At 52.9% G+C, this 55147-nt stretch carries 62 protein-coding genes, 2 pseudogenes and 2 riboswitches (2 of these 66 only partly in view); of the genes and pseudogenes, 40 read left to right on the top strand and 24 right to left on the bottom strand.

What is annotated here, in order from left to right:
* The 6 genes from hrpB (HX811_RS10205) to hrpB (HX811_RS10230) all read left to right on the top strand — a co-directional run.
* Positions 1-2143 carry the 3' portion of an ATP-dependent helicase HrpB gene (hrpB, locus tag HX811_RS10205; protein ID WP_177045760.1) on the top strand. 332 nt of this gene lie to the left of the window's left edge, so the window shows 2143 of its 2475 coding nt (coding positions 333-2475); its start codon lies beyond the left edge, outside the window; the stop codon is at positions 2141-2143.
* A gap of 88 nt (positions 2144-2231) precedes the next feature.
* A complete protein-coding gene (locus HX811_RS10210; protein WP_177045761.1) occupies positions 2232-3722 on the top strand; it encodes a site-specific integrase in 1491 nt (496 codons plus the stop codon).
* Positions 3712-5601, top strand: coding sequence for a hypothetical protein (locus tag HX811_RS10215; RefSeq protein ID WP_177045764.1), 1890 nt, complete (start codon positions 3712-3714; stop codon positions 5599-5601). Before HX811_RS10210 ends, HX811_RS10215 begins: the two co-directional genes overlap by 11 nt.
* A complete protein-coding gene (locus tag HX811_RS10220) occupies positions 5601-7649 on the top strand; it encodes an integrase (protein WP_177045766.1) in 2049 nt (682 codons plus the stop codon). Before HX811_RS10215 ends, HX811_RS10220 begins: the two co-directional genes overlap by 1 nt.
* Before the next feature lie 3 nt (positions 7650-7652).
* Positions 7653-8081, top strand: coding sequence for a hypothetical protein (locus tag HX811_RS10225; RefSeq protein ID WP_177045768.1), 429 nt, complete (start codon positions 7653-7655; stop codon positions 8079-8081).
* An 85-nt stretch (positions 8082-8166) separates the two neighbouring features.
* The gene (hrpB, locus tag HX811_RS10230) at positions 8167-10689 is read left to right on the top strand and encodes an ATP-dependent helicase HrpB (protein ID WP_177045770.1); all 2523 of its coding nucleotides are present in this window, start codon (positions 8167-8169) and stop codon (positions 10687-10689) included.
* 210 nt (positions 10690-10899) lie between these two features.
* Here the strand turns inward: hrpB (HX811_RS10230) and HX811_RS10235 are convergent, their stop codons facing one another.
* Positions 10900-11589, bottom strand: coding sequence for a helix-turn-helix domain-containing protein (locus tag HX811_RS10235; RefSeq protein ID WP_177045772.1), 690 nt, complete (start codon positions 11587-11589; stop codon positions 10900-10902).
* A gap of 306 nt (positions 11590-11895) precedes the next feature.
* Here HX811_RS10235 and HX811_RS10240 point away from each other — a divergent pair, with 306 nt between their 5' ends.
* Genes HX811_RS10240 through HX811_RS10250 form a run of 3 tightly spaced genes read left to right on the top strand, consistent with a single transcriptional unit; the run spans position 11896 to position 14468 of the window.
* On the top strand, positions 11896-12540 hold the full coding sequence (locus tag HX811_RS10240; protein ID WP_218172276.1) for a hypothetical protein: 645 nt from the start codon (positions 11896-11898) through the stop codon (positions 12538-12540).
* On the top strand, positions 12533-13399 hold the full coding sequence (locus HX811_RS10245) for an ImmA/IrrE family metallo-endopeptidase (protein ID WP_177045775.1): 867 nt from the start codon (positions 12533-12535) through the stop codon (positions 13397-13399). Before HX811_RS10240 ends, HX811_RS10245 begins: the two co-directional genes overlap by 8 nt.
* Positions 13392-14468 (top strand): beta family protein, encoded by a 1077-nt coding sequence (locus tag HX811_RS10250; RefSeq protein ID WP_046482361.1) that lies wholly within the window; start codon positions 13392-13394, stop codon positions 14466-14468. The genes HX811_RS10245 and HX811_RS10250 overlap by 8 nt, the downstream gene beginning before the upstream one ends.
* Here the strand turns inward: HX811_RS10250 and HX811_RS10255 are convergent.
* The gene (locus HX811_RS10255) at positions 14427-15014 is read right to left on the bottom strand and encodes a sce7726 family protein (protein WP_046482359.1); all 588 of its coding nucleotides are present in this window, start codon (positions 15012-15014) and stop codon (positions 14427-14429) included. The two genes, HX811_RS10250 and HX811_RS10255, sit on opposite strands and share 42 nt — an antisense overlap.
* Positions 15015-15219: 205 nt before the next feature.
* Between HX811_RS10255 and HX811_RS10260 the strand changes: the two genes are divergently transcribed.
* On the top strand, positions 15220-15771 hold the full coding sequence (locus tag HX811_RS10260) for a hypothetical protein (protein ID WP_177045776.1): 552 nt from the start codon (positions 15220-15222) through the stop codon (positions 15769-15771).
* A gap of 33 nt (positions 15772-15804) precedes the next feature.
* Here HX811_RS10260 and HX811_RS10265 read toward each other — a convergent pair whose 3' ends face one another.
* The 6 genes from HX811_RS10265 to HX811_RS10290 all read right to left on the bottom strand — a co-directional run bounded on the left by HX811_RS10265 (position 15805) and on the right by HX811_RS10290 (position 20875).
* The gene (locus HX811_RS10265; RefSeq protein ID WP_177045777.1) at positions 15805-17382 is read right to left on the bottom strand and encodes an ATP-dependent endonuclease; all 1578 of its coding nucleotides are present in this window, start codon (positions 17380-17382) and stop codon (positions 15805-15807) included.
* A 215-nt stretch (positions 17383-17597) separates the two neighbouring features.
* Entirely contained in the window at positions 17598-17762 is a 165-nt protein-coding gene (locus HX811_RS10270) for a hypothetical protein (RefSeq protein WP_177045778.1), read from the bottom strand.
* Between the two features lie 352 nt (positions 17763-18114).
* Positions 18115-18789, bottom strand: coding sequence for a YEATS-associated helix-containing protein (locus HX811_RS10275; RefSeq protein ID WP_177045779.1), 675 nt, complete (start codon positions 18787-18789; stop codon positions 18115-18117).
* Between the two features lie 349 nt (positions 18790-19138).
* Entirely contained in the window at positions 19139-19603 is a 465-nt protein-coding gene (locus tag HX811_RS10280) for a hypothetical protein (protein WP_177045780.1), read from the bottom strand.
* 86 nt (positions 19604-19689) lie between these two features.
* Positions 19690-20091, bottom strand: coding sequence for a hypothetical protein (locus tag HX811_RS10285; RefSeq protein ID WP_177045782.1), 402 nt, complete (start codon positions 20089-20091; stop codon positions 19690-19692).
* 229 nt (positions 20092-20320) lie between these two features.
* Positions 20321-20875: a hypothetical protein gene (locus HX811_RS10290; RefSeq protein ID WP_218172283.1), complete on the bottom strand. Its 555-nt coding sequence runs from the start codon at positions 20873-20875 to the stop codon at positions 20321-20323.
* 305 nt (positions 20876-21180) lie between these two features.
* Here HX811_RS10290 and HX811_RS10295 point away from each other — a divergent pair, with 305 nt between their 5' ends.
* The 3 genes and pseudogenes from HX811_RS10295 to HX811_RS31965 all read left to right on the top strand — a co-directional run.
* Positions 21181-21648 (top strand): transcriptional regulator, encoded by a 468-nt coding sequence (locus tag HX811_RS10295; RefSeq protein ID WP_177045783.1) that lies wholly within the window; start codon positions 21181-21183, stop codon positions 21646-21648.
* Positions 21649-21792: 144 nt separating this feature from the next.
* Positions 21793-22383, top strand: coding sequence for a hypothetical protein (locus tag HX811_RS10300; protein WP_256344408.1), 591 nt, complete (start codon positions 21793-21795; stop codon positions 22381-22383).
* A gap of 144 nt (positions 22384-22527) precedes the next feature.
* Positions 22528-23136, top strand: a pseudogene (locus HX811_RS31965) (histidine phosphatase family protein); the annotation flags it as partial.
* 842 nt (positions 23137-23978) lie between these two features.
* On the opposite strand, the gene HX811_RS10310 reads toward HX811_RS31965, so the two are convergent.
* Positions 23979-24227, bottom strand: a complete 249-nt coding sequence (locus HX811_RS10310; RefSeq protein WP_177045784.1) for a CsbD family protein — start codon at positions 24225-24227, stop codon at positions 23979-23981.
* A gap of 187 nt (positions 24228-24414) precedes the next feature.
* On the opposite strand from HX811_RS10310, the gene HX811_RS10315 reads away from it, so the two are divergent.
* Positions 24415-24624 (top strand): hypothetical protein, encoded by a 210-nt coding sequence (locus tag HX811_RS10315; protein ID WP_177045785.1) that lies wholly within the window; start codon positions 24415-24417, stop codon positions 24622-24624.
* A 154-nt stretch (positions 24625-24778) separates the two neighbouring features.
* On the opposite strand, the gene HX811_RS10320 is transcribed toward HX811_RS10315, so the two are convergent.
* Positions 24779-25681, bottom strand: a complete 903-nt coding sequence (locus tag HX811_RS10320) for a LysR substrate-binding domain-containing protein (protein ID WP_177045786.1) — start codon at positions 25679-25681, stop codon at positions 24779-24781.
* 110 nt (positions 25682-25791) lie between these two features.
* Between HX811_RS10320 and HX811_RS10325 the strand changes: the two genes are divergently transcribed.
* The 3 genes from HX811_RS10325 to HX811_RS10335 all read left to right on the top strand — a co-directional run bounded on the left by HX811_RS10325 (position 25792) and on the right by HX811_RS10335 (position 28753).
* Positions 25792-26637 carry a class II aldolase/adducin family protein gene (locus HX811_RS10325; RefSeq protein ID WP_177045787.1) on the top strand — a complete coding sequence of 282 codons (846 nt, stop codon included), beginning with the start codon at positions 25792-25794 and terminating at the stop codon, positions 26635-26637.
* Between the two features lie 113 nt (positions 26638-26750).
* Positions 26751-28067, top strand: coding sequence for an MFS transporter (locus tag HX811_RS10330; RefSeq protein WP_177045788.1), 1317 nt, complete (start codon positions 26751-26753; stop codon positions 28065-28067).
* 104 nt (positions 28068-28171) lie between these two features.
* Complete coding sequence (locus HX811_RS10335) at positions 28172-28753, top strand: NADPH-dependent FMN reductase (RefSeq protein ID WP_177045790.1); 582 nt, start codon at positions 28172-28174, stop codon at positions 28751-28753.
* Between the two features lie 259 nt (positions 28754-29012).
* Here HX811_RS10335 and HX811_RS10340 read toward each other — a convergent pair whose 3' ends face one another.
* The 3 genes from HX811_RS10340 to ilvC all read right to left on the bottom strand — a co-directional run bounded on the left by HX811_RS10340 (position 29013) and on the right by ilvC (position 32764).
* Complete coding sequence (locus tag HX811_RS10340) at positions 29013-29999, bottom strand: PDR/VanB family oxidoreductase (protein WP_177045791.1); 987 nt, start codon at positions 29997-29999, stop codon at positions 29013-29015.
* A gap of 71 nt (positions 30000-30070) precedes the next feature.
* Positions 30071-31615 carry a Rieske 2Fe-2S domain-containing protein gene (locus HX811_RS10345; RefSeq protein ID WP_177045793.1) on the bottom strand — a complete coding sequence of 515 codons (1545 nt, stop codon included), beginning with the start codon at positions 31613-31615 and terminating at the stop codon, positions 30071-30073.
* A 132-nt stretch (positions 31616-31747) separates the two neighbouring features.
* Positions 31748-32764, bottom strand: a complete 1017-nt coding sequence (gene ilvC / locus HX811_RS10350) for a ketol-acid reductoisomerase (protein ID WP_177045795.1) — start codon at positions 32762-32764, stop codon at positions 31748-31750.
* A 123-nt stretch (positions 32765-32887) separates the two neighbouring features.
* On the opposite strand from ilvC, the gene HX811_RS10355 reads away from it, so the two are divergent.
* The 6 genes from HX811_RS10355 (at position 32888) to HX811_RS10380 (ending at position 37454) form a co-directional block, all read left to right on the top strand.
* On the top strand, positions 32888-33607 hold the full coding sequence (locus tag HX811_RS10355) for a GntR family transcriptional regulator (protein WP_218172278.1): 720 nt from the start codon (positions 32888-32890) through the stop codon (positions 33605-33607).
* Between the two features lie 192 nt (positions 33608-33799).
* Complete coding sequence (locus tag HX811_RS10360) at positions 33800-34729, top strand: AEC family transporter (protein WP_177045798.1); 930 nt, start codon at positions 33800-33802, stop codon at positions 34727-34729.
* Positions 34730-34735: 6 nt separating this feature from the next.
* The gene (locus HX811_RS10365) at positions 34736-35008 is read left to right on the top strand and encodes a hypothetical protein (protein ID WP_177045800.1); all 273 of its coding nucleotides are present in this window, start codon (positions 34736-34738) and stop codon (positions 35006-35008) included.
* 241 nt (positions 35009-35249) lie between these two features.
* Positions 35250-35726, top strand: coding sequence for a hypothetical protein (locus HX811_RS10370; RefSeq protein ID WP_177045802.1), 477 nt, complete (start codon positions 35250-35252; stop codon positions 35724-35726).
* 127 nt (positions 35727-35853) lie between these two features.
* Positions 35854-36324: an SH3 domain-containing protein gene (locus tag HX811_RS10375; protein WP_150749982.1), complete on the top strand. Its 471-nt coding sequence runs from the start codon at positions 35854-35856 to the stop codon at positions 36322-36324.
* Between the two features lie 89 nt (positions 36325-36413).
* Positions 36414-37454 carry a DUF4062 domain-containing protein gene (locus tag HX811_RS10380; protein WP_177045804.1) on the top strand — a complete coding sequence of 347 codons (1041 nt, stop codon included), beginning with the start codon at positions 36414-36416 and terminating at the stop codon, positions 37452-37454.
* Between the two features lie 45 nt (positions 37455-37499).
* On the opposite strand, the gene HX811_RS10385 is transcribed toward HX811_RS10380, so the two are convergent.
* Positions 37500-37955: a helix-turn-helix domain-containing protein gene (locus HX811_RS10385; protein ID WP_177045805.1), complete on the bottom strand. Its 456-nt coding sequence runs from the start codon at positions 37953-37955 to the stop codon at positions 37500-37502.
* Between the two features lie 157 nt (positions 37956-38112).
* Between HX811_RS10385 and HX811_RS10390 the strand changes: the two genes are divergently transcribed.
* From HX811_RS10390 to HX811_RS10400, 3 genes are read left to right on the top strand one after another with little or no spacing between them, the layout of a single operon-like run.
* The gene (locus HX811_RS10390; RefSeq protein WP_177045806.1) at positions 38113-38508 is read left to right on the top strand and encodes a hypothetical protein; all 396 of its coding nucleotides are present in this window, start codon (positions 38113-38115) and stop codon (positions 38506-38508) included.
* 40 nt (positions 38509-38548) lie between these two features.
* Positions 38549-39019: a hypothetical protein gene (locus HX811_RS10395; protein ID WP_177045807.1), complete on the top strand. Its 471-nt coding sequence runs from the start codon at positions 38549-38551 to the stop codon at positions 39017-39019.
* A 2-nt stretch (positions 39020-39021) separates the two neighbouring features.
* Positions 39022-39411, top strand: a complete 390-nt coding sequence (locus tag HX811_RS10400; RefSeq protein ID WP_177045808.1) for a hypothetical protein — start codon at positions 39022-39024, stop codon at positions 39409-39411.
* A gap of 83 nt (positions 39412-39494) precedes the next feature.
* Here the strand turns inward: HX811_RS10400 and HX811_RS10405 are convergent, their stop codons facing one another.
* Positions 39495-40256, bottom strand: a complete 762-nt coding sequence (locus tag HX811_RS10405) for a hypothetical protein (protein ID WP_177045809.1) — start codon at positions 40254-40256, stop codon at positions 39495-39497.
* 262 nt (positions 40257-40518) lie between these two features.
* Entirely contained in the window at positions 40519-40959 is a 441-nt protein-coding gene (locus HX811_RS10410) for a 3'-5' exoribonuclease (protein WP_177045810.1), read from the bottom strand.
* Positions 40960-41422: 463 nt separating this feature from the next.
* Here HX811_RS10410 and HX811_RS10415 point away from each other — a divergent pair, with 463 nt between their 5' ends.
* The 12 genes from HX811_RS10415 to HX811_RS10465 all read left to right on the top strand — a co-directional run bounded on the left by HX811_RS10415 (position 41423) and on the right by HX811_RS10465 (position 49241).
* The gene (locus HX811_RS10415) at positions 41423-41758 is read left to right on the top strand and encodes a hypothetical protein (protein ID WP_177045812.1); all 336 of its coding nucleotides are present in this window, start codon (positions 41423-41425) and stop codon (positions 41756-41758) included.
* A 135-nt stretch (positions 41759-41893) separates the two neighbouring features.
* Positions 41894-41955, top strand: a riboswitch (Fluoride riboswitch).
* 135 nt (positions 41956-42090) lie between these two features.
* Positions 42091-42474 carry a fluoride efflux transporter CrcB gene (gene crcB / locus HX811_RS10420; RefSeq protein ID WP_177045814.1) on the top strand — a complete coding sequence of 128 codons (384 nt, stop codon included), beginning with the start codon at positions 42091-42093 and terminating at the stop codon, positions 42472-42474.
* A gap of 10 nt (positions 42475-42484) precedes the next feature.
* Positions 42485-42844, top strand: coding sequence for a DUF190 domain-containing protein (locus tag HX811_RS10425; RefSeq protein WP_177045816.1), 360 nt, complete (start codon positions 42485-42487; stop codon positions 42842-42844).
* A gap of 108 nt (positions 42845-42952) precedes the next feature.
* Positions 42953-43025: riboswitch (Fluoride riboswitch) on the top strand.
* An 81-nt stretch (positions 43026-43106) separates the two neighbouring features.
* A complete protein-coding gene (locus HX811_RS10430; protein ID WP_177045817.1) occupies positions 43107-44453 on the top strand; it encodes a voltage-gated chloride channel family protein in 1347 nt (448 codons plus the stop codon).
* A complete protein-coding gene (locus HX811_RS10435; protein WP_177045818.1) occupies positions 44450-44815 on the top strand; it encodes a hypothetical protein in 366 nt (121 codons plus the stop codon). Before HX811_RS10430 ends, HX811_RS10435 begins: the two co-directional genes overlap by 4 nt.
* A gap of 83 nt (positions 44816-44898) precedes the next feature.
* Entirely contained in the window at positions 44899-45222 is a 324-nt protein-coding gene (locus tag HX811_RS10440; protein ID WP_177045859.1) for a DUF190 domain-containing protein, read from the top strand.
* Positions 45223-45263: 41 nt separating this feature from the next.
* A complete protein-coding gene (locus HX811_RS31975; protein WP_256344409.1) occupies positions 45264-45530 on the top strand; it encodes a hypothetical protein in 267 nt (88 codons plus the stop codon).
* Between the two features lie 104 nt (positions 45531-45634).
* The gene (locus HX811_RS10445; protein WP_177045860.1) at positions 45635-45976 is read left to right on the top strand and encodes a hypothetical protein; all 342 of its coding nucleotides are present in this window, start codon (positions 45635-45637) and stop codon (positions 45974-45976) included.
* Between the two features lie 73 nt (positions 45977-46049).
* A complete protein-coding gene (gene eno, locus HX811_RS10450; RefSeq protein ID WP_177045819.1) occupies positions 46050-47333 on the top strand; it encodes a phosphopyruvate hydratase in 1284 nt (427 codons plus the stop codon).
* Between the two features lie 116 nt (positions 47334-47449).
* Positions 47450-47980, top strand: coding sequence for an inorganic diphosphatase (gene ppa, locus HX811_RS10455; protein WP_177045820.1), 531 nt, complete (start codon positions 47450-47452; stop codon positions 47978-47980).
* A 108-nt stretch (positions 47981-48088) separates the two neighbouring features.
* Positions 48089-48514: an EamA family transporter gene (locus HX811_RS10460; RefSeq protein ID WP_095142851.1), complete on the top strand. Its 426-nt coding sequence runs from the start codon at positions 48089-48091 to the stop codon at positions 48512-48514.
* 175 nt (positions 48515-48689) lie between these two features.
* Positions 48690-49241, top strand: coding sequence for an arsinothricin resistance N-acetyltransferase ArsN1 family B (locus HX811_RS10465; RefSeq protein ID WP_177045821.1), 552 nt, complete (start codon positions 48690-48692; stop codon positions 49239-49241).
* Positions 49242-49267: 26 nt separating this feature from the next.
* On the opposite strand, the gene HX811_RS10470 is transcribed toward HX811_RS10465, so the two are convergent.
* The 8 genes and pseudogenes from HX811_RS10470 to HX811_RS10500 form a co-directional block, all read right to left on the bottom strand.
* Complete coding sequence (locus HX811_RS10470) at positions 49268-49939, bottom strand: FAD-dependent oxidoreductase (RefSeq protein ID WP_371132403.1); 672 nt, start codon at positions 49937-49939, stop codon at positions 49268-49270.
* 20 nt (positions 49940-49959) lie between these two features.
* A pseudogene (locus tag HX811_RS31980) lies at positions 49960-50340 on the bottom strand (FAD-dependent oxidoreductase); the annotation flags it as partial.
* A 29-nt stretch (positions 50341-50369) separates the two neighbouring features.
* Positions 50370-50792, bottom strand: a complete 423-nt coding sequence (arsC, locus tag HX811_RS10475) for an arsenate reductase (glutaredoxin) (RefSeq protein WP_177045823.1) — start codon at positions 50790-50792, stop codon at positions 50370-50372.
* A gap of 20 nt (positions 50793-50812) precedes the next feature.
* Positions 50813-51526: an arsenical resistance protein ArsH gene (gene arsH / locus HX811_RS10480; protein ID WP_177045826.1), complete on the bottom strand. Its 714-nt coding sequence runs from the start codon at positions 51524-51526 to the stop codon at positions 50813-50815.
* A gap of 47 nt (positions 51527-51573) precedes the next feature.
* Positions 51574-52044, bottom strand: coding sequence for an arsenate reductase ArsC (locus HX811_RS10485; RefSeq protein WP_177045828.1), 471 nt, complete (start codon positions 52042-52044; stop codon positions 51574-51576).
* 16 nt (positions 52045-52060) lie between these two features.
* The gene (locus tag HX811_RS10490; RefSeq protein WP_177045831.1) at positions 52061-53344 is read right to left on the bottom strand and encodes an arsenic transporter; all 1284 of its coding nucleotides are present in this window, start codon (positions 53342-53344) and stop codon (positions 52061-52063) included.
* A gap of 24 nt (positions 53345-53368) precedes the next feature.
* Positions 53369-53725: a metalloregulator ArsR/SmtB family transcription factor gene (locus HX811_RS10495; protein WP_032894886.1), complete on the bottom strand. Its 357-nt coding sequence runs from the start codon at positions 53723-53725 to the stop codon at positions 53369-53371.
* Positions 53722-54120 (bottom strand): arsenate reductase ArsC, encoded by a 399-nt coding sequence (locus tag HX811_RS10500; protein WP_177045833.1) that lies wholly within the window; start codon positions 54118-54120, stop codon positions 53722-53724. The genes HX811_RS10495 and HX811_RS10500 overlap by 4 nt, the downstream gene beginning before the upstream one ends.
* Before the next feature lie 141 nt (positions 54121-54261).
* Here HX811_RS10500 and arsN2 point away from each other — a divergent pair, with 141 nt between their 5' ends.
* Entirely contained in the window at positions 54262-54714 is a 453-nt protein-coding gene (gene arsN2 / locus HX811_RS10505; protein ID WP_256344411.1) for an arsenic resistance N-acetyltransferase ArsN2, read from the top strand.
* A gap of 72 nt (positions 54715-54786) precedes the next feature.
* Positions 54787-55147 carry the 5' portion of a hypothetical protein gene (locus HX811_RS10510; protein WP_177045838.1) on the top strand. The gene runs 8 nt beyond the window's last position, so the window shows 361 of its 369 coding nt (coding positions 1-361); the start codon lies at positions 54787-54789; the stop codon falls past the right edge of the window.

A 55147-nucleotide genomic window follows, 5' to 3' on the forward strand; every position in this document is an offset into this window, starting at 1 on the left:
TGACCCGGCACTCGACGGCGTGGGTTTGTTGATCTTCGACGAGTTCCACGAACGCAGCCTGGACGCCGATCTGGCGCTGGCCCTTAGTCTCAATGGTCGAGACCTGTTTCGCGACGAGCAGCCACTGAAGATCCTGCTGATGTCCGCCACCCTGGAAGGCGAGCGCCTGGCCGGGTTGCTGGACGACGCGCCGATCCTGCGCAGCGAAGGGCGCATGTACCCGGTGCAGATGCGCTGGGGCCGGCCATTCCAGCCCGGCGAATTTATCGAGCCACGGTTGGTGCAGACCATCCTTGAAGCCCTGCATGATGAAGCCGGCAGCGTGCTGGTGTTCCTGCCGGGGCAGGCCGAGATTCGTCGGGTTAATCAGCAATTGGCTGACGCGCTGGGCGATAACCCCGAGGTGCTGCTATGCCCGCTGCACGGCGAACTGGACCTGGCCGCCCAGCGCGCCGCCATCGACCCGGCGCCCGCCGGCAAGCGCAAAGTGGTGCTGGCCACCAACATTGCCGAGACCAGCCTGACCATCAACGGCGTGCGCGTGGTGATCGACGCCGGGTTGGCGCGGGTCCCGCGTTTCGACCCGGGCAGCGGCATGACCCGTCTCGACACCCAGCGCATCTCCCGCGCCAGCGCCACCCAGCGTGCCGGCCGGGCAGGGCGACTGGAGCCGGGGGTGTGTTATCGGTTGTGGTCCGAGGACCAGCATGAAGGGCTGGCGGCGTATTCCAGTGCGGAAATTCTCTCGGCGGATCTTTCCGGTTTGGCCCTGCAATTGGGCCGCTGGGGCGTGGCGCCTACTCAGTTGGTATGGCTCGACGTTCCGCCCACCGCGGCTTATGCACAGGCCCAGGATTTGCTCGAGCGCCTCGGAGCGTTGAGCGATACCAAGCTGACCGCCCACGGCCAGACAATGGCCGGGTTGCCGGCGCACCCGCGAATCGCTCATTTGCTGCTGCGTGGTCAGGATCTGGGCCTGGCGAGCATGGCCTGTGACGTGGCGGCACTGTTGGGTGAGCGCGATATCCTGCGTGGTGCCGGTGCGGATTTGCACAGCCGCCTGGCCCTGTTATCCGGTGAAGAAAAGGCCCGTGGCACCCAGGGCGGCGTGCAGCGTGCCCGCCAACTGGCGCGGCAATACCGTGGCTATTTAAGAGGCAAGGCAGAGCAGCCGGTGGCTGATCCCGATCATCCGCGCTGGCTCGGAGCCTTGCTGGCGCTGGCCTACCCGGACCGCGTCGCCCAGCAACGGCGGGCGGGCGGTGCCGAATACCGCCTCGCCAACGGCCGTGCCGCGTTGTTCGCCGAAGCCGACAGCCTGATGAAACAACCCTGGCTGGTGATTGCCGATCTGGGCAGCCGCCAGGGCCAGCGTGAAGAACGGATTTACCTCGCGGCGGATTTTGATCCGGCGCTGTTCGACTCGGTGTTGGCCGAGCAGGTGCGTAATGTCGACCAGCTTGACTGGGATGAGCGCGAAGGCGTGCTGCGGGCCGAACGCCAGCGCAAGGTCGGCGAACTGGTGCTCAGCCGCGAACCGCTGACCGGCCTCGACGAGTCCGCCCGCAGCCAGGCGCTGGTCAACCTGGTGCGGCGCAAAGGCCTGGAATTGCTGCCCTGGACCGCGGAGCTGCGCCAATGGCAGGCGCGGGTGATGCTGCTGCGTGGTCTGGATAGCGGCAAGGCCAGTGAATGGCCGGATGTCAGCGACAGCGCTTTGCTTGCCAGCCTGGAGCACTGGTTGATGCCTTACCTGGGCAAGGTGTCGCGCCTGAGCCATTTTTCCACTCTGGATATCTCCAGCTTCCTGCATAACCTGCTGCCGTGGCCGTTGCCGGCGCGGTTGGACGAGCTGGCGCCGCACCATCTGAAGGTGCCGTCGGGCTCGTCGGTGCGGCTGGACTACAGCGAGCAGCCGCCGATTCTGGCGGTGCGCTTGCAGGAATTGTTCGGGCTGGCGGATACGCCGCGGATCGCCGGCGGGCGGCAGGTGGTCAAGCTGCACCTGTTGTCACCGGCCAGACGGCCCGTGCAGGTGACGCAGGACCTGGCGAACTTCTGGCGCAGTACTTACGCCGAGGTGAAGAAGGATTTGAAGGGGCGGTATCCCAAGCTATCACGCAACGTTCTTGGATTGACATGATCGCGTAACGTTAGAAGATTGACAAATTTATTGACCTTTAATCGCGTAACGTTCAGCATTGACGGATCTGATTGATTGGATGTGTGCTGTGGCTGCCTTCGTAAACCCTGACCATTCAACCCGTATGGTTGTTATCCCCCAAGTAAGTGAGGCGTTCGGAAGCCTTTATTTCGGAATGGAGCCGGACGGATCGACGCCTGTTGAAATTGTTGGCTTGGACGAAGTTATTCCCGGATTCCAAGTGAGGGAGTCTGTTGGAGACGCAATTACGCGAAGCATTTTCAATATGCCGTTCTTGTTTCACAGAAATGGTGAGCCTTGGAAAGAGGCTAATTCGTTTTTGATTAACTTAGTAAGGAATAAGCACGCTCACAATAGGCCAAGTGATGAGGCTAAGCGAAAGGCCAGTAGGCTGTTAGATTACTTGATGTTTACTGAAGAAAATAGCATTAACTGGCTCGACTTCTCTGGTAAAAGGATAACTTTGCGGCCAACCTATCGGTACCACGCTCATCTTAGAAAGATGGAGGGTCGTGGGCCTGCAGTCTGCAATCAATATACCGGGGTAGTGTATCAGTTTTACAAGTTTGTATCGAAGTATTGGCACGCCATTGATATTGATCGTGTAGATACCGTCAAGCAGATCAATATTTTCATTGAGAGTGCTCACGGTTTCACACGACAGCTAACCGTCGAGCAGAGAAGCCAAACACAGCGATACAATAAGAGTAAAATAATTCCGAAGGGATTTGTTGATGACGAAGGAGAATGCCTTCGTCCGTTAACCAATTCTGAGTTGGCAAGCGTAATTGATGCAGTCAATTCAGATGGTTGGAACGCCCAGGAACGGTTGATAGTTTTGTTCGCTCTTATGACCGGCGCACGAAAACAGACTGTTCTGACGCTGAGGGTAAAGCATGTGGAGGCGCTAGTTCAGGGAGAACTTGAACCAGAAGGTACTTACATTCTGAAGGCAGGGCCAGGTACTGGCATTGATACTAAGAACAATAAGCCCCAGACGCTTCACGTGCCCAAGGCGCTCGCAGAGGATTTGCTCACGTTCGTGCGAAGCGCTTATGCAAAAAGTCGGCGTCAACGCTTTCTTCAGGAATATGGAGTTTCGTATTCTGGCTTGTTGACGATACCAGCAGGGGAAGAGTACGTATTCTTGTCGGAGCAAGCTAATTGCTACTACATGGCTGGATCTGATCCAAGGTACGCTTTCGTAAATACTCGCCCCCAAGGTGCTGTTGCAGACACCCTGAAGAAAAAATTAATTCGATCTGTACCTGCAGGTTTTCCTAAGAATTTCACCTTTCATTGGCTTCGAGCGACTTTTGCTTATCAGCTGTATCAGCTGTTAGTTCCAAGTCTAGAAAGCCGCCGCCTGCTCCCCGGTGAAGAGATTTCAATTATTCAAGAGCGACTTCATCATGAGCAGCGAGAAACGACCGAGAACTACCTTAAGCTTTTTAAAATGATCCCTGAAAAGATGAGAGCTCAAGAAGATTACGAAGGCTCACTTTTCAAAATGTCGTCATATCGGGATTTGGTTGTGGTGGAACGTCATGGAAACTAAGCTGATCGTTCGTAATACTTATCCGTCTACCTTATCTTCTATTGCACAGCTAGATAATGTTGCCCATCCTGAGTTTATTACGCTTCAGCTCGACCATAGGCGCTCTCCGCTAGACGTAGGGGTGCTTGCTTACTCTATTCGCGAAAAAGCCAAACAAGGATACGTTGTAGATGTTAATTCAGTGCTGCCTAGACGGCGCAAGGCCCTCATCGCTTTATGGGATTTCTACTTCATACAGGGATCTAGCCATAAGACAATAGAAACAGAGTTTAAGTCGTTAGAATCCGGATTAACCTGGTGCGAGTCAAATGGCATCCCAGATGTACTGTGCAACGCCGAGTCTGCTCGGCGAGGTTATGTTGGGTACTCTAACTATATTTTTGAGGCCATTCTCGGGCCAGATAAAATGTCGCCGAACACAGGTCAGCTCTACCAGCGGGCTCTTAGGCGTGCGATAGAACTACAGTTTCCATTGGAGGCCGAGTACATCCTTACGGCTGTACAATCTGTGGTGCCTAATAAGGACGGGCTGGATCCTCCAGACGAACGGGCTGTCCAGAGGTATGTAGATATTTCTCTCGTTATCGCTTTCACCTTTTCGAGGTTTTTGATCGGGGGGGCGCCATACCCACTGAAGTTTGTTACCAGCGACTACCATACGCATATATTTCCTGGTGTTGGTAAATACATTACTCCGCTAACTGAGGGTAAACATGAGTTTTTGGCCTACGATTACAAAGAAGGTCGAATCAAGAGCATAGAAGAGGTGATTCTGCAACGTCCCGACTGGCGGCTGAGGGATGTGAAGGAAGCTGTTACAAACGCTGTCCGGGCCGTGAGTGAAGCCAATTCCGATGACTATCACCTCTTCAGGATGAGGCTCGCCTCCGTTGCAATGAGGGCGTTTGCATGCCTACTGAATGCGGTAATAGGTGCGAACTCTGGCGAGTTGATACAATTTTTATATGAAGATGCTGCAGAGTTAATCAAGTCGCCATTTAAAAAGGATTTGTCAGCTATTAAGCTCAGGGCTAAGGGATTGGTAGTTAGCTACTCAATCGGGCGTGGCCCTGGCATGGAGATCTTGCGTGAGTATCTGAAATTTCGTGAATGGGTGTTAAATGGTCGTGAATCGGAATACCTCTTTTTTCAAGCAATTGATGTTGATAATGACTCAGATAGTCCCAAGCCACTGGAAAAGGAGTTTTCGACTAAGTTTTATTCTGTTTTGGATGGAGTGTTTCTTCCAAAAGGTTCGGGTAATATACCGCCTAGGTTAATGCGTAAGCATAAGAGTGTGACTCTTCATCATCTGCGCCATTCGCCCCTCCTAGTAAGTGCGGTAATGAACCACACGGAGCGTACAAACCTCGCGTTCTATGCTGGTACTACGCGGTCAACTCAAAAGGAAGAGCTTGGGAATTATTGGGCTGCGATCAGGAAAGCCGCTGAGCGCATTAAGGCGTCGCATAATGTGACTGGCGTGTCTATTGCTGTCGGACACTGTGATTCTCTTGATAATCCGCAAAGCGACATTCCGGTTGTGTCCATAGAGCCGAACTGTAAAACTCAATACGGTTGTTTGTTCTGTGTCCATTACCTTGTTCACTCGGACGAGGCAGACATCCATAAGTTGTTAAGTTTTCTTTATGTCATCGAAGGCGTTAGGTCTAATGCGCCTAACTTCGAGTTTTCAGAAGAGATTTTCAAAGAAGTGATCATTCGTGTTGATTTCATTTTGGACGCTATCTCTGAACGTTCTATTGAGTCTGCTAATTTAGTTATGATGGTTAAAAAGAAAGTGTTTGAGCTCGGTATTCTTACTGTTTTTTGGGAACGGCGACTTCAGCGTTATGAAAGAATGGGGATATATTTCTAATGGCCGACCTGTTCCAGCCCTATGATGGTCAGCAGCAATTTTCTGAGGCGGCATCGAAAATACCGGTTGATGCGGATTGGAGGCCATCGGCTGATTTTGTAATCTGTCGGGACGGACAGGGCATGCCCAATGCCGTCTATGGTGAGGATGTATGGGACGTCAACTCAATCCGTCTCAAAGCAAATAAAGTCCGTCTCATCTCGTTCGATAGCATCTTTGATAAAGTTGACGCTGAACGTGCTGGTCTTGTTGAGGAGGTTAGGTATCTCCTATTTTGTCTCTATTTTTATGTGCGGGCGGGCAAGCTTGGCAGGCTCAGTGCCGAGAGTTTAGTTAAGTATTTTTATGTTCTGCGTATAGCGGCACGGTATTGCTACGCCCAAAAGGCTAATCCACTGATTGGCGTTATTAGTCTTCGGCAGTTATTTACTAATCCGGCTTACCTAGATGGATATAGTGACTGGATTATCAAAAGTGACTTGGGCGAGACACATAGAAAGGGCACGCGAGCCATGTTGGGCCATATCGTTGCCGTCGGTGAACATCGTCTCGGCTACAAACTGCACGGTGTGTTTCACCTTAGATTCGGCGTCGACGATAAAAAATCAAACCAGACCCCTGTCATTCCTACTCGGATATATCTCGGATTACTAAACTCTTCAAGTGATTGGCTTAATTTGCTTTACGAAAACCGGCACGCAATAGAGGCTTTTCTTAAGTCATTTGAAACCCCCCTTTATGGCCGTAGCCATAAGGCGCAGGTCTCACATGATGCCGGTATTTCTTCGTATGAGCCTGATTTCAACCAAGCACTCTTGTCCCATGAATTAGCATCCGTGTTTACGGATGATTTAAGCTGTCGTAGCCGTAATAACTTGTCCGGGGCGATCTTGAAGATTCAGTGGATTCTTAAGACGGTTATTCACCTTTATACTGGCATGCGAGACCAAGAGGTTATGCGGTTGCCTTATGATTGTATTAATGATGAAGAAGTAAGCGCAGCCACGGTCGATGACGAAGGTGTCAAACGAGATAACTCGATGATTGTCCAAGTGATATCGACTACCACCAAGTTTACTGGGTACCATAAGGCAGCCGCTTGGCTAGCGACTGATGAGGTTTTGCGTGCAGTAGAAGTTGCTCAAAGCATTTGTCGTGGATTATCAGCATTGTTTCACGTGTCTTATGATAATATGCCTTTGTTTCTGACGCCAGCGGTCATCAATTATCCTCTAGCCAAAGTTGGCGTTGCTGAGCTAGACATCGAAAATAAGCCCACTCGCCTTAAGCAATTTGATCTCATCACCGAAGCCGATTTCTTAGAGCTCCAAGCTAGCGATCCGAAACGTGACTTTTCTTTTGAGTCGGAATTCCAGGTTGGCTCACCTTGGCCTTTCAAAACTCATCAGTTTCGTCGCTCTTTAGCTTTTTATGGCAGAAATAGTGGCTTTATTTCTTTGCCCACGCTTCGGAAGCAATTCAAACACCTGACCACTCAGATGAGTCGTTATTACGGTAATAACTTCGAGAGGCTTAAAACCATTTTTGGTTATTATGATCCAGTTACCGACGATTTCATCCTTCCCAAAAACCATATCCTGTTTGAGTATCAGGCTGGGGTTCCTATGAGTATCGCGTACGATCTTTTGGATCATGCGTTCGGCAGCGATAGCCCGATTTTCGGGGGGGCTGGAACCTATATCTCAAACCAGCGCAAAAAATTGGATCAGGGCGACATCCATATTGTTGATGTCAGGAAAGAAACTGAGAAACTGGCTGCGGAAGGCAAAATCTCCTATAAGCCAACGCTACTGGGGGCCTGTACTTACGTAGGCAACTGTGAGTTCTATCTCCTCGGCGATGCTGGCCCCTGCACTAATTGCGACGAATCCATCATTGAAAGAGATAAGCTTGAGGCAGCGATTGCCGATGATGAAGCTGATCTTGTTTTGTATGAGCCCGGTTCTGGGGAATACCAGGTGGTCAAAACTGAGCTCGACAGATTGAAAAAGTTTCACCAAAAGTTTATCGCTGTAGTGGAGGTTTAATCGATGGCAACTAATGGGGTGGATAAATGCAGGGAAGCTTTTGAGAGGCTAAAAGCCGGTGAACCTCATGTGGCCGTTCATGTGGGCCTGGATCCAACAAAAATTACGGCTGGCATCGTCAGTGTGGAGGCTGGCTTTGACCGTGGGTACCTAAAGAAAGATCGACCGAGTCATCGCGCTTTACTCGCCGACATCGAGGCTTATCGTAAAAGCTTTGGAACCGAGAGTTCTTCTAAAGCATTGCAGGTCAAACGAGCGAATGACAAGGCTGCCCAAGCGCTGTCCGATCTTGAAATCGCCCGTGGCCAGCTTTACCACGTGATGGCTCAGAATGTTCAGCTGGTAGAGCGTGTGCGAGAATTACAATTCCAGCTGGAAGCCCGCAGCAACGTCACTCAGTTGAAACCCGGAGCTAGGAAGCACCCCACTTGAGCCGTCTTGCCAAGCACGTTGCGAGGATGGGTAAAGGCACTTACACGAACCTTTGTATACTGCGCGCTTCGAAGTTGGAGTAGACATGAGTTCGTTACCAATCGATGCTGCCGTGCCAGTTCTTCTAGAAGCTCTTCAAGGACGCAACGAAGTTATTCTTGAAGCTCCTCCTGGCGCTGGCAAGACCACCCGGGTACCTCTGGCACTGCTGGACGCACCTTGGCTCGGTGGTCAGAAGATCATCATGCTTGAGCCTCGCCGTTTGGCTGCTAGGGCAGCGGCTGAGCGTTTGGCGAGTGAACTGGGTGAGAAGGTTGGTGAAACTGTCGGCTACCGCATTCGCCTTGAAAGCAAGGTAGGCCCGCGAACCCAGATTGAGGTGGTCACCGAAGGTATCCTGGCTCGCCGGCTCCAAGATGATCCTGCGCTGGATGGTGTGGGTGTGGTCATCTTCGACGAGTACCATCTACGAAATCTTGACTCCGACCTTGCACTGGCTCTGTGCCTGAGTGCCCGCGAACTGCTACGCGATGAGCCCCCGCTCAAGCTGCTCCTGATGTCCGCCACGCTGGAAGGTGCTCGCCTTTCAAAGGTGCTGAATGATGCGCCTGTGGTCACCAGTGAAGGCCGGATGTATCCGGTCTCAACGGTTTGGGGTAGTCCATATCAGCCCGGCGAGCGTATCGATGCGCGAGTCACTGATACCTGCTTGGCCGCCATCAATGACCAGCCTGGAAGCGTGTTGGTTTTCCTTCCTGGACAGGCAGAGATTCGGCGGGTGGCTGAGGCGCTCAAGGAGCAGTTGAGCAGTCGTCCAGAGGTGATCGTATGCCCGCTGTACGGCGATCTCGACCTGAACGCGCAGCGGGCTGCGATAAACCCGGCACCCAAGGGCTGCCGGAAGATTGTACTGGCCACGAACATCGCCGAGACCAGCCTGACCATCGAAGGCGTCAGGGTGGTGGTGGACAGTGGTCTCGAGCGAGTGCCGAAGTTCGATCCTCGCAGTGGAATGACCCGACTCGACACGCAGCGTATCTCGAAGGCCAGCGCTACTCAGCGAGCGGGGCGTGCAGGGCGATTGGAGCCAGGTGTCTGCTATCGCCTGTGGTCGGAGTCGCAGCACGAGCAAATGGTCGGTTACAGCACACCTGAGATCCTGCAGGCGGATCTCGCAGCTCTGGCACTCCAGTTGGCCCGGTGGGGAATGAAGCCGGAGGAGATGACCTGGCTCGACCAACCTCCATCAGCTCCCTTCGCGCAAGCCAGAGACCTGCTGAAGCGCTTAGGCGCACTCGATGATGCTGGGCAGCTCACACGACATGGATCAGCAATGAGCGAGCTTCCAGCGCATCCACGGATCGCTCACATGCTTATCAAGGGAAACGCGATGGGTCTGGATGACCTTGCATGCAACATCGCCGCGTTGCTGGGTGAGAAAGACACCCTGCGCGGAGCAGGTGCCGACCTTCACACTAGGCTGAGTGCATTGTCAGGAGAGCAACATTCGCGCCGAGGCGGTGGCTCTTTTCAGCGAGTAAAGCAGTCTGCTCGGCAGTATAGATCCCTGCTACGTGGGAGTACCGTTCACCCTGTCAGCGAGCCCGATCACCCAAGATGGGTAGGGTGCCTACTGGCATTCGCTTACCCTGACCGAATCGGTCTCCAGAGGCGGGCGAGTGCGTCTGAGTACCGTCTCTCCAATGGGCGGGCTGCTGTGTTCTCAGAGCCCGATGCTCTCACTAAACATGCATGGCTAGTAGTGGCCGATCTGGGTAGCCGGCAAGGGCAGCGCGAGGAGCGAATCTACCTAGCGAGCGATCTCGATCCCGCTTTGTTCGATGACGAGTTGGCTGACCTTGTTAGGTCAGTCGATGAGGTTGACTGGGACGAGAGGGAAGGGGTACTTAGGGCTGAGCGGCAGCTAAGGGTGGGGCAGTTGGTACTGTCCACGACACCTCTGCCTGGACTTGATGAGCAAGCTCGTTCGCTAGCCTTGGTCAACCTAGTGAGGCGCAAGGGCATCGAACTCCTGCCTTGGAGCCCTGAGTTGCGGCAGTGGCGAGCGCGGGTCGACCTGCTGCGTAAGTTGGATATCCAGAATGGCCAGACAGAAAGCAAGTGGCCCGATCTTACAGATGCCAATCTGCTGGATACGCTTGAAGATTGGCTCACGCCGTACTTGGGCAAAGTCACGAGGCTCAGCCACTTCAATCATCTGGATCTGGCTTCGATTGTCAGAAATCTTCTGCCTTGGCCGCTTCCACAGGAACTAGAGGTTCAAGCACCGCAGACGATTCAGGTGCCGTCAGGGTCGAACATTCGCATCGACTACAGCGAACAGCCACCTATTCTGGCCGTACGACTGCAGGAGCTGTTTGGGATGGCAGAAACGCCCCGCATAGCCCACGGTAAGCAACCTCTGGTTCTGCATCTTTTATCGCCAGCCCGCAGGCCTGTGCAGGTGACCCAGGATCTAGCCAATTTTTGGCGCAGCACCTATGCGGAGGTGAAGAAGGATCTTAAAGGTAGATATCCGAAGCATTTTTGGCCTGAAGACCCGTTGGTGGCAGAAGCGACTGCAAGAGCGAAGCCTAGGAAGCCCTGAGGGGCGAGCAGCTTTTTGGGCGTGCCCTGTCGGTCGGCTGTCGTGAACCAAGCCGCCGGAGGCGTCTTGGCCCGCAGGGCTTCCATCCTCACGCCTTTGGCCCTTCGGGCTGGCGCGCTCCGCTTGCTCTCCACCATGGGCCTAAGAGTAGGCGAATAGCAATTGTGAAATAGGTGCTCATTTAGCTCCATGACCGGGATAGGCGGGTCACTAAATGCCCATCTTCCGAGGCAGGGCCAACTCTTCTGGCGCTTCACCTTCTCTGAATCCAATCAGGTAAAGCACATCCCCTACAGGGAATGCTTCCACATGCGAATCCGAGGTGCCGTTGTGTACCACTGGACAGGTCGCATAGCGCAGAGTAACGCGCTGTTCGTTGAGGCGTTCGATCAAGCCTTGAAGTTCTTCAAATACCTCTAGGCGCGCTGTACTTGAGTAGTGCTCGGCGCAGTCGCGATAGTCCCGTAGATAATCAGTGAGTTCCGCGAATGCCAGTGCCTGGTCTTTGGATGGCTCGAAGGCGGGCTCGATGTAATCGCCGATGCTTTCAGCTGCAAGTTTGGCCAAGCCCCTGCCTGATTCGGGCTTCAATGCCTTCGTCATGACATATTTCTGTTCGAACTGCTCACGAACAGCGCGCAGTTGCTCCTCCGTGGGAATCGCCATCGGTTTCGAGAATGCGTCGATGTCCTGAAACTCAAAAGCAGAGGCGAGAGAGCGAAGCGTATTGAGGCTGGCCCCGGCCCCTGCTTCAACCCGCTGGATGGTTCTGGGCGTAGTCTTGGCGAGCACCGCCAGCGTCTCCTGAGACCACTGACGCAATTCGCGCAGATACCTGATCACTTGGCCCAGTTCACCTTTGCTCAGTACGCGGGTTTCAACGGTGTCAAAATTACTCATCTCGTGTCCCCTGTCTCAGTTGCTGTTCAGATGGTTCAAGTATGAGTCGGAGGCGATCCGGGCGACACGACACGAACCTGACAGTGTAATAGTGGCCAGCACTGCCGATCTGATGAGTGCAATCGGACGGAGATACCTGCACAGACTATCGCGTCTACAATGGTGATCACTGGTTTTGACGTCATAAGTAGGACGTTGAGGCTGGCAGTCAATAGTGGCATCATCTGGCCATTAATACGGAGAGGGATTTCCACATGATGCCATTCGGACTGTCCGAGGGCTGCGCTACCAGCGGTGTGCGCTCTGATGACTGAGCCCACCCTTAAGTGTCGCCATTCAGGACAGCAGGTGCCTTACCAGATCCATCAAGGTCTGGCTCCCATGTATGTGTTCCAGTTGAGCGAGCAGTGGGATACCGAGAAGCGCCATATCATGAAACAGCTGATGGCGGACATTCCTGCTGCCGCAGATGACCCCAACGTGCTTTTCGAACAATTGCCCACCTATGGATTATCAGATTTCCATTGGAGCTGGCTGGACAAGGCGTTCGCCTTCCGTAGCGATGATTACCACTGGTTCTTCCTGAGCGCACTGGGGCGGATACAGGCGACTTGCGTCATCTATCATCCCAAGGAAAGCCGCTTGGACGGGGAGCGCATTTTCTACATCGATTACGTTGCGTCCGCGTACTGGAATCGAGATCGACCGAACTACGTGAAGCAGTTTGGTAGCGTCAGCCGGATCCTGATTGCCCATGCTTCTCACTTCGCCATCAACACGCTCGGCTACCGTCCAGGCTTCTGCCTGCACTCGCTACCCACTGCGGAAGGGTACTACCGCTACTTGGGCATGATTGAGTACGACGCTGATGCTGAAAAAGAGAACCTGCGTTACTTCGAAGCACCTCCTGACATAGCTGGAAAGCTGGCAGGGGAGGCTCATCATGTCTGACTCTCCAGAAGGTCTTCCAGAGGACTTCGAGGTTTATCCATCCTCGCGGGACGCTGCAGTCGAGTTCACGGCGGCTCTTTCAAACTTGAAGAAAGCCTTGAAGCCAGCAGATGCCAAAACGCATGCTCGACCAGGTGAGGAGTATGACGACTTCATCATTCGGCTTGCCCTCAGCGCTACCAACAACAACGCGGTGCTCTATCGCAAGAATGATTCTGCGGAAGAAACCAAGATCCAAGCGTGGTTGTCGCTGATCAATGAAAAATCCAAGTTCAGCTTGCTGAGCCGGAGGATGCCTAATTTCGAGGGATTGAGCACTCAGCAACTTCGAGATATTGCCCTCCTGAGCCTGACGCCTGAGAACATCACCTCCCTGGTCGATGTCCTGGCTGAAGCATATGGAGTGCTGCTGGTGGTGGAGCCTGGCTTCAAGTCGATGAAAATGGACGGGTGTACGTTCAAGCTTTCTCAGGGTACGCCAGTTGTTGGGATAGCGCTTCGCTACAATCGCTACGATAACTTCTGGTTTACGCTCATGCACGAGCTAGCCCATATTCATATGCATTACGATTATCTCGATAATCCTATTTTGGACGACCTCGAAGAGGATAGCGATTCTGATCGTGAGATTGAGGCCAATATTATCGCGAAAGATAGTTTGGTCTCTCGCCAGTATTGGCGTATGGCCTGGAATATCCGGGCTGATAGGAAGCAATTGCTGGATGTGTGCTCTAGAGCGGAAGTGCATCCATCTATCATGGCCGGGATGATTCGCCACCAAGCTAGGAATTATAAGCTTTACCCTGAATTGCATCACTCCATGGACGTTAAGAGCGCTTTCGGGTTTGCCAATGATTAAATATGTTCCTTTTCTTAAGCTTAAACAGAATGAGATCCAAAGTGTTGGGGTGTTGGATGGAGGCATTCGTGATCAAATTGCTCCCATGTATGACATTCCCCGAACGCAAAAAGTGATGGATGAGGATGAGGTCATTGATCGCTTGAGGATCGCAGATAAAGAGCTAGGTAATGCTCTGGAAAATGGCATAAATTATAAGTTCTTTGTCGACAACTTCGATGTCGATGATAGTGTCGATCTGGGCACTGTCCCGCAGTACAGGGCCGTTCTTGCAACGCTGTCGAATTACCAAGTTATGCCAGTTCTGGCCTTTGATCGGCACCCAGATCATAACGTCGCGGCGCTTGATTTCGTCAAATCGCGACCGGGCACAGATGTCGGTATACGCCTTCAAATGATCGACATTGAAAGCTACAACCTCACAAAGAGTAACCTTCAGGCACTTTGGGCAGACTTGGTGGTCGCCAAGCCACAGACAGTAATTCTTTTGATTGATCTACGCATCATCGATGATGCAGCCGACTCCAAGAGGAAGGTGGAAAGGTTTGTGGCTAGCTTCCAAGGTGATTTTCCAGGCGCCAAAGTGGTTGTCTCTGGGTCAGTAGTGCCTGCATCTATCGCAGGGCTACTCCCGACAAACTCCAAGGCTCATATTCCTCGAGAGGAATACAAGCTGTGGCGGGCTATGAACTCAACCCCCGCCTTCAAGGAGGTGTTGTTTGGAGACTACGGCGTGGTCAGTCCGGAGTATTCAGACTTCGAGATGGAACCCGAGTTTATCAGTAGTCGGGCGGCGCCTAAGGTTTTCTACACTTATAGTGATAGCTTCTTCATTGCGCGTGGGCGACGGTTCAAAACTCACAAATTTAGGCAGTATTTTGATATTTCTGATGTGATTGTGAATGAGCCATTTTTTAGGCTGTCTACTCCGCATTATTCATATGGTGAGCAGTACATTCATGACCGCAGCTACAAGGCTCCAGCAAGGTCGAAAAAGACAGGCAACCCAGGAACGTGGATTAAAAGCTCAACCGCCGCTCACATCACTTTCGTGGTTAACAACATTTGAGCGCCTTTCGATGAGGGCGCCTTGGATTCCTGCGAGGGCGTCGTCGCGGCTCAACTGATAGCTGATCTGTTCAGCGATATCGTCACGGTTGAAAGACTTTTTGAAGACCACCTCGGGATGTGAGGTCGCAATGGCCGTCAGCTCTGCCTTCCAGAGCATGAGAAGAGCGTCTTTCTTGGAGAACATTGGATTAGTGCCGGCCTTTCGGACATAACGCAACATTGTCCGATCTCTACCTGACGTGGCCAAGATAATGCCCCAGTAGGAGGGGATCTTATCCATTGCCCAGCGTACGTGGTTTTCTGTGGTCACTAGGGTCAGTTTGGGGAACGACCTTGAGTAGAACTCTGACTGCGACAGAATGCGTCGTACGTTATCTGTCTCGCCCTTGATTTCGTAGCAATGCATCTCGCGATAGCAGGCAACTACGTCAGCAATGGCATTGCCATTATCGATGGTGAGCTCTTCGAGCACTCGAGCAGGTTTAGGCGACCGCTTCATTAGGTGGTCGACTAAAGCTGTTCGGATTTCTTTATCTCTGAGCACTCAGAGCTCCAGGCGGGCGCAAACGCAACATTTTAGCCTATGAACCCTTCAGTTGTGGAGTGCGCTTATCCAGCCTTATCAAGTTCCCGACCGACAACCCGTGGCGCCTGAGTGCTGGTTCAGATTCCATCGTTTCGAGCAGGGAGGCTTTGGGTGATAGCCTACCGGAGTGTCTTAGCTACCACCCGAGTCACCGGAGCCTCACATGATCAACCTCCATCGCTTAATCTCCAGGCTGTTTCCCGACCGCCGTCCCGATTGGGAGCAGAAGCGTGAGCGCGAGTTCATCCAGGCGGCCAACTCCTTGAAGACCCTCAAGGTGACACCAGAGGGCGGAATGTCCATCGATCCCGAAGAACTCCGAGATCAGATAATCGCGGCACGCGAGCAGTTGCAGCACCTTGTCCACCAGCCAGGAAAGCCAAGCAGGCCATTCCAACCTGTGGCAGAGAACGAGGTGGGGCAGAAGGCTTACCCCGCTGCTGAGGCCCCTGTAGAGCTGCAGGACTGTATTGAGGTGGTGGCTTGGCGTCGGCTCCATAGTGGCGCTGCTGTGCGCTACATGTGCCTCCAGTCTACGAGTACGGGGCGATTCGCTGTCGTGACCGCAAGCCTGTTCTCGGACGGCGCGCATAGTCTTCCATCTTGGATCGAAGCCAACACCGCCAAGCACGTCGCCAATGCCATACAGAACGATCATCTCCGCTGGTTGGCTACTGTGAGCGAGGCGATAGATGCTTGGGATGCAGACCTTTGATTGCCTCGAGGCGATGCTTGCCGATGCTTGTGCCTACAACTGCCATGCCTCAATAGTGTTGAAAAGCCTTTCAATCTGAGTGGGCAAGTCGGTTTGTGGGTCATGGCTATGGCTGAAAGTGTTGTCCCCAGTTACGAACTTGTCGGCGATTGTAACTTTTGAATAGGTAGTAATCTGCTTTAGTCTAGCGCCGAAAATCCGATAATGCTTGTCTCGAAAAGCTGCTGGCAAATAACTTTCAATCGTATAGCCCTCACTCACCCAGCAATATCCCGTCTTCGACTCATGTTCAGCAATGTCAGCCCAAACCTGATATTTCACGCAGTTTTGGTTAATGCATTCATCAGTGCCGTCAGCTGCGCGCTGAAAGTCTAGATCTCGATCCATAACTACTATGGAGTTCCTGTTTATACTGAATATGTCAATTAATCCTGGCGTAGCATTTGATGTGAAATGGCCGAGCATAGAGCCGCCGTAAAAAACGAAGGAGAAATCAAGATTTTCCATGGGCATGGATTTACCATGCGTCGAGCACCAGAGCGAAAGCCAGTGCAAAATGTAGATTCGATCAGACGCCCCTTCGACCCATATCACGCCGTTGGCTTGGAAAACATCGCTTGGCTTTATGCCGAGCCCTGACAGAGCCCTTGCAGGTGATGTTAATTCTGATAATGCGTAACCATTGACTTCAAATAGCTTTGTGTCTGGTACAGACCAGCTTGATATGTCGAGAAGCACAGACGAGTGCGTAGAGATGAAAAGCTGAAGGTTCTTGCGGGTGACGATTTCAGAAACCCTAGCCATCATGAGTCTCTGAAGCGTTGGATGCAGGTGGACTTCAGGCTCCTCGATGACACATATCTGGTTATCATTAACAGACTCCAGCCATCCTATTAGTCCAGCAAACGCCCGCCATCCAGACGGCAGCATCTTTATTGGGATATGGTTGTACTGACCTAAGTCATCGTTGAGGTAGACACCTAAAGTGTTCTTATCAAGAAAGCTAATTGGATTGGCATGCTTGTAGGTATGATCTTCATTCGGAGGCCTCTTATAATCTACCTGGTCGTGCCGCAATGGGTGTGGCGCGAGTCCCACGAGGTGCTTTCCATCATTATTGAGCGCATTGATGACTTTTTGAATACAAACTCCGCGCTCGTCGTGTGATGAGCGAAAACTGATTATGGCTTCTAGTTTATCTAAGACCTTTACAAGCTCTTTTGGTGGTTTTGATGATTTGCTGTAGATGCTTCCCTCGAATAGGTGTCTTTCATCTCGTGTAGTAACGGCAATGTATGTGCCAAATTCATCAATATCTAGCTTGTTAAATATTGAAGCTACCCAAGTTCCCTTGTCAAAGTAGATGATGGATGTCGCCACTGTAGTGGATCGCATATTTTCACGAGCAATGGTTTTTATAATCTCAACATCCTTGAGTGCGCGCACCATATCTAGCACAGTTGACTTGCCGCCGCCGTTGGGGCCAACGAAAATATTAACCTTTGAAGCTTTGACTTGTGGAACATCACGCGGATTGAGGGAGTTGGTCTGCATGATGTTGTTGAGGCAGAGTGTTCGAAGCCCCAACAGACCAAAGCTTTTAATATGCAAGATCGTATTCCTTTACTAACTGATTTTGGTAGAAGCACTCATTAAACATTTTCTAAAAATGAGCCTCCGAGCGGTGCAGGCTTCACGCTCGTATTGTACCTAGAGAGACTGAAGGAGAGGTGCTGGCAGGAGTTGTACTCGCCGGCACCGGCAGCTTGCACACTGGTGGGTTATCCACGAGATACAGGAAGAAACAGTATGAGTTGTGGTGAGGTTTACGGAAACCAAGGCCCCCAGGTCGGCGGGTTATCCACGATATCGATGGACGTACTGAGCTCGTCTTGCATGTGTTCGAAGACACTGTCGAGTTTGGGATGGGCTTTCGATTCTCTCAATGTCGTCACCAGTTGCAACAGCTCACGGCCCTGAGATAAGGGCATTTGAACGTCGCAGTACACTGTGTCGTCATCGTTCTACATTCCCATCGGGAAATCCTCGCAGTAGGATCTTGGTCTTCTGTTCCTACGACCTGGCGTTGGGCCGTGCCCCTTCGGGGAGGGGCTGTCGTAAACCGAGCCTTGGCGCAAGCGCCGGCCTCTCGGCCCTTCGGGCTTCCATCCCACACGCCTGCGCGCTCCGCTTGTCGGAGGCTCCGGCACATTATTCGGTCGCAGCGCACGAAGAGGCTGAATGCGGCGGGAGGCCAATCGGTGCAAAGCATCTTGCGACTTAGCCATGCTCCACTGAGAGCCACCCTCATCATGTCGCCTCATTATCTGGCATCCATTTTTTTCAGGACGGTGTTAAACGCGTTTTTAATTCCATAGCTCCTTTTTTACCCGAGCCAGTCAGATACCATCTTTTCTGATTTTTTGCATTTACTCCACGTCTTACAAAATTCATTTCCTGTAGGGCAATCAAAGCTTCGTTGACAAGTTCAAGTTTCAATTCAAGCTCTTGAGCTAGACCTGTAGCCGACCTCATTGTATAAGGGCCATCAAGGAGGTGGATAAGAACTTGCTTTGTTGTATGGTCTAATCCGGCAAAAAACTCTTGATCTTTTGAACTTAGTGGCCCCGCTTCTGGTTCCATAGAACTCTCAGTTGCTTCCAATGCGGACTCCGCCTTGGTCTCTGCGGCTTCAACTTTCTCCTTCACCTCTCTAAGCTCTTTTATTACATTAGCACTCATTAGGCGAATGAATTTTTGGGCGGATATCGATGCTATTAGGCAGAACCCAATGAGGATGAGATATTTAGTAGAGTCAAGCTCGCTATTGCTCAGAATCTCTTGAAGCAAAGTGCTGGATATAGTGTTGAAAAACAGAGGAACCATAAGCGCAGCGCAGATGCCCAGCAAAACGTTTTTCCCTACGTCCCATCCCCAGCTTCCACCGTAAAGCAGATGGCCAGCGAAACCTCCAACCGCACCAGTGCCAACGAGCGTCCATAAAACCAATGCGAGCATTTTGCCCTCCTTGCGAATTTTTCGTTTTGTAGTGGCTTATTGGCATAGTGCTTGAGGTGCTGATCTTGATACAACCCATCGCGTGGATGGAGTAATGGAATCAGTCAAGGAAAATGGGCGATTATGGCGAGTCGCCTGCCGGGAAGGGGGGCCGTGAACTGAGGCACAGACGAGTCAAACTCAGCCCTCCGGGCGCTCATCCCGCTCGCCTGCGCGCTCCGCTTGCCATTCCTGCCAGGCACGTGATCACCTGCCTTCGGTTCGAGCGGTTGCACAAGCTGTGCTACACCCATACTTCAATGGACTCATCGCTTTCGCAGCTGAGGGTCGGTATTCCCCCTCTGATAGTTCAAGCTTCGAAAAAAGCACGGCAGGCGTTCATCAAAGCAGTTGCGTCATTCAAAGCTCGGTGCTGCCCGGTTGTTGGCAATAGGCGGTAAATGTCACTAGCCGCCTCCCTACCCACAAACACCTCCAAAGGCTTCAACTCGAAGGTAGGTATCAGATCTGCTGCCTCGTAGAGCACATCGAGCCAAAAAACGTCCTGAGGTGAATCACTGCAAAGCACCTGGCCTGAAAACAGCTGATTCATATTTCTCGCCACAGCCACTGGGGTATCACCTTCCTGATGTAACTGATCTTGAGTGAGACCGTGCATGTCTTGTGCATCAAACGACCAGTGCGTCCAATAACGGGCCGGCTTGATCAGCGAGTTGAAGGAGGTCTCAGCCGACACGACGGCTACCTCGATAGGATAACTGTCAGGAGCTATTCCAGAGGCTTCAAAATCGATGAAAAAAGAAGACCGTTCCATCTCGTTGCTCCTGTTTGAGGTTGCGATTTTCAGCGGCTACAACGAATGCTTATATGTCTGCGCCGCCACCGCTCGAACCAACCGTTCTAGCTGTTAGCAGCCTTTGCAACTCGGTGATTTTGCAGCTGCTGCATCTCACGCTCCCATTCAGTCAGGAATTTATCCCAGTCTGCGGCGTAGGGCCCATCAGTAACTCTGGTTGATCCGATGCTCGCTTGCAGAAAGCGTTCTCGCCAGGGCTGCGGAATAGTCTGCTCCAAGATAATGTCGATTCCGGAGTTATGACGCATCACCGAGACAGAGTTACGAACCTCAATGAGTTCGAGTGGCTTACCGCTACATGAGTAGTCGTTTCGCTCTCGGTCGTCGAGATCATCGAGGATGGCAAGGAGCTCGGATGCTGTGGGATCGCCAGGACGGAGGCATGCAAGCGCCCACAGAGTCCTTCGCCTAGCGCCCTCAAGCTGACGGAGTTCATCGTCGGTCATTTCAGCCGCATCCTTGTTGATTTGATATCGGGCAGTAGTAGCTATGGCGTGCCGCCTGCGGCGGAAGGCTGGCGAGAACTGAGCCACGGCTGCGCCGCGTCTCAGCCCGTTGGGCGCTCATCCTGTACGCCTGCGCGCTCCGCTTGCCCGATACTCGCTAGGAAAGGAAAGTCTGGCGCAGCGATCCTGAAGCCGGGGCGGGTGTAAGCGTGCCCTACGTACAGGATTATTACTTATGGAGCTTACTGAAGCGACTCGATAGCACTGCAGCTTCGGTAGTTTCCCAAGCTTCAGGATCAGACGTAGCGTTGAACATCACCCAGGCCCTCCACAGGAAAAAAGCGGCAACCAAGCTCGACTCAATTACTGCAAATACCGTAGTGGTATACATATAATCTGAATTTTCTCCAAACAAGAAAAGCACTGGAAATATCGAGGCGATCCAACCGGCGACGAAAGTTAGGCAAAATGCTATGGCTGCAGTGACCGTCAGGAAAAGTGGGACTTGATATCTATACTGGGTTGCAAATGATTTCTCGCCGTTTTGCTTCGCTAGGCCGTACAAAATTCCTGTGTTTTTTTCTTTGTCATTATTTCTTTTAAACAAGCCATACAAAGTTACACTCTCGCCGACCGCCAACTCTTCGTAAAGCTTGTTCGACACTTGCAAATTCGGGATAACTGCACCGTCAATGCTGACTTTAGCTTTATGTCCGCCGTTCATTCGATCAACAGATCGAACGTAGTCAACTTTTCCTGAAACCTTCACGCAATCGAACTTCATCACTCACTATCCCTGCCTTCGCTCAAAAAAGTGGATCTGGTTCTTGCCAAGACGTCGCTCAGCGACCATTGCAGGCGGGCTCACGCGGGCCATGAACGTCGGACTTGATGAGCGCGTCTCCCATCGAGACGTCCCTGGCCGTGTCTTAGGTGCTGCTCTCATGACCAATCCATCATCAATCCAAACATCCCGCCGCTATGATCAAACGGCTGCTTGGCAAACCATATATCACGATAATATCACTATGGTCTGTTTATCGAAACACGCTTGCCGTGGCTCTATCCTCAGTTTTGAGGATCCGACTCATGCATCTGAAAGAAGCGCTGGCAGGAGCATTGCGTGGAGCTCGTGCTCATCAGGGGTTGAGTTACGAAGAGTTGGCGGGGGCAACGCACAGAACGTACGTGGGGAAGCTTGAGCAGGCCCGAGCGAATGCGACGTTGGAGAAACTGGACGAGATCGCTGACTACCTAGGCCTCGATCTTTTGACTATGGTCACTCTCGCCATTGCTGCGCAGGGTGACGAACTTCCATCCGAGGCTTTGCAACGTGCTGCCTTGCGAATCAGGGAATTCGAGATGTCCGGAGGGTGGCAGTTAGTAGAGGAGCAATTCAGTGATGGAAAGCTCATCAAGCGCTCCCAGGGAAAGCCTAAGCAACCGCTTAATGCGGAATACGTTCGAGCCATGAAAGCGCAAGGTTTGGACAGAAAAACAATCGCTGAAAAGCTCGGCGTTGCGCGAAGCACTGTCCAAAAATACTGGAATACCTGAGCCAAGTTGAGCTGGGGTCATGCACTCCGAGATGGCCGAGCCACGGCTGAACAGTTACGGTAGGCGTGACGCTGAATCAATATCAAAATCTCTCGATATCTGACCCGGTGAGAGGCCATGCCCTCAAGCCAGAAGGAAGCTCGCATGGACGACGCTGCAAGGTTTACTTTTTACGAGAAGATTTATTTCTATGAGCTAGAGCGTAAAGAAAAGCTCATTTCCAGGCTCAATCTTCCCCTTGCTATCTTAGGTGTATTGCTCTCATTTTTATCCTATATGCTGGCCAAAGCACCTAGCTCCGAGGACGGTTTTGCAGGCGTTTCATTTTGGATTTTTTACCTTTCTGCGGTTTTTTGCCTGCTTTGTGGAGCATATTATTTTCGCTCGTCATGGCAACTGCGCGACTTCGACAGAGGGCTTCCAACCTTGTCTGAGCTGGAAAGGTATCGGGCCGATGCGACGGCTCATTTTGCGGTTCACGGTGAAAATGACGATGACGCGGAAACCTACTTCAAGACGATCATTTTGAGCTACTACATTGAAGGCGCGACCGTTAACACGGTGAACAACGATAAACGTGGTGCAAAACTTGTTTCCTTAGCAAATTACGTAACCCTCACCATGATTCTCTCGGTGTTGTCGTTCGTGCCGTTCTACACCCACCAGCAGGAGCTAAACCAGCATGAGCAATCAAAAACCGCCTCCGCCACCGCCCCCTCCAATGCGCTTCGTTAAAGATCACGGAAAAGACCTTCCGAAATCTCCACCGCCGCCTCCGCCGCCAAAAAAATGATTTACGGGGCACAGGTTTCAACAGCCTGATGCCCCTTTGCCCATTGGGCAGAAACGAATGTCAAAATCTGACCGAGTCTCCGATTGATGAAAAATGTCAGGCTAATACGACATGGAGAGAGCGCTGCGAACGCAGGCCAAGCCACTTTGGATCACGCGACCATTCCTCTCACTCCGAAAGGATTTGAGCAAGCGCACCTGGTGGCTCTGTCGTTCAACCATCCTCCGGCTCTGATCGTTGCCTCGCCTTTCACCCGAGCGCACTCAACCGCTATGGCGACCGCAGCGGTGTATCCTAATATCCTTTTTGAAACTTGGCCCATCCAAGAATTCACTTACCTTGAACCCACGCGGTGCACTGGCACAACCGTCGCTGATCGGCGCGAATGGGTGGAGGCGTATTGGGCCAAGGCAGACCCGGCGTTCACGGACGGTGAAGGCGTAGAGTCATTCCTAGATTTTATATCTCGAGCCCGGTCTTTCCTGAAGCGTCTTGCTGAACATCCCGCTCAGGACATCGTTGCGTACTCTCATGGCCAGTTCATTAACGCTGTAGCCTGGCTGATTGAGCGCAAACCGCTCGGCATTGACGGCGGAGCTATGGTGGACTGGCGTGAGTATGAGATCGCGAACCACGTGCCCAATTGCGGTGAGTGCCTGCTTTCGAAAGATCCCGACGAAGCCGGTTGGAAAGTAAGCCGGTCAGCCCCGAAGGAGCCACGTATGGATTCCATTTGGCGCGTGCCGGGCAGAGCTTATCAAGTCGCTCGTGATCCTGAGCGCCTGCTCATTGAAGAGCGCGCCGAAGCTCTCTCAGCTGCGGGCTATCCACTGCCGAATGATGATCCGGCTATGTACGCTGAGCAAAGGCTGAAAGAGGCCAGAGCGGCAGCGCATTCATCCCAGGTAGGTAGCATCAGCGAAAGCACTGCGGCGGAGCTCTCAGCGAGAGAGGTATGCCAGGTATTGCGAGAGGTCACCTTCGAGCGACGGACGATTACCAAGGTGAGTCAGGCGTCTTGGGATGAGATTTATGCGGGCCATTTCGTGGTGAGCGTCGATGGTTGGCGGCTATCGATCTACAACGACTGTGACACGCTCGACTACTGCGAAGAGTGCATCAGCTCTGATGGGCGACGCTGGTCGTTTGACTCTGGAGATCGCTTTGGTACTGACCCGATAGCGTTGCTCAGCACTTGGGAACATCAGACGCTTGAGCGTCTCCTGAAAGCGCTCTAGGGAGCCAAGTTCGAGCGGGCCTCTACGAGGACGGCTGTCGTAAACCAAGCCTCGATGTTGCCGAGTCTTGGCCCTGTGGGCTTCCATCCTCCCGCCTGCGCGCTCCGCTTGCTACTGACCCGACGTCACCCTTCCAAGAGATTTGTAGCCCAATAGCCTCGTCGCAATTTGAACGTGCTGCTTGGATGGAAGTGAGTTGTGCTGGGCCTGTCCCCCCGCAGCCCGCTGATGGACAGTTCTAGGGGACGGAGACGATAAAGGTTAAAGGGAGCCCCCTGTCGAAACGTCCTTTTCCTTACTCAGCGGCGAAAGAGACGGTCTAGAACCAGCAGTGCAATTGCACCAATCGCGATTACAGCAACTGGCTTCTCTTTGACGAATGTAGATACGCTGTCCAGCGCATCGCCATAGGTTTGGGTCAGCTGACCAGCAGCTTGACGTCCAGCACCTTCAGCTTCCAGCTTCGAATCACCAAACAGTTTTCCGACTGCGCTCTGCGCTTTGCCGGCAACCTTTTCTACAACGCCTTCAACTTGTTCGCTCTTCATGATTCACCAAACCTTCGTGTGTGATTGAGTAACCCAGAAAAACCTGGGCTTGAAGCAACCTGCACAGAGTTAGGGGAACGGGCGTAATGATTAGTTCAAAGTTGATGAGCCTCAGGATTTGTCCGCGAGACACCTAACCATTTCTTATGCTGCGCTATGCTGAGCGGCCCTGAAGGAGATCACCCCAATGCCAAAGGAATACTCATTGTCAGATGTGCTGGAAAGGATGTACGAAAACCAACTCGCCCTTGAGGCTGCTCTCATGGAGTTGACCCTCCACGTAGAAGCCCACGGACATGCGGATGTAGGAAATAACGTCCGTGGTGCTCTGGAGACAATCGGCGAGAACGCCGGCCACATCAAGCAAGGTCTAGCGCGCTTCAAAAAGCTCCCATGAAGCGGCCACTATTTGATTTTGATCTCAAACGAGACTCCCGCCAACACTACGTCATAGGGAAATGGCTCATCCGCCATTTAGCCGATAGCCTAGTTTTCAATAGGTATCTACTCGCCCGAAAGCGCCCTCAAAGGGCGATTTTTTGTACCCATCGCTACGCGGTATCCAGGCGACATGCTTCGGTTAGCCACTCTCGGAATGCAACGATTTTGGGGGAGTTTCTCTGCGTGTGCCTGTAACAGAGGAAGTGAATTTCGCGCATCACAGATCGACAATCTTCAATGCGATATTTGACCAGACTGCCGTTGGCCAACTCCTGCTGGGAGAAGCGTACGCTCTCGAGTGCTAATCCCAATCCGTCGACTGCAGCAGCTAAAGCTAAAGCGCCACGGTCGAATGAGGGACGATGCATGATCGCGGGTATCGGCTTTCCATGCTGACGGAAATAGTCTTGCCACGAGAGAGGGTTTAGTTGTGATTCGATAAGCGGGATGGAACCCAACTCGTCGAACCTGATTTCTGTTCGACCACCCAGCAGCAACGGTGCACCAAGCGGGCAGCACTCTTCGCCCCCCAGGCTTTGAACACAAATATCAGAGCTCTTAAGTGCCGCTCCGTAAGCGATCACCACGTCCAGCTCTGTATGCTTATGCAAATCTATGGGCGTGGCGCTGGATGATAGCTGGATCGTGAACTGAGGGTTTTTGGCAAAAAAATCGGGTAGCCGTGGGCCAAGCCATTTGCTGGCAAAGCTTGGCGAGCAGTGAACCGATAGCTTCTCCGTTTCAGCGAAGGGACGGAGCTCCACGCAAATCTGATCGACCGCATTGAAAGCCGGCTGGATGACATTGAATAGCCTCCGTCCCTGATTGTTTAGCTCAAGATGCCGACTATGGCGAATGAACAACGGAAAGCCGAAAAAACCTTCAAGACTTTTGATTTGGTGACTGACTGCAGATGGCGTTTGGTGTAGCTCAGCCGCAGCAACACTGAAATTGCCGTGTCTTGCAGCCGCCTCAAAGGCTCTGAGTGCTACCAGGCTAGGTCGATTACTCATTATTTTTATCCTGTGAAATTATTTCACAGCTCAATGAAATAGCATCGTTTGTCGCCGGTTGCAAGGTTTGTGAAGGTGCAGTCTCAACCGAACCAATGGCGGATGCCTACATGAATATCAGCGTTAAACAACCAGACAGCACACTGACCAAACCTAAAAACCGAATCTCCATTTATCAGCCCGAACAAGAGGGCTTGATCTACCCAGAAGTACCTGAATTCGAAACCTACGCCGAGCAACGCAAGCACCTGAAAGAGCGCCTTGTCGCGGCATGCCGTGCGTTCGCTTTGCAAGGCTACGACTACGGTTTTGCAGGTCACCTCACCGTACGGGATCCGGAGTTTCCGGAGCTGTATTGGACGAACCCAATGTGCGTCCACTTCTCACAGGTCAAAGTTTCCAACCTGATCCTGGCTGACCATCATGGCAAAATCGTAGAGGGTGAGTACGCCATCAACCGTGCCGGTTTTGTGCTGCACGCCAACGTTCATGAGGCTCACCCGCACATTGTTGCAATGTGTCATGCCCATACCGTTTACGGGGGCGCATGGGCGAGCACCGGCTTGCCGCTGGAGCCGATCACCCAAGACGCTGCAGCGTTTTTTGAAGATCAGTTGGTAATCACCGCCGAGGCAGGTGCCGTAGCGGTCAAGACTGATTCCGGCAAATCCATTGCCTCTCTTTTCGGCAAACATAAAGCCATCCTGCACCAAAACCACGGTTTGCTGACTGCGAGCAGTCACAGCATCGAAAGTGCCGCATTTTGGTTCATTGCGCTTGAACGCTGCTGCCAGCAACAGTTGATGGTTGCAGCTACGGGCATCAAGCCGAAACTCGTAACTGACGAGCGCGCCCGCTTCAGTCGTGAAAACGTCGGCAGCGACTACATCGGCTGGCTTCACTTCCAGCCTATCTGGGGGCAACTGCTGCAAACCCAGCCAGACATGCTCGACTGATGGATTTCGTGCGGTAAGTTTCTGAAATATACGACGCCCCTTGCTGTGCTTGAATACCCGGCAAGGGGTGAGACGCGAGCCTTATAAATTTAACAATGCTTGGAGGCGTCCTCATGAGTACCATTGCCGACCGTGCCCGGCCACTACCAGGAATACTGATAAACGCGGAAGACCTCATCTATAAAAAGGTGACGTACCGCCTCATCCCCTTTCTGTTCCTTTGCTATGTATGCTCCTACCTCAATCGTATCAATGTGAGTTTTGCCAAGCTGCAAATGGCTCAAGACCTCGCCTGGAGCGACGCTGTATATGGCCTCGGCGCAGGGATGTTTTTCATCGGCTATTTTGCCTTTGAGATTCCGAGCAACATCATCATGTACAAAGTCGGAGCTCGACGCTGGATTGCCAGGATCATGGTGACCTGGGGCGTGATCTCCGCAGCCATGATGTTCGTCAACACACCAATGCAGTTCTACGTCATGCGGTTTCTTCTGGGCGTAGCTGAAGCCGGTTTTTTCCCGGCAATCCTCCTCTACATCTCTCAGTGGTTTCCATCATCCAGAGGCGCTAAGGTCACCGCGCTTTTCATGGCCGCAATTCCCATGTCCGGTGTCATCGGTGCGCCGTTTTCCGGGTGGATCATGCATTCACTGAGTGGCGTGCAGAATCTTGCTGGCTGGCAGTGGTTGTTCATACTCGAAGGGATTCCAACCATTGTCGTGGGTATTTGCGCTTACTTTTACCTCACCGACCGAATTGAGGATGCACACTGGCTAGGGGAAAAGGATAAGAAAGTCCTACGTCACAACATCGATATGGAGTCCAGCGGGAAGCACCTTCACCGGATGATTGACGGACTCTCCGATCCAAAGATTTGGTTGTTAAGCGTGATCTATTTGTTTTTCACGATGGGCTTGTACGGCGTCAGCTTCTGGCTGCCTACGCTCATCCAGGCGTCCGGTGTGGCTGACTCGATGCACTTGGGGCTGCTGACGGCGATCCCTTATGCCTGCGCGGTGGTTACGATGGTTCTGGTAGGTCGAAGCTCGGATAGATTCAAAGAGCGTCGTTGGCACCTGGCTATCCCTGGAGTCCTGGCAGCAACCGGTTTCCTGATCAGCGCATCGTTTCAGTCGAACCTGATGATCAGTCTTCCCGCCCTGTGTTTGGCCACGATGGGCGTAATGACGACGATCTCCCAGTTCTGGACATTACCACCGGCAATTCTGACGGGTGCGGCAGCTGCTACAGGCATTGCGTTGGCAAACTCAATAGGCAGCGCTTCAGGCTTCATAAGTCCTTATGCCATGGGCACCATCAATGCTGCCACTCATAGCACATCATCCGGGATCATATTGCTCTCAGCCGTCCTGGTTGGTGGTTGTTTGCTCGTATTTTTAGTTCCCAAACATCTATTGACCTATAAGTAGGATAAAGAGCCCTCAAGAAGAGGGCTTTTTACTTCCAAGAATTGCTGATCCGTTATCAACCTAGAATCTAAGTAGCGTTCTCAACAATAAAAAAGGAAATTAAAATGCGTGAAATTAAACTTTTAGCCTTATGTGGGAGCCTCCGACAAGGATCTAATCACGCGACCATCCTCCGTACCATAGGCACTGAGCTGCTACCGCCACAGGTTTCCCTACGTACTCATTCTTTGCACGACATCCCCCTTTATGACAGAGATCTCGACGAGGGAGACCTACCGACTTCTGTGAGAGATTTGCGTCAGGCGATAACGGAAGCAGACGGTGTGCTGATCGCCACTCCGGAAATAAGCTATGGAATGTCAGGCGTCATAAAGAACGCTTTAGATTGGCTGTCTAGCCATCCTTCGCTTCACCCATTCAAGGGTAAGCCTGTGATGACGCTCACCGGATCTCCAACCTTTACAGGTGGTGCGCGTGCACAGTTACAGCTCAGTGAGTCACTCTGGGCAATTGAAGCAACCCCGGTAGCCTATCCACAAATTGTCATCACCAACACGGATTCAAAAATCTTTGAGGGTCGTCTAGCCGACGAGGCCACCCGGCAGTTTTTGGCAGAAGGTATGCTAGCGATGGAGGAAATGATCCGTTTGGAAGATCTCTCCAAATTGCCGTTTGCTTGGGCATAGGGTGTCGTGGAGAACCAGGACGGTCGTTCCGATGCTCAAGCTGCAATGAACAGCCCACGGGCGACTGTCAGCCTCCAGCGGTTTAACGGCGATCACTACTCAACAAGCTGACGTCCCAAGGAGCACCGTTCTAAAAATGCGGGGCGCTTCTTCAAGCACAAAAAAGCCGACTTGTTGGATGTTCGTGCTGTCACGAAATCTTCTAACAAATCGGCTTTTCAACATCGTCATTCCATGACGCAAAATGCGTAGGCGTTCTCTAAAGGTCGAGGACTAGAGTGCCGCTGGCCGCTCGAGAAACGCAGCAGGTGAGAAAATCAGGTCGCTCACTGTCATCAAGTATGAAGTCCTGGTGGTCAACAATGCCCGCCAGGTAGCGCACCTTGCATGTCCCACACAACCCAGATTGGCAAGACGTTTCCACCGGATAACCAGCGCTGTTTAGTACCTCTGCCAGGCTTTGGTCGGGCGCAACTTCCAGCCGCACCCCTGTGCTGGCTATCTCGGCAATAAATCCACCGACAATCGAGCAGTCATCGGTATCCTTCTTGACGGGTGCCTTGAAGTGCTCGAAATGTACCGATCCACTTGGCCAGTGTTCCGATGCGTCCTTGCAGGCCTGCATGAATCCTCCTGGCCCACAATAGTAGAGATCGCACGCGCCCTCGGGACTCTTCAGGATCGAAGGAATATCGAGCTTATTACTAGGGTCTCCACCATCAAAATGGAAACTAACGCGCCCAGACTTCGCCAAGCCTTCGAGCTCGGATTTAAAAGCTGCGTATTCCGGCCCTTTTGCGCAGTAGTACATCTCGTATGGGATGTTTTGCGCTTCTAACTGGTGGGCCATCGACTTCATCGGGGTCACCCCGATGCCTCCAGCAAGAAGAACGACCTTGGTGGAGCCTGGGTGCAACTCGAAATTATTCCGGGGCACGCTCACGCGTACCCTGTCACCCACCTTGATACTTTCATGAACAGCCGCAGATCCGCCACGACCATTAGGATCCTTCAATACCGCAATCATGTAGCGATGGCGCTCTGATGGAGAATTGCAGAGCGAATATTGACGAACGACGCCAGAGCCGACATGAATATCGATGTGCGCGCCAGCAGTGAAGGGTGGCAAATCAATGCCGTCTGGGGAGACAAACTCATACGAGTTTACGCCATTCGCTTCCATCCTGATTTGTTTGACCACCAGTTCCAGATGCGTTACGGCAGTGTTATCTACAATTGCGTTCATACCTCACCTCGGCGATGCGCTTACAGCTCCCGAAATACTTGCTATCTCGGGAGTTGATGTGGGCCTTTTTGTTATTTTTTAAAGCTTTGCTCAAGCTGTTCGAGTCGCTCTTTGACGAATGTGGCCCGCTCCTGCCCCTTCAACTGATCAGCCTCGGTGAGGATTGCTACTGTTTCCTTGGCTAAACGGCGGCGGTTAGCAACCTCTTGCTCCACCGTGTCAGCGATGGGCATCTCAAAAACGTTGCCTGTGCAGTAGCTGTTGGGAGCCCCGTTCATGGAGCGCAGCCACTCCGCAAAACCATGGGCACCTGCTGCAGGGTTGGTTCCGCGAACAGCGTCACGTAGCATTTTGCGGAACGCATAGACACCGGCATCGAACTTGGTGGGGTTTTCTAGCTTGTGCACAGCGATAGGTCGCTGCGAGATAATCGCTTCATAATCACCAGGGGCGTATTGGGCGTCCTTGTAGATCTCGCGTTCACGGTGATTAGCCGGGATCGGGGGCAGGTCGTCAAGCTTGTATTTACCGAAGCGTTCAGGCCGACGCATAGCAACCTGGCCTTCAAGAAAGTCGATGGTCTCGTAACCGACCATGCTTTTATCACCAATGCCTCGGGTGTCGATACCTGGGCCCATGACGCGCCACCCCATCATCTTGCTATTCTCGTCATCGACTGGAACTGTCCAGCGAACGATATGGAAACGACTGAAGAGCTTTTTCGCCGAGCCATCTTCGGAGGTGTATGCGTGCAAACTCAGGTTGGGCAGTACCTGATGCTGAATGCGCAGGAACATCCTGTCGTCGTTAACTCGACGTGCGCCGGCGCAGGCAAGACTGCGACCTTGGTGAACTGGGATGAACTGCATGTCTGGTGCAACCTCCATCGACGCTGCGCCGACCTCATCGAAGGTTGTGCCCTGGAAGTTTTTGTTCACCACGTTTTTGGCTGAGTGCAAAGCTGTAGGGTGGAAATTGTCTGCCGCGTTGTCTTGAACCTGCATCCAGTTGCAATGCTGGAAGTTGCTGTAGGGAACCAGTTCGTCCCCTTCAGCGACGGTAAAGTTTTCTTCCCATTCAGGAAATGGCGGCTCTTCGTCTGGTGGGCCCATATAAGCGAACACCAATCCGTGGCGTTCGAATGCCTTGTACGCACCTTGACGAATCGAACAGGCGTATTTTTCTGCCTCTTTTTCCTCACCGGCAGGAAAAGGAACATGGAGGCAGGCACCATCCACGTCAAACACCATACCGTGGTAACAACACTTGATGCCGCGCTCCTGGATTGCACCATATTCCAAAGATGCGCCTCGGTGGCAGCAGTGGGCATGCAGCACACCTATCTGGCCGCTGCCATCACGAAATGCCACGAGCTCTTCGCCAAGAATCTTCATGAAGCGCGGTGTGTCGGTCAACTCAAGTGACATACATACCGGATGCCAGAAACGGCGCAGATATTCTCCCATTGGAGTACCAGGCCCAGTTTCAGTCAACTCAGGATCATGTCTCGGTACATTGTTGGTGTGATAACCACCATAGGCGATAAGCTTTTTGGCAATCGTTGCGCCAGCGCCACTCGATTGTTTGGCTTCGTGCTGTTCGAATTTCTCGGTCATGACCATATCTCCATTCTTATTTTGTCTTTAGAACCCAGGCTACGGAACTCTGTATACATATTATTTGAGCGTTTTGGTGCCATTGTTTATGTGTTTTAGGGGGATCTATTACCTCGTCGATATAACAATTTGTCAGTTGTGCGCTTTATCAACCAAGGCTGAGGCCTTGATCCAGGGCATCATCGCCCGGAGCTGCTCGCCCACAATTTCAATTGGATGGTGCTTCAGTTGATTCCGGCGTGCAGTTAACAGGGAGTTACCAGCCTTACTTTCCAGGATGAACTGTTTCGCGTACGAGCCATCTTGAATGAACGCAAGAACCTCTCGCATGGCTTGCTTGGTTTCAGCGTTCACAATCTTCGGCCCGGAGACGTATTCGCCAAACTCAGCATTGTTGGAAATGCTGTAGTTCATGTTGGAGATACCGCCCTCGTATAGCAGGTCAACAATCAGTTTCAGCTCATGGAGGCACTCGAAGTAAGCGAGCTCCGGGGAGTAACCAGCTTCGACCAAGACCTCAAAACCGCCTTTGATGAGCTCTACTGCACCGCCACACAAAACAACCTGCTCACCAAAAAGATCGGTTTCGGTTTCTTCTCGGAAATCGGTTTCGATGATTCCGGCCTTGCCGCAACCAATGGCTGAGGCATACGCGAGTGCCAGATCTTTGGCTAACTCAGAGACATTCTGAGAGATGGCGATCAGCGCTGGCACGCCGCCGCCTGCTGCAAACGTAGAGCGCACGGTGTGCCCAGGTGCTTTAGGCGCGACCATGAACACGTCGAGGTCAACCCGTGGCGTCACTTGGCCATAGTGAACGTTGAAACCATGAGCAAAGACCAATGCCGCCCCTTTACGAATGGCTGGCTCGACCTCTTCGATGTAGACCTGGGCAATGGATTCGTCAGGAATGAGCATGGCTACTAGATCTGCACCACTCACGGCCTCGCCGACCTCCATGACCGACAGCCCGGAAGCCGCAGCCTTCGCCCAGGACGCACCTCCTGCACGAAGGCCAACGACGACGTCGATGCCACTGTCGCGCAAGTTCAGTGCCTGAGCATGGCCTTGCGATCCATAGCCGATAACTGCGACGCGCCGGCTTTCTAGCAGAGCTAGATCTGTGTCTTTGTCGTAAAACACTTTCATTGGAAATCCTCGTCCGCCTTCTATATTCTATATACCGAGTTCTGTATACAGATGTCTCATTCTTGGCCTGGCTCCCATGATTGTCAAGCCACCCCGTTGGAATCATTTTGGAGAACGTGGACAATGACCGTCGCAATCAAGCCACTGAAGGCCCCACTGAACGCCATGACTACGAAGCTGCAGAGAATTCAAGCGCGCCCGGACTATGTGGAGGAGGTCTACAAGGCTCTTCTAGACGCGATCAGTGACGGAACCATGGCGCCCGGGGTTCGGTTCACCCAAGAAGAGATCGCAGAGCAAATGCATGTCTCTCGATCTCCGGTGCTTCAAGCCATTCGGCTGTTGAAAAAGGACGGGTTAGTTCAGGACGCTCCTGGCAAAGGGGTACTGGTTACTCCGTTAACTGTTGCTTCAATCAGTAACCTCTACCTGATAAGGGGCGCTTTGGATAACCTCGCAGCCAAAATGGCGGCTGAAAACCGCCATCAAATGGATCCGAGGATTATTGAGAGCGGTCGGCTGGTTGCAAAGGGTAAAGACCTCAAAGCAATGATTGATGCGGATGTCGCATTTCATTACGACATCTACGCCGCTTCGGGAAATCCACTGATAGCTGAGAGCGCTCAGGTCTATTGGGTGCATCTGCGTAGAGCTATGGGAACAGTGTTGCAATCCTCGGCATCTCAGCGTCAATCAATCTGGGATGAGCATGAGGCAATCGCCAAGGCAATTGCTGAAGGCGATTCGAAAAAGGCTGGCGAACTGTCTGATGTACACACTAGGAAAGCGCGTGAGTACCTTGCCTCACGACTTGATGAGTATTTGGAGCAACGAGACCAGTGAGCTCGATAGCTCCTTTGAGCTAGCCACTTTCGTTTAGCCGTCAACGTCATCAGCCCCGGCACACGCCCAGCAGGCTTTTATGGAAACTGCTGCGTACCGTCCTGTACGCAAATTGCCACCGAGTGAGCCGAGCAAGGTCTAGCCGAATTGACCACTCAAAATAATCAACTAATTATGTGAGTTATCCGGCCCATGGCCTCTGTTCTGAATGTGATCCTGCCCGTCTTTTCACTTATTCTTGCTGGCTTCGCTTGTAGACGCCTTGGTCTTCTAGGCCCTAATGCTGCTTCGGAAATCAATCGAATGGTGGTTTGGCTATGCCTCCCGTCGTTACTGTTCGAAGCTATGGCTACCGTCGTATGGGAGCAAATCTGGCAACCAGGATTTATCATCACCTACGGGCTTTCAACGATTGGCCTGTTCGTCATTACTTTGGGATGGCGCCTTCGTCGCACAGGCAGCCTAATCGATGCCAGCGTCCAAGGATTAAGCGCGTCCTACGCAAATACGGGATATATGGGGATTCCGCTTTGCTTGCTGGTATTCGGCAAATCGGGTATGGAGCCCGCCCTTATTTCTTGTCTAGTTGTAATCTGCCTGCTGTTTTCTATCTCGGTGATATGCATTGAGGTTGGGTTGCAAGGCGAGAAAAACCTTATAAAAGCCGTCGGGAAAGTTTCCCTTGCTTTGATCAAGAACCCGATTGTGGTTGCTCCGATGCTGGGAGGGCTGTGGACGACGACGGGACAGGAGTTACCGGCTTCATTTCACCAATTACTAAAAATGCTTTCTGCAGCGACGGGCCCATGCGCGCTTATTTCCCTTGGATTGTTTCTTGCTCACAGGCATAAGGGGAAAAGCGAGCGGGGTATAGGCTTGGTTGTAATCAAGCTGATCGCTCACCCCTTGGTTACATGGGTCTTGGCAATTTATGTGTTTCATCTACCGCTCATGTGGGCGCAGGCCGCGTTGCTTCTAAGCGCACTGCCAACAGGTACAGGGCCATTTATGCTTGCTGAGTTTTACCAACGGGAAGCTTCGCTGGTGTCCAACGCGATCCTGATATCGACGCTTGGTTCACTGATTACTTTATCTGCATGCATCTACTTTGTCGGGGCATGAACTCTCATGACCCGACCTCTTCGGTACACCGGAGGAGCCAAGCTTCCCTTTTTTCACCTGAATGCCAAAGTAGCAACGCTCGACAACCAGATCGTCCTCATCCAAGCCAAGCAGCTCTGCAACGTGAAAGACAAGAGGATCGCCAGCCTGCTCTGTCTCAGAGCGCTTACCATTATCATCGTACTGATCGTATATCGCTCCAGGATGGCAATACTTCTGGAGGACATCGTCGACCATGCTGATCAGGTCTTCGAATGGGATAGCCTTACGCCTTTTTAAGCAGAACGAGCACTCCGCAGTCACGCCTGTTCGCCTGATCAACCCAATGAGATAGGCTTCGTTCAAGCATTGGTGGCAGATCAGGTCTTTGTCCATGGGGCTGTGCCTAGCAAAGTTCAGATGGCGGTGATTCTAAGTCACCTTAGACGCTGAGTCCGATGGAAACTTGCTGGGTCTTAGTCTTCAGTCTTCAGGGCGTGTCCTGGCAATCAGGTAGCGCAGGTGCACAGAGGCATGTCACATGAAGCAACCGCTCTTCGATTTTGACCTCAAACGCGTTTCTCGCCGGCACTACATAACTGGTAAGGCCGCAATCAATTTCCCGCGCCTGGGGTGCAGCACCGGTGGCTGGCACTTCCTTTCGTACTTTGACCGAGAGGCAGGGGTCGTCAAAGTATCGCTTGCAGGGATTCACTACCCGGATACCGATGCGTTCTTCGGTGACACAGGCGTCACTGATGTGACCGAGCAGCTAGGGGAGCGTGGATGGCCCGTAGAGGACAGAAAGTTCTTCATGGCTGATCACTACAGAGCTGCAGCAGACATGATTGTGAAATGGGCGTTGAGCGATTCAAAACACTGCAACGTTGAAGTTGCCGAATGGTTCCCTTCCCCTGGGGCGAGAAGTCGGCTGTTTTGGGTACTGGATCTTGGCAAGCCCACGCTTTTGGTACTGAACAGGCTGCAAAAAGTGGAAGCTTGGCTAAGCTCGCAATAGGTGATGATGTCAGGTTGGTTAGGAGGACAGCCGTTGTCATACGTGACGAATGAGAGCAATGGATATGCGCAAGAAGTCCCAGTCATGGTTTGTCCCGCTCCTGATCCTTTTTGCCGTCCTGTGGGCAATGGGGAAGAAAGACACGCCTCCAGCCCCGGTACAGCCACATGCTCTTAGCACGCCAAATACGCTTGCGTCGATTTCCCCGGCCTCACCGCTAGCCCCGGCTCCTGATTCCGCAACTGAGCACTTCGTGAGTGCCGATAATCTCAATGTCAGGGATCAACCTGGTGGAAAGGTCATCTCCAAACTGAAGCGCGGGGAAAAGGTTCAGGTCTTCGAGACGAGGAATGAATGGGCGCGCATCAGCATTGATGGTCAATCTTCGAAATGGCTTTCGTCCAAGAGTCTATGCAGTGGGCCTGGCTGCTACGTTGTGCCGAAGCCCAGACCGTCGGCCCAGCTTCCACTGCCCGCTCGCCAACAGACTCCAGCTTACGGTTCCTCGTGCCCTTGTTCCTCTGGGAACGTGTGTATCGGGCCTCGCGGTGGTCGATATTGCATTACCTCTGGCGGTAACAAACGATACGGTGTCTGATCTGCTGTTCACCATTGAGACAATCTGCAACGATCACACCTAGTTACAGTCCAAAAGGACACATATGCCAGCGTTCAGAGGATGCATTGATGAAGGTGTTCATAAGCTCCGTAGTAAGAGGTTTCGAGCAGTTCAGAGCCGCCGCCAAAGACGCGGTGGAGACACTGGATATGAAGCCGGTCATGAGCGAGCACTTCGGAGCGCGAACCTATTCCTCGGAGCACGCCTGCCTGACAGAGGTCGATCAGTGCGACGTTTATATCCTGATTCTTGGCGCTAACTACGGCTATGAACCTCAGCCAGGTCTCTCGGTTACGCAGCAAGAATTCCACCAGGCAGTGAGCAAGCGTAAACCGATTCTGGTCTTCATCCAGCAGACTGACTTTGACGCGAAGCAGGCCGTGTTCGTCAACGAGGTGTCTGACTACAAACAAGGTTTTTTCAGAGCCTCATTCTCAGACCCCCAAGAGCTGTTGAAAGCTATTGTCCAGGGCCTGAGTAGAATGGAGAAATCCAAAAGCGCAATTTCTGAGAAAGCCTTTCACGAGCGCATTACAGAGGCATCAAGCTCTCGCTCCTACGGCGGTCACTCCTATGCGCCACAGCTTGAGTTCGCATTTCTGCCACAGCCCGTTGAGCAGCACGCTGTGCACGGAGCGGCCCAACGCCGTGATGAGATTTTCCATAGCTTCCATAACCTGGGCTTGGCGAAGTTCAAGCAAGGTTACGAAGAATGGGATGACAAGTTGTTCACAGGACTGAAGTCCGGAGATACGTCTTGGCGCGTTTTTGACGACGGGCTCGTCCTTTTGGAAACTGACGCAAGTGTGCCAGTCGAGGGGCGTACGGCTGGTCTCTATTTCGTGTCTCCGACCAACCTATCTAAGCTAATTATGTCCTGCTTCGAGGTGGCCGGATTCAACAGCGGTTGGTATCGCATTACCTTGAAGAATTTAGACATGGCGAAGATAGAAGAGCCGCCAGCGACTGCCCCCAGCAGCTATTCGATGCCTATGCGCCGTGAAAAGCTTGTTAGTGAGTCACAACTTTTCATCCCTGCCACACGGCCCATCGTGGAGCAATGGATACAGGAAAGCATCGTAAGAATGGCCAGAAGTTTGGCTTATTGATCAGTGACACCCGTGCCTCTGTCACTTTGAGCCCATGGGAGGCTTTTAATCGTCAACGTGCCACAGGCGCCCAACAGTGCTTCTGGGTAATTCCAGGTGCCGGCAGACCTCTGCCTGAGAAAGACCTCCTGCCTTGAGTTTGCGTACTGCCTCGAGCCTTTCTGCGGCTGCGATTCTCTGTGGTGTTGTGATCTTCTGCGGCTCGGCAGGCAGCGCTTCATCAAGAACTCCTAGCCGCATGAGTTCTATCATCGATTCATTCAAGACAGAGCGTGCTGTCTTGCCCTCATCGGCTGCGGCCACCAGTGTGAGCAGCGACAGAGGCGTTAGGCCCAGCGCATTAGCCAGATCCGCACTCAGATCAATAGTCGGTGTCGTCGTCGCAGCCTCCAAGCGGCTTATGTGAGCCTGGTCAGCTTGATGCTGGAGGTCTGCTTGCGATAAGCCATTTCGAATCCTCAGCCACTGTAGCGTCGCCGCATAAGCCTTCCGCAGGGACATCCAACCTACCTCTCCAAAAAAGAGACGGTATGACGCGTTTGATAGATCCCACACAAATGCATATAATCATATCGATGGGATTACTGGCTTGTTGCCCGGTATTTTACGTGTTCGCAGAGCCTGATTTTTGGGTTTGCACCATGAGGATCATCAATTTATGGGTAATTCTTCGGAGCATGAGTTGCTCCGCGAGGGTGAGATATCGTCCTTTGGAACAGAGCTACCTCAAGCCGAAATAGAGGCATTGGTGTCGGATCGTTTCGGTCGGAAACCGTACTGTTTGGTCGAGGATTGGCTGATCTTTCATGTGGACGAGCCTCCTGAATCGCTCACCAGGGTGCGCGCCATAGGCCTGCAGACAATGTTCCTTTATTCCCATTGCGTGACCTACGACAGCCAGGGCCGGTTCCCTCCAGGGGGCTGGGTACGCTCGACCCTGTGTAAGTCGTTCGACGGCGTTTGCCTGTTCGAGACCCGGAATACGGTGTACGCCTTGGTAGGCAAAGGGCGCGAGATGACCGCATCGCTCAAGACAATATTCGGCTTATGTTAATCGCAGGCGCTAAGCAGGCCTGCTCCACACGAGATGCACGATGTTCAGGATTAGCATGCAAGACCAGGCCGGCCCGGTGGGTATGTTCGGGGACGGTCTCGCTCACTTCCACGCCATGTCGCGATCCTTGGTTACTCATTGGTATCACGTCAGTCTCAAGCGCCGGCATGAGGGACGGTTCGTAGCTTATGAAGAGATGCTGAACGATGAGCCTCGCTTGGTGGAGCTGCTGGTCTCCCAAGACGAGAGCATGGTCATTCAAGATGTCCAGGTCGTTACCCCGGCATGGATGAACAAAGGGTCAGGCTGGAAGATGGAAATGCTGAAATCACTTTCCATGGGGTTCAACCAGGCAGAAGTGCCAATCTGTGTTCTGCAGGTCGAGAGTGGTGATGTGTACGTCAATACCCATCAACGCGACCTGGATGTCGATGCCTTGGTTGGGGTCAGGGAGCTATATCGGCGCAGTGCTCCAACCGCCGGCGTGGCCTCAGCGTCGGAGGCTTTGTAGCTATGGACGACATCAATACCGTCGCAGTCGATTTACACGAAAAGCGCTACTCGGACTTCGACCTTCTTCGCATCGCCAAAGCAGTGAATCAAGACTACGACGGGCTGGTCACGGCCTACCTAGTGAATGTCCATATTCATGCATGCAGTGCCGTTGGCGTAGTTTTCAGTCACATTTGCCCTGGGCCGTACCAACGATTTGCAGATGGTAGGCTGATTCGGACATCGGACATTCAGTCCGTTACGAAGGAGGGACAGTTTTGGGTTATCAACACGGTCAACTCCAAGTACGTGATTGCGACGTTTAGGCGTGATGTCGGGCGCCGCAGCTTGCGTGAGTTCTTACGTATAGCAGGCGCCAGGTATCTGCCAACGCCTGATCGACTGCAATAAATCCTGCATCGTTGTTGTACGGTAGCCCTTTGCGATGTTCTGCTGCGGCAAAAGGCTTTAAGGCGATCAGCCAGTACACGGAACTATCTCAGAGTCGGTCTCTGCCGGAGTGTAGGGCCGAACCGCGTGGACAGATACCGCTTGGCGTACCCGCTGATGAATTTATAACCTTCATCGATAGTCAGAGATGCTGTCTTGATTTCCTTCGCCTGCTGCTTGAATCCATGCCGCGACTCAAAGCCACTGATCGAAAAATTGTTAGCAGTCAGCTCAAAGCTTTTCTGAATCTTTTTGTCTACAGGCACAGTTAAACCGTACTTCGCCGTATAGGACTCAATTGTTTCGAGAATCTTGTAATAGGTAGTCCAACCGCCCTTTTGCTCAAACAGCTTGACCAAGTGGTAAGCGTCTTGGTACTCGCAAGCAAGCGATACAAGGTGAAAAACTAAGGCGCTATCTTCGCGTTCCCTGCCTCGCGTCGCTGAGGCTGGGAGAGCACCGAGAAGGCCATGCAAATTACGCTTTTCGACGTAGTTTACGCTCCGGCCCTCACGCAAGAGGCGCGCAATCCGGAAGGGGTGTCGCTGGTTCCACAGCAAAGCCATTGCTCCGTTGAACAGCGACAGAAGCTCGTGCGCTACCTGCCAGGCCACATCAGGGTCATCTTCGATATCGCCGAAATGTGAGGAACTGAAGCTGAAGTGGTCATTTGTGCAGTCGAGGTAGTCGTCGACTCCTCCCCACACCCAAAAATGCCCGTTGTTATCGTTCTCGCGAGAAAGCTGATGCAAGTACATCGGAATGCCGCTGGTAAGTTCGACTTCCCATTCAATTGTGGAGCTCATTTAGGGTCGTAACCTCAGAATCCTGGAATTGGCAGCCTGCTGCCATGCTTAAAAGGCAGTGAATCTAAGACAGGCTGCTGCAGGTCTGCAATAGGGATGCGTTCTCTCACAACCAACCCTGCCACCGAATTAGCTAAAACGGAATTGGTCGTCAAACTGGATCTACGCCTTTCTAGACACCGGCGGGACGGTCAAAGACGACACTACAAATAGATCAATGATGTCCTCTGCGCTGGTCAGGATACCCCCTCCCTCGGCTCACTCACGAGAACATGCCGGCGATAATCCTGGCGTCGAGCAAGGCGTGGTGAGGCAGCTCTTCACCCTCGCTAGTCGGAGAAAGCGTCGTCGCATCGGTAGGAAAATTGCGAACGATTCTGGGCCATCGTCCGTCCTCATATACCAGGTCGCAAAAAAGCTCCCAATCGTACTGAGGGGCATCCGTGACGATCTCGACCTCATTTTTGAACAACGTCAGAAACTTGAGCAGAGACAACCTGGCTTCAGCTGTGGGTAGCGAGTAGCTCCCTCCCCACAGCTGCGGAAGGACGACTTGTACGACGAAATCGCTACAGTCTTCTTCTCGCCATGAGTCGAGCAATTCCACGTAGAATTCGCGCCCATCCTCAGCCACCAATGCGAGTGATATCAGCTTCGCTTCTGCTGATAGCCGGGTAAACTCGCAATCAAGAAAGAGCCTCATGTTAGAACTCCGCAATGGCTAGGGCTCGCCTGGATATGGCGCAGGAAGGTCAGCTATGGGAAATGGCCCTCGAGCATCTTGGCTCAGACGGACTCCTCCAAGCGGTCATCGAAATGTGGAGCCGCGCCGCGCCTCCGCCCAGACCGTTGGTAGAGCACCTGTCCATCAATCAGGTGAGTCAGGACGTCTTGAGCATACTGAAAATTGCCCAGCAGCGGGTAGGTGCCATCGTGCCAGGTCGAACGCATGATGCAGGCACAGTCACGCTATACGCTCGTCACGCTAGCAACTTAGTTGATGGGCTCATTACACTGCTGCCAAAGGCACAGCTTTCGCGAGCCTTGCGAGGCTCTTGTATTGAAATCGAATTGGGGATTTGACGTCCCCGCAGGCTCCACGAACACAGGTCAGCAACAATCCTATTAGAGCTTTCCCAGCGAAATGCGTCCCTTTGAGATGTTCTATGAACTCTGATTTAACTGAAGAAGAAATGCGTCGTGCCCTTTTCGGCACACCTCAGCCAGAGGAGCAAGTTTCTACCCCGCTAGTGCCGGAGCCTGTGGAAGAAGTTGTGCTCACCAAACCGGTGGTCGCTCCAGCAGCGAAGAAGAAAGTGGCAAAAGCATTTACGCCTAGGCTGAAGGTCACGCTTCGGGTTGGAAACGAATTCGAGGGGAAGATGCATGAGTTTATCCACGAGGCCGACACGTTGAGCTCGTTGCTCGCTGAGCAAGAGGCTGTGAAGGCTGCTAGGAAAAAGTACAAGTATGTGGATGTGGTATCGGTTAAATCCATGTAAACGCGCCAAATGACCTCGTCGTGCAAAGGGTCGGCCCGTACATGGATCATTGATCAAACATCTTGCCTAGCCTAAAGGGCCTTCAGATCGCTTGCATGCAGCTGCTCTTGATGCCATTGGCGCTGTTGCTATAGGATCAGAACAGGAGATGGCATTCCTCCTTAAACCGCCTCCGTGCTGATGATGCCTACGTGAACCCTGGACAGGGTGCGTAGGTGCGCTCCCTGTCCCAATCGAGGGCAGGACATGACTCCCCATCTCATATTTTTCTGCATACCAAGCTTTCGTGGGTTACCCAGTTCTATCGCAATTTATTGGTAGGGATTGAAGCGATGCTGAAATCACTGTTTGCGATAGCCGTAGGAGCTTCCCTCGGCGCTTGGATACGCTGGGGATTAGGTATGCGCCTGAATGCTCTGTTCCCGACAATTCCTCCTGGAACAGTCATAGCCAATCTTGTCGGTGGGTACATCATCGGTCTCGCGCTGGCATTCTTTGCTTCGAATCCGTCGATCAGCCAGGAGTGGCGCCTCCTGATCATGACTGGCTTTTGCGGTGGTCTTACAACCTTCTCTACGTTTTCCGCAGAAACGCTGACGCTGATTCAGGAAGGTAGGATTTTCTGGGCGTTGGGAGCCATCGGCATACATGTCACGGGATCGCTGGTTATGACTGCGCTCGGACTGCTGACATATCAATATTTGAGCTCAAGCTGAGGTGCTAATCATGAAAGGCTTTCTCGTCGTTTTCTTTACTCAACAAAATCGCCGTTATAAAGGAAAAATGTTGGGGGATTGGGTTGTCGACCTTGCGAAAGATCTGGGGCTTCGGGGTGCCACTCTTTCGACAGGCATTGAAGGTTTCGGGCATACAGGCAAATTACATTCCGCACATTTTTTTGAGATGGCTGATGAGCCGGTGGAAATTCAGCTCGCCATCACGGAGGACGAGTGCGACAGTCTTTTTCAAAGATTAGAGGCAGAGCAGATTAGCCTGTTCTACATCAAGTCACCCATTGAGCTAGGCTTTGTCGGCCAAGGCGGGATTGATTCAGACCAACCAAAACCGGCTAAAGATTTGGGGTGAGCTACCTCGACGTTCTTCAGTGAAATGCACGCCGACACAGCGTCTTCCAAGACCAAGGCTGCGACATCTGTAACAAGATTTTACATTTTCATCGCGGCTAGATAATATCGATTCATTGGAGATGGCATTCCTCCATTAACCAACCGCTGCGCCCGTAGCAGCTGATGATGCCTACAGAAACCTGATCAAAACAGGTCTGTAGGCGTTCGCGCTCAGAATCCCACTTTTGGTCAGGCCCACTTACTTTTTTGTGGCTGGCCAAATGTCTAAACTTCGACGACCTGAACAACTCGACTTACTGCCCTACATAGCAAAATGGCTTGCGCTTGCAGGTCTCGTCGCTCTGTTGGCGGGTTCTGCCTCTGCTCTATTCCTCTTCTCTTTAGATCACGCCACCCAATGGCGGGAAACTCACCGCTGGGCGATCTGGCTACTTCCAGTTGCTGGCTTCGCCGTGGGGCTCGCTTACCATTTGATGGGTAAACCGGTTGATGCGGGAAACAACCTGATCATTGATGAGATCCACGATCCTAAAAAGATCATCCCTTTGCGCATGGTGCCGATGGTGCTAATCGGAACCGTGGTTTCCCACCTCTTCGGTGCATCTGTGGGGCGTGAGGGTACGGCAGTGCAAATGGGCGGCGCCCTCGCCGACCAACTGACGCATGTCTTCAGGCTACGCCGCGAAGATCGCCGGGTAATTCTCATGGCCGGTATCAGTGCAGGCTTTGCCTCCGTTTTCGGCACCCCTCTTGCCGGTGCTTTGTTCGGGCTTGAGGTTTTGGCTATTGGACGCATGCGTTACGACGCGCTCTTCCCTTGTGTGGTTGCGGCCATAGTTGCTGACCAAGTGGGGCAAGCCTGGGGAGTGGTTCACACGCATTACGTCATTGGCGAAGTGGTTCCGGTGCAGCTCTGGAGCGTCATGGCTGTGGTAGCAGCTGGGATTGTCTTCGGCCTTACAGGCCTGCTATTCGCGACGGCGACCCATAAACTCGGGGCCGTCGTTAAACGGCTTATCACCTACTCACCGTTAAGACCCTTTGCTGGCGGCCTGCTGATCGCAATCGCTGTGTGGGCACTCACTGGCAATCATTACATAGACGTCGATAAGTACATCGGTTTGGGCATTCCAAGCATTGTCCAATCCTTTCAAATGCCAATGGCTCCTTGGGATTGGTTTGGAAAGATGGTGTTCACCGTTGTATCACTGGGCACTGGTTTCAAAGGCGGCGAAGTCACACCGTTGTTCTACATTGGTGCCACCTTGGGGAACGCGCTAGCGCCCCTGTTACATCTTCCCTTCGGCATGCTGGCTGGTATCGGTTTTGTCGCCGTCTTCGCTGGTGCAGCTAATACGCCACTGGCAACCATTGTCATGGCCATGGAACTGTTCGGGCCTGAAATCGCCCCCCTCGCGGCCATTGCGTGTATCGCTAGTTACCTCGTATCCGGACACACCGGTATCTATCACGCCCAGCGCGTTGGTCACAGCAAGCATCACCGTCCTCTGCCGGAGGAAATCCGGCTCTCTGATATCAAGCAATTCCACGCACAAACCAAATCTGAAAACGAGCGGAAAGTGGCTCTTGAGGGGGAAGAGAAATGACCGAGGATCGTCAAGATCGCCTGACAGCTTTGCAACTCTATTTCCCCGGCGCTAGTCGGGCTCGGGTTACCAGCTTCTGGCACCACCTAAGCGCACCTGCGCTAGCCCAGCACCTCCTTAAAGTTGCTCAAAAAGCAAAAATCGAGCAGGTCATGCTCAAGACGATCTCTGCAGGTTATTTGCCGGGGCATCGTATCTCGCATCATCACCCGGAGCTGGGTGATATGCGTCATCCCCAATGCCTGGAACTGCTAGATACAGAGGACAAGCTGCGCGCATTCCTGCGCGACCACGCTGACGAGTTGCGCAAGGTGCGAGCAGTTCTTCTTTTATGCGAGTTACCGCTCAGTGAGGCCTTGTAATTCAGTTCGAAGAAACAGTTCGCAAATGAAGAGGCATGGGCGACCAGGCGTTGGTCGCTCTCGCCACATTAGAGGATGTTGCCATGAATGGCTTTCAACTGACGTTTTTCACTGAACAGAGTACCAACTACCAGCACCTTCCACTGGGGGAGTGGCTGGTCGACTTCGCCAAGCGACAAGGTGTTCTGGGAGCAACGCTGGTGAGCGGTACGGAGGGGCTAGATCATTTGGGGCATTTGCATACCGCGCATTTCCTCAGCGGTGCTGATCATCCGGTCACAGTGACGATATCCACTGATGAGCCTGGGTGCGAGAAGTTGCTGGAGGCATTGGCCAAGGAGGCTTTTTCGTTGAGCTTTATCAAATTGCCCATCGAGTACGGTCGAGTGGGCCAGGCGAAAAACTAAAAGCAAATCGTTTTGGACATCTAACAAAAAGGGTAAACGCCATGTACCGAGTTTATAACCTACGTCCACAGCCAGCCGCCGCTAACTGGGCTCGTGACAACGGGCCGCTCCTCGTAGGACTGGTTTTTTGGTCGCTTTTTCTGGCGGGCATTGCAGGGAGCCAAAAGGTATCGAGCGAGGGTTGGTACATCGTCACGTCGCTCGAAGGCGCCTTGGTCACGATGCGCATGCCAAGTGAGAAGTCCTGCAAGGCAGACGTAGCCCACACCTGTTTACCGGGTTACGAGCTGAGAGCACAGCAACATTGAGCGTGATGAGCGCGCTGGCGGTGGGCAATCCAAAGATGAGATTGCGCAATGCTGCTCACCGTCGTCGACTCATCAAAAACCACTTTAGAGAATTGGGAGACCACATGAGCGCAGTGATGCTAAGCATCGTATTCGGGCTTGTGATGGGCAGGTTTCTTACAGGATCCGTGTATGAGTTCGCCGCGCTTTTCATCGTTAGCATTGGAGTGTCGTTGCTGACTTTTCATCTGCTAGATCAAAGGCGGGCCAGGCTTCAAGCCCAGACCGCGTACTGCTGCTCTGTGATGGCTGCGTCAAACCAAATGCTGGAGCTTTTCCAGATGGCCAAGGGAGGGCAGTTCATGCCCTTGGTGGGAGAGATTCCTGAGCTAATTATTGGAGGCTTCTTGGTTCCCGCAATTGCGGTGTCGGCAGTGCAGCTGTTCAGGATACTCATGGAGAGCTGACATCCGACATAGAGGCCTCTCAACGTATTCACATTGTTAATGAAGTTCCCGAATCGCTCCTTGGAGAAGATCAATGAACACTCAAATCCAGACTATTCATGCACGTGAAATTCTCGATTCACGCGGTAACCCTACCGTTGAAGTCGACGTCACCTTGGAGGGCGGAGCCTTGGGCCGGGCATCGGTTCCATCCGGTGCGTCTACAGGCGCTCACGAAGCAGTTGAGTTGCGCGACCATGATTCCAAGCGGTACTCCGGCAAAGGTGTGCTAAGGGCCGTTAGCAATGTGAATACCGAGATATTTGCGTCTCTCAGAGGCCAGGATGCGGTTGACCAGGAACAGATTGATCATCTGATGATTAAGCTGGATGGAACCTCTGATAAATCCAGGCTTGGAGGAAACGCTATCTTGGGCGCAAGCCTTGCCGTTGCAAGAGCGGCGGCTTCTGCGATGAACGTGCCCTTGTTCGAATATCTGGGCGGCGAGCAAGCAGCAAGAATGCCCGTCCCGATGTTCAATATTCTCAATGGCGGTGTTCACGCCAACTGGCAAGGCCCTGACTTTCAGGAATTCATGATTGCACCTACAGGGGCTGGCAGTTTCAAGGAAGCCTTACGATGGGGCGCAGAGGTGTACCACGAGCTGAAAGCAGTGCTTAAGGACGCCGGATACTCAACAGCGGTCGGAGATGAGGGCGGTTTTGCGCCGACGCTCAAGAAAAACTCAGATGCCATTGAGCTGATTATTAAGGCAATTGAAAGGGCCGGTTATACCCCTGGATCTCAGATCGAGATCGCTATCGATCCAGCATCCAGCGGTTTCTATGAAAACGGTCTTTACCATCTGCGCTCTGAGGGTCGTAAGGTCGATGCTCAAGAGCTGATTAGTCTCTATTCCTCCTGGGTCGACAAGTACCCGATTGCGGTACTGGAAGATGGCCTCGCGGAAGACGATTGGTCAGGCTGGAAGCTATTGAATGCTGCTCTGGGTGACCGGATCGAGTTGGTTGGAGATGACCTATTTGTCACCAATGTCGAACGGATTCAGCGAGGCATCACAGAAAACGTCGCCAATGCCGTATTGATCAAACCTAATCAAATCGGAACTCTGACTGAGACCAAAGCCGCCATCGAAATGGCCTATGGGGCAAATTGGGGGGCGATGGTTTCTCATCGTAGCGGGGAGACGGTGGACAGCTTCATCGCTGATCTGACTGTCGCGATGGGGACTGGCCATCTCAAGACAGGAGCTCCATGCCGGGGGGAGCGGGTCGAGAAATACAATCAGTTTCTGCGAATAGAAGAGCATCTTGGCAGCCGTGCGTTTTATGCAGGACATGATGCATTCGTGCGCTGACGTCCTATAGCCGGTAAACCTGTTGGACTGGTTACCGTAAAAAAACCGAACCACGTGTAGCTGTTGGCAAAAACGTCAGCGGCATTGGCCTTTCTTAGACGCTTGGAGATATGAGCATGAGCTACGCAGACATCCCTGCTGGTAACGCCATCCCCGATGACTTCTTCACCGTTATCGAGATTCCTGCAAACCACTCGCCGATCAAGTACGAGGTGGACAAGCCGAGTGGACAAATTTTCGTAGACCGCTTCCTCAGCACGCCCATGTTCTATCCGGCCAACTACGGGTTCATTCCAAATACGTTGAGCGATGACGGAGACCCGTTGGACGTCTTGGTGATTTGCCCTTACCCGGTATCGCCTGGCGTTGTCATTCGTAGTCGCCCAGTTGGTGTGATGTACATGACGGACGAAGCTGGAGCGGATGCCAAGGTGATCGCTGTGCCTCATGAAAAACTCAGCTCTATGTACAGCGACGTTAAGGAGTGCTCAGACCTCCCTGCATTACTCCTCGCGCAGATCCAGCACTTCTTCGAAAACTACAAGGTGTTGGAGCCGGGTAAGTGGGTGAAGATGGGCCGCTGGGGAAGCGCAGATGAAGCGCGGGAAGATATTCGCAAGTCGGTCGCGGCGTACATTCCGAAATAAGTCATACGCCAAATTGACTGCGTCAGCCGGGAGTAGGTACTGAGGGGCAAGTGATTTGTGATTGGCCTCTCAGTCGCTTGCACATCAAATGTTCAGGGAAATATACGCATGGAAAAATGGGTGGCTTATGCCTTCATCTCAATGTTTTTTGCCGGGTTTACTTCTGTGATCGCAAAGATGGGACTCGCAGGCATTTCAGCTGAGCTTGGTCTAACAGTTCGCACCCTGTTTGTGTGTGCCTTTGTACTCGTATTCGCGGCCTGGGCTGTTCCGACACAGGAAGTGGCCAACATCACAAGCCGAAATCTGTATTGGCTGGGACTGTCTGGCGTTACCACTGCCTTGTCGTGGATTTTCTACTACAAGGCACTGAAGGTAGGGGATGTCGCCACGGTGGCGCTGATCGATAAAGGTAGCGTGGTCGTTGCTATGTTGCTCGCCGGTCTGGTGCTTCGGGAGGTCATCACGTTGCGCATGATCGCCGGTGCGGGCTTGATCGTGGCAGGGCTGCTGGTCATAGCCAAGAAGCCCTGACATGGATGCAAAGTGAATGCTCAGCGATGTCGCTAAAACATTGGTGGTCTTGATCAGCACCGATCCAAATGGAGATTGCGACGATTTCAAGAATGCCCACGACTTCATATTTCGACCATGTCCAAAGCTGAGCAAAAAAGGGTAATGTTTAACTTTCGAATCAAGGACGACCTGCATGGCTTTGAAAATTCGTGCGGCGGTAGTGGCTGATGCAGAAGCCATCCAGCGCATTTATGCTCCTATTGTTCTGAACACGGCGATCTCATTCGAAGAGACACCACCAAATGTTGAGGAAATCTCTCAGCGGATCGCGACGACGCTTCAGACATATCCCTATCTAGTGGCCGAAGACGGTGGTGAGATCAAGGGCTACGCCTATGCCAGCCAGCACCGCGCACGTCCGGCCTACCGATGGGCCGTTGACGTAACGGTGTACATAAGTGAATCGGCTCGCCGACAGGGCGTTGGCCGTGAGCTCTATGAGACTTTGCTTCCGATCCTTGAAAAACAATGCTTTCGCGCAGCTTACGCCGGAATTGCTCAGCCCAATGACGGCAGTGTGGGTCTGCACGAGTCGCTGGGATTCGTCCATATCGGCACATATCCGGAGGTAGGCTTCAAACTTGGGAGATGGCACGACGTCGGCTACTGGCGGCTCGGGCTGTGCCAGACAACACCTCCACAGGAGCCAATTCTCTTCCCTGAGCTTGAAGTCACATCACAGTAGGCGCACTCGATTTGCGTCGCGAGCGATCAGGCTTCGCTTGTAAGATAGCTTTGGACTTGGTTGACTACATCTCGAGCGGTACGGGTTACTCCGATCAATGTGGCGGAAGCAAGCCCCGTCCAATCGCCGTAGCCCACCAGCCACAGATTAGGTGAAGCAACACTCCGGTTTTCATTCACGGAGACTTTACCGTCATCGTCAACGATACCCAGGTTGCCCAGGTGGTTGAGCGCTGGAGAAAATCCAGTACACCAGGTGACTGCATCGATCTTCGTCTCGGCCCCCGATGGCCATACAACACCCGTTGAGGTGAAGTGCGTGAATGGCCGTACCGCGTTTAGCACGCCGCGTTCGCGAGCTTCCTTTACCGGTGGCACCATTACAATGTCTCCCAGCCCTCCAACGGGCTGTTGAGGCTCAATCCCATCTTGTTGCGCCTTCAATCTAGCAGTGGCCCGCTCGAACAGGACGCGGCCATCGACCTCATCTGGAAGATACTTTGGCGATTGCTGAGTCACCCAGGTTGCGTGAGCCACCTTTGAAACTTCGGCGTAAATCTGGGCACCCGAGTTACCACCGCCAACGACCAGCACTGCCTTCCCCTCGAACTCACTCGGCCCAACGTAATGGGCGGAATGGATTGCTGCCCCTCGAAAAGCTTCTGCCCTGGATAGGTTGGAATAACCGGACTGCTCCACGTGCCGGTTGCGCTGATGACCGATTTGGCATCCCAGTAAGTATCCCCAGAGAAAACGCGCAACCCGCCTTCGGTGTTATCGACACGGGTCACCCACGTGGAGCGGACAATGGGAAAATCATATCTGTGCTCATACTGAGTCAGATAGTCGACCACATCGTCCCGCCCAGGAGTCCCCTCGGATACTGCTGGCATGGGCCAGCCGGCGATTGAGCTCCAAGCAGACGGCGAGAAGAGTCGAAGCGAATCCCATCCATGCCGCCAGGCTCCTCCCGGTGCCGACTCGGCGTCGAGTAATACGTAGGAAAGGCCTGTACGCCTCAAAAAATAGGCTACGGTGAGCGCGGATTGGCCACCGCCAATGACCACTACATCAAATTTCGAGTTTTGATTCACCAGCATCCCTCCAGGCCCATCTGCTTCACATCGGTTTAAACCCTGCGGCCATTTTCATCAATGACCACTTGGCCGTCCTCTTTGACGAAACTCCCACGCTGCTCTTGCGGTAACAAATCGAGCACAGCTTCTGACGGACGACACAAACGCGTCCCCAAAGGCGTCACGACGATGGGGCGATTGATCAGGATAGGGTGAGCCATCATGGCATCGATGAGCTGTTCGTCCGTCAGCGATGCATCGCCCAATTCCAGCTCTTCGTACGGAGTGCCTTTGATACGCAAAAGAGCCCGCACCCCGATACCCATATCCTCAATGAGTCTGACAAGTGTGGTGCGATCAGGCGGGGTCTTTAGGTACTCGATAACCGTCGGTTCTTCCCCGCTATTACGGATCAGCTCCAAGGTATTGCGAGAAGTGCCGCATTCGGGGTTGTGGTAGATCGTGATCTGGCTCATATCGCTTCCTCGTGCTGACGTTAGATGGAGCGCTGGTTGACGCGCTTGGAAAGCTCTTCGGCGGACTCTTTACGCTCGGAGTACCGATCAACCAAATAATCCTGGCGATCCCGCAACAGCAGGGTGAACTTCACCAGTTCTTCCATCACGTCCACGAGACGGTCGTAGTACGAGGACGGCTTCATACGATCTGCCTCGTCGAACTCGGTAAATGCCTTGGCAACCGAAGATTGGTTTGGGATGGTGAACATCCGCATCCATCGGCCCAGTACGCGCAGCTGATTGACCACGTTGAAAGATTGCGAGCCACCGCAGACCTGCATCACTGCAAGGGTCTTCCCTTGCGTAGGTCGTACAGCACCTATCGCCAGCGGAACCCAGTCAATTTGGGCTTTGAATACTGCGCTCATGGAGCCGTGACGCTCAGGGGAGCACCACACCTGCCCCTCAGACCATTGCATCAGCTCGCGCAGCTCAGCGACCTTGGAATGTGTATCGGGAGCGTCATCCGGCAGCGGCAGACCCGATGGGTCAAAGATCTTGGTTTCAGCACCAAACTCATTCAGCAGGCGTGCCGCCTCTTGCGTGACTAACCGGCTGAATGAGCGCTCTCGCGTTGATCCATACAGCAGAAGAATGCGAGGTTTATGAAGTGACGGTGTATGCGACTCCAGTTGCTCCAACGACGGAATGTCGATCAGGTCGGCGTGTACGTTCGGCAATGTGTCTTGCATATAAACTCCTACGACGGCGTCGGCTAGGACGCCGCCTCGGTTGATCTTTAAAGCGAACCGATGCGGTTCAGTTCAGCTTTCAGTTGGTCAGGGCTCATGGTCTTGAGCGGCAGCGCAAGAAGCGCACTCACGCGTTCGTGAATTTTGGCCAGTGTGGTTTCGAACGCTGCGCTAATGTCTGCTTCCGACCCGGTCGCGACGGACGGATCAGCCAGCCCCCAATGCGCCTTTAAGGCTGGGCCGAAGAATATGGGGCATGCTTCTCCTGCAGCCCGATCACAGACGGTAATCACGATGTCGGGAGGCGAGCCCTCAAAAGCATCCGAAGCCTTGCTGCTCAAGCCCGTCGTGGAGATACCCGCCGCCTCCAGCGTTTGCAATGCCCGTTGATTCACACGGCCACTGGGAAAGCTTCCTGAGCTGACTGCTTCTACACCCTCGGGCGCCAAGTGGTTGAAAAGCGCCTCGGACAGAATGCTGCGGCAGCTGTTGTGGGTGCACATGAACAAGACTTTCATCAGACGATTCCTTGATTCAGAAACTGAGGCGCAGTGCCAGGGCGGACAAGGTGGCGACGAGGATGGGCACGGTCAGCACGATCCCGGTCTTGAAGTAGTAACCCCAGCTGATCGTTATGTTTTTCCGGGCGAGCACGTGCAGCCACAACAGAGTTGCCAAGCTCCCAATTGGGGTGATCTTCGGGCCCAAGTCGCAGCCGATGATGTTGGCGTAAACCATCGCTTGCTGGACTACACCATCGACTTCGGCGGCATGAATGGATAAGGCGCCTACCAGAACGGTGGGCATGTTGTTCATGATCGAAGACAGCAACGCTGTTAACAGCCCTGTACCTAGGGACGAGCCCCAAATGCCATAACCGGCGAACACGTTCAGAATTTGCGCGATGTGGTCGGTCAGGCCGGCGTTCTTCAGGCCATAAACAACCAGGTACATACCCAAAGAAAAAACCACCACCTGCCATGGCGCCTCTTTGAGCACCTTGCTTGTATTGATGGCGTGACCACGAGCCGCGATGACATAGAGAATGAATGCACAGACCGCTGCAATGGCGCTGATTGGCACCCCCAATGGCTCAATGACAAAGAAGCCGATCAGGAGTAGTGCCAGCACCCACCAGCCAGCTACAAAAGTGGCCCGGTCGTGGATTGCCTCGTCCGGATTATCCAGTTGCTTGAGGTCATAGGTCTTTGGTAAATCTTTGCGGAAAAACCACAGCAGCATGGCTAATGTCGCTGCCACGCTGACGATGTTTACCGGCACCATGATCGAAGCATATTCGTTGAAGCCGATATCGAAGTAGTCGGCAGAGACGATGTTGACCAGGTTGGAAACCACCAGCGGTAAGCTCGCCGTATCGGCGATAAAACCGGCTGCCATGACGAATGCCAAAGTAGCAGCAGGAGAAAAACGCAACGCCAGCAACATCGCGATCACAATGGGTGTGAGGATCAATGCTGCTCCGTCATTAGCGAACAGGGCAGACACCGCTGCGCCCAGTAGGACGATAAATGCGAACAGCTTGCGGGTGCTCCCGCCTCCCCATCGGGCCACATGCAGCGCAGCCCATTTGAAAAAGCCTGCCTCATCAAGCAACAGACTAATGATAATGACCGCGATGAACGTTCCGGTAGCGTTCCAGACTATGTGCCAGACCTCTGGTATGTCTGCAAGGGTAACGACGCCTGCCAGCAACGCCACGATGGCACCGAACATCGCACTCCAGCCAACCCCAAGCCCCTTGGGTTGCCAGATGACAAGGACGATGGTGGCGATAAAGATCAATACGGCAATCAGCATTTCATTAATCCGGTTGGGCGTGAATCAGCTACACACGGCTTGGTTGATCGGACGGTCGTTCATGCCGCAGAGGCGCTTAGCCTCGGTTTCCAGCCATTGCTGATTGGCGTCTACCACTTCCTTCAAAACTGCAGTCACCCACGCGGGCAAATCAGGATTCAGTCGGTAGTACACCCATTGGCCTTGGCGACGATCCAACAACAAACCGGCAGAGCGCAGCAGCGCCAAATGACGAGAAATCTTCGGCTGACTCAGGTCGAGTGCTGCCGTTAGCTCGCATACACACAACTCACCTTCACTCACGACAAGCAGCGAAATTTTTGCTCGGGTGTCATCCGCCAGGCACTTGAATAAGGTGGTGGGGTTCAAGGGTTCTGTCATAGATCCTCCAGGTGTTTGGTCTTGACCAAAACGAAGAGCTTGATGCGCTCGTGGATGTCGTGGAGCGTGTGGCGAAATGCGCCAGGATCATCGCTGGCTACTGGGTCAGGAAAATTCCAGGCAATGACTTCACCTGCGCTGGGGATTGGTAGGCACTCGCTTGCGGATTTATCACAAAGAGTGATTACGTAATCGAATCGATCAGCTTGAAACTCGCTGATGGACTTGCTGCGCAGGCCCGTTGCATCGACTCCAACCGCCTCCAATGCTTGAGTCGTGCGCAGATCAACCTCAGACTCGAAGCGCGGGTCGGTGTGCCGCAGCAAAGCCTCTGCAAGCAGGGAGCGGGCTGAGTTGGCAACGCACACGAAAAGCACTTTGATAGCAGGGCTCATGGTGGAACTCGATGCATATGGAAAATCGAATATACGATTTGGCGAATATTCGGTAAAGCGAATATGATGTCTGCTGTTTCGGCATGCGCCCTAACGCTCCATGCGTGTCGGCATAACGGAGATGAGAGGATGGCGGGGGATATGATGATCCAGGCAACGGAAATAGCCGGAGGGCAGTCGCAGCGCTTTCGCGATGCGCTGAAATCTGCTGACCTTCCAACAGACGATATTGATCTTCCAGGCCGAACCTTTTTTGAGTTCACACTGGACAGTGAGACGGTCGCATGGGGAGGATTCGAAACGCATGGTACGGACGGGTTGTTGCGTTCTCTGGTCGTAGTGTCGACATACAGATCGAAGGGGGTCGGTGTCGCGGTGCTTCGGGTCATTGAAGCGAAAGCCGCCGAGAAGGGAATCGCTCGATTTCATTTGCTGACAACAACTGCGTCAGGCTTTTTTAAGCAGCAGGGCTATGCAGTAAATCAACGAGGCTCCGCGCCACCTCTTATTTCTCAGACGGAGCAGTTCAGGGGGCTTTGCCCTGGCTCGGCTTGCTACATGTGCAAGGCATTATCTGCGAATGCACGAAAGTAGCTGATCACCTTGGTGATGGCTTTTAGCCTCGATGCCAGCTAGATTTGGAGCTTTCTACGATCAAGGAAGGATATGAAAAAGCTCACCGCAGTAATGGGGATCTGTGTCGCACTTGGCGGTTGCGCTACGTCCCACTACACCGCAGGACGAGACTTTCCGTCGGCCAGTGTAGCGAGCATCACCAAAGGCAAAACGACGACTACTGAGTTGAAGTCCCTGTTTGGTGAGCCCTACGCCAAGAGTGCTGTCAGCGAGACTGACGAAAAGTGGATCTACACCTACACCAATGGCTCAGCCCATGCCCAAAGCTACGTGGTCACCATGAAGGTGACGACTACGGGCACTCAGAAAACTCTCGACGTCTTGATCCGAAATGACGTGGTCATCAACTACACGTTCAGCGAAGGCCCCGCTCCAGGCACTACCACTGCGA

Source organism: Pseudomonas sp. F8002 (genome assembly GCF_013385495.1).
Taxonomy (GTDB): domain Bacteria; phylum Pseudomonadota; class Gammaproteobacteria; order Pseudomonadales; family Pseudomonadaceae; genus Aquipseudomonas.

What these genes read in the sequence shown, in the direction of transcription:
- HX811_RS10310 (WP_177045784.1), bottom strand. Translation starts at nt 24,227, where the DNA reads ATGAAGAGCGAACAAGTTGAAGGCGTTGTAGAAAAGGTTGCCGGCAAA.
- HX811_RS10245 (WP_177045775.1), top strand. Translation starts at nt 12,533, where the DNA reads ATGTCTGACTCTCCAGAAGGTCTTCCAGAGGACTTCGAGGTTTATCCA.
- arsH (WP_177045826.1), bottom strand. Translation starts at nt 51,526, where the DNA reads ATGCAAGACACATTGCCGAACGTACACGCCGACCTGATCGACATTCCG.
- HX811_RS10360 (WP_177045798.1), top strand. Translation starts at nt 33,800, where the DNA reads ATGGCCTCTGTTCTGAATGTGATCCTGCCCGTCTTTTCACTTATTCTT.
- HX811_RS10445 (WP_177045860.1), top strand. Translation starts at nt 45,635, where the DNA reads ATGAGCGCAGTGATGCTAAGCATCGTATTCGGGCTTGTGATGGGCAGG.
- HX811_RS10340 (WP_177045791.1), bottom strand. Translation starts at nt 29,999, where the DNA reads ATGAACGCAATTGTAGATAACACTGCCGTAACGCATCTGGAACTGGTG.
- eno (WP_177045819.1), top strand. Translation starts at nt 46,050, where the DNA reads ATGAACACTCAAATCCAGACTATTCATGCACGTGAAATTCTCGATTCA.
- crcB (WP_177045814.1), top strand. Translation starts at nt 42,091, where the DNA reads ATGCTGAAATCACTGTTTGCGATAGCCGTAGGAGCTTCCCTCGGCGCT.
- HX811_RS10335 (WP_177045790.1), top strand. Translation starts at nt 28,172, where the DNA reads ATGCGTGAAATTAAACTTTTAGCCTTATGTGGGAGCCTCCGACAAGGA.
- HX811_RS10400 (WP_177045808.1), top strand. Translation starts at nt 39,022, where the DNA reads ATGGACGACATCAATACCGTCGCAGTCGATTTACACGAAAAGCGCTAC.
- HX811_RS10440 (WP_177045859.1), top strand. Translation starts at nt 44,899, where the DNA reads ATGAATGGCTTTCAACTGACGTTTTTCACTGAACAGAGTACCAACTAC.
- HX811_RS10290 (WP_218172283.1), bottom strand. Translation starts at nt 20,875, where the DNA reads ATGAAGTTCGATTGCGTGAAGGTTTCAGGAAAAGTTGACTACGTTCGA.
- HX811_RS10250 (WP_046482361.1), top strand. Translation starts at nt 13,392, where the DNA reads ATGATTAAATATGTTCCTTTTCTTAAGCTTAAACAGAATGAGATCCAA.
- HX811_RS10330 (WP_177045788.1), top strand. Translation starts at nt 26,751, where the DNA reads ATGAGTACCATTGCCGACCGTGCCCGGCCACTACCAGGAATACTGATA.
- HX811_RS10300 (WP_256344408.1), top strand. Translation starts at nt 21,793, where the DNA reads ATGGACGACGCTGCAAGGTTTACTTTTTACGAGAAGATTTATTTCTAT.
- HX811_RS10405 (WP_177045809.1), bottom strand. Translation starts at nt 40,256, where the DNA reads ATGAGCTCCACAATTGAATGGGAAGTCGAACTTACCAGCGGCATTCCG.
- ilvC (WP_177045795.1), bottom strand. Translation starts at nt 32,764, where the DNA reads ATGAAAGTGTTTTACGACAAAGACACAGATCTAGCTCTGCTAGAAAGC.
- hrpB (WP_177045770.1), top strand. Translation starts at nt 8,167, where the DNA reads ATGAGTTCGTTACCAATCGATGCTGCCGTGCCAGTTCTTCTAGAAGCT.
- HX811_RS10355 (WP_218172278.1), top strand. Translation starts at nt 32,888, where the DNA reads ATGACCGTCGCAATCAAGCCACTGAAGGCCCCACTGAACGCCATGACT.
- HX811_RS10260 (WP_177045776.1), top strand. Translation starts at nt 15,220, where the DNA reads ATGATCAACCTCCATCGCTTAATCTCCAGGCTGTTTCCCGACCGCCGT.
- HX811_RS10370 (WP_177045802.1), top strand. Translation starts at nt 35,250, where the DNA reads ATGAAGCAACCGCTCTTCGATTTTGACCTCAAACGCGTTTCTCGCCGG.
- HX811_RS10410 (WP_177045810.1), bottom strand. Translation starts at nt 40,959, where the DNA reads ATGAGGCTCTTTCTTGATTGCGAGTTTACCCGGCTATCAGCAGAAGCG.
- HX811_RS10430 (WP_177045817.1), top strand. Translation starts at nt 43,107, where the DNA reads ATGTCTAAACTTCGACGACCTGAACAACTCGACTTACTGCCCTACATA.
- arsC (WP_177045823.1), bottom strand. Translation starts at nt 50,792, where the DNA reads ATGAGCCAGATCACGATCTACCACAACCCCGAATGCGGCACTTCTCGC.
- HX811_RS10320 (WP_177045786.1), bottom strand. Translation starts at nt 25,681, where the DNA reads ATGAGTAATCGACCTAGCCTGGTAGCACTCAGAGCCTTTGAGGCGGCT.
- HX811_RS10225 (WP_177045768.1), top strand. Translation starts at nt 7,653, where the DNA reads ATGGCAACTAATGGGGTGGATAAATGCAGGGAAGCTTTTGAGAGGCTA.
- HX811_RS10365 (WP_177045800.1), top strand. Translation starts at nt 34,736, where the DNA reads ATGACCCGACCTCTTCGGTACACCGGAGGAGCCAAGCTTCCCTTTTTT.
- HX811_RS10395 (WP_177045807.1), top strand. Translation starts at nt 38,549, where the DNA reads ATGTTCAGGATTAGCATGCAAGACCAGGCCGGCCCGGTGGGTATGTTC.
- HX811_RS10315 (WP_177045785.1), top strand. Translation starts at nt 24,415, where the DNA reads ATGCCAAAGGAATACTCATTGTCAGATGTGCTGGAAAGGATGTACGAA.
- HX811_RS10500 (WP_177045833.1), bottom strand. Translation starts at nt 54,120, where the DNA reads ATGAGCCCTGCTATCAAAGTGCTTTTCGTGTGCGTTGCCAACTCAGCC.
- HX811_RS10220 (WP_177045766.1), top strand. Translation starts at nt 5,601, where the DNA reads ATGGCCGACCTGTTCCAGCCCTATGATGGTCAGCAGCAATTTTCTGAG.
- HX811_RS10415 (WP_177045812.1), top strand. Translation starts at nt 41,423, where the DNA reads ATGAACTCTGATTTAACTGAAGAAGAAATGCGTCGTGCCCTTTTCGGC.
- HX811_RS10425 (WP_177045816.1), top strand. Translation starts at nt 42,485, where the DNA reads ATGAAAGGCTTTCTCGTCGTTTTCTTTACTCAACAAAATCGCCGTTAT.
- HX811_RS10465 (WP_177045821.1), top strand. Translation starts at nt 48,690, where the DNA reads ATGGCTTTGAAAATTCGTGCGGCGGTAGTGGCTGATGCAGAAGCCATC.
- HX811_RS10495 (WP_032894886.1), bottom strand. Translation starts at nt 53,725, where the DNA reads ATGACAGAACCCTTGAACCCCACCACCTTATTCAAGTGCCTGGCGGAT.
- HX811_RS10295 (WP_177045783.1), top strand. Translation starts at nt 21,181, where the DNA reads ATGCATCTGAAAGAAGCGCTGGCAGGAGCATTGCGTGGAGCTCGTGCT.
- HX811_RS10325 (WP_177045787.1), top strand. Translation starts at nt 25,792, where the DNA reads ATGAATATCAGCGTTAAACAACCAGACAGCACACTGACCAAACCTAAA.
- ppa (WP_177045820.1), top strand. Translation starts at nt 47,450, where the DNA reads ATGAGCTACGCAGACATCCCTGCTGGTAACGCCATCCCCGATGACTTC.
- HX811_RS10345 (WP_177045793.1), bottom strand. Translation starts at nt 31,615, where the DNA reads ATGACCGAGAAATTCGAACAGCACGAAGCCAAACAATCGAGTGGCGCT.
- HX811_RS10240 (WP_218172276.1), top strand. Translation starts at nt 11,896, where the DNA reads ATGACTGAGCCCACCCTTAAGTGTCGCCATTCAGGACAGCAGGTGCCT.
- HX811_RS10235 (WP_177045772.1), bottom strand. Translation starts at nt 11,589, where the DNA reads ATGAGTAATTTTGACACCGTTGAAACCCGCGTACTGAGCAAAGGTGAA.
- arsN2 (WP_256344411.1), top strand. Translation starts at nt 54,262, where the DNA reads ATGATGATCCAGGCAACGGAAATAGCCGGAGGGCAGTCGCAGCGCTTT.
- HX811_RS10435 (WP_177045818.1), top strand. Translation starts at nt 44,450, where the DNA reads ATGACCGAGGATCGTCAAGATCGCCTGACAGCTTTGCAACTCTATTTC.
- HX811_RS10285 (WP_177045782.1), bottom strand. Translation starts at nt 20,091, where the DNA reads ATGACCGACGATGAACTCCGTCAGCTTGAGGGCGCTAGGCGAAGGACT.
- HX811_RS10390 (WP_177045806.1), top strand. Translation starts at nt 38,113, where the DNA reads ATGGGTAATTCTTCGGAGCATGAGTTGCTCCGCGAGGGTGAGATATCG.
- HX811_RS10460 (WP_095142851.1), top strand. Translation starts at nt 48,089, where the DNA reads ATGGAAAAATGGGTGGCTTATGCCTTCATCTCAATGTTTTTTGCCGGG.
- HX811_RS10490 (WP_177045831.1), bottom strand. Translation starts at nt 53,344, where the DNA reads ATGCTGATTGCCGTATTGATCTTTATCGCCACCATCGTCCTTGTCATC.
- HX811_RS10485 (WP_177045828.1), bottom strand. Translation starts at nt 52,044, where the DNA reads ATGAAAGTCTTGTTCATGTGCACCCACAACAGCTGCCGCAGCATTCTG.
- HX811_RS10275 (WP_177045779.1), bottom strand. Translation starts at nt 18,789, where the DNA reads ATGCTCGCATTGGTTTTATGGACGCTCGTTGGCACTGGTGCGGTTGGA.
- HX811_RS10280 (WP_177045780.1), bottom strand. Translation starts at nt 19,603, where the DNA reads ATGGAACGGTCTTCTTTTTTCATCGATTTTGAAGCCTCTGGAATAGCT.
- HX811_RS10375 (WP_150749982.1), top strand. Translation starts at nt 35,854, where the DNA reads ATGGGGAAGAAAGACACGCCTCCAGCCCCGGTACAGCCACATGCTCTT.
- HX811_RS10270 (WP_177045778.1), bottom strand. Translation starts at nt 17,762, where the DNA reads ATGCCCTTATCTCAGGGCCGTGAGCTGTTGCAACTGGTGACGACATTG.
- HX811_RS10385 (WP_177045805.1), bottom strand. Translation starts at nt 37,955, where the DNA reads ATGTCCCTGCGGAAGGCTTATGCGGCGACGCTACAGTGGCTGAGGATT.
- HX811_RS10380 (WP_177045804.1), top strand. Translation starts at nt 36,414, where the DNA reads ATGAAGGTGTTCATAAGCTCCGTAGTAAGAGGTTTCGAGCAGTTCAGA.
- HX811_RS10215 (WP_177045764.1), top strand. Translation starts at nt 3,712, where the DNA reads ATGGAAACTAAGCTGATCGTTCGTAATACTTATCCGTCTACCTTATCT.
- HX811_RS31975 (WP_256344409.1), top strand. Translation starts at nt 45,264, where the DNA reads ATGTACCGAGTTTATAACCTACGTCCACAGCCAGCCGCCGCTAACTGG.